The 56991-nt window shown below is 63.8% G+C and carries 53 protein-coding genes and 1 pseudogene; 28 read left to right on the forward strand and 26 right to left on the reverse strand.

The window, feature by feature from the left end; translation table 11 throughout:
- Positions 1-277: 277 nt before the first annotated feature.
- Positions 278-598 carry a hypothetical protein gene (locus ABIB06_RS28125; protein WP_354049540.1) on the forward strand — a complete coding sequence of 107 codons (321 nt, stop codon included), beginning with the start codon at positions 278-280 and terminating at the stop codon, positions 596-598.
- A 109-nt stretch (positions 599-707) separates the two neighbouring features.
- Here the strand turns inward: ABIB06_RS28125 and ABIB06_RS28130 are convergent, their stop codons facing one another.
- From ABIB06_RS28130 to gltX, 8 genes are all read right to left on the reverse strand, one after another.
- Entirely contained in the window at positions 708-1475 is a 768-nt protein-coding gene (locus ABIB06_RS28130; RefSeq protein WP_354049539.1) for an SDR family NAD(P)-dependent oxidoreductase, read from the reverse strand.
- A complete protein-coding gene (locus ABIB06_RS28135; RefSeq protein ID WP_354049538.1) occupies positions 1472-2581 on the reverse strand; it encodes an ABC transporter ATP-binding protein in 1110 nt (369 codons plus the stop codon). Before ABIB06_RS28135 ends, ABIB06_RS28130 begins: the two co-directional genes overlap by 4 nt.
- Before the next feature lie 10 nt (positions 2582-2591).
- A complete protein-coding gene (locus tag ABIB06_RS28140) occupies positions 2592-3449 on the reverse strand; it encodes a carbohydrate ABC transporter permease (RefSeq protein ID WP_354049660.1) in 858 nt (285 codons plus the stop codon).
- Positions 3442-4290 (reverse strand): carbohydrate ABC transporter permease, encoded by an 849-nt coding sequence (locus tag ABIB06_RS28145; RefSeq protein ID WP_456652016.1) that lies wholly within the window; start codon positions 4288-4290, stop codon positions 3442-3444. Before ABIB06_RS28145 ends, ABIB06_RS28140 begins: the two co-directional genes overlap by 8 nt.
- Positions 4291-4367: 77 nt before the next feature.
- Complete coding sequence (locus ABIB06_RS28150; RefSeq protein ID WP_354049537.1) at positions 4368-5654, reverse strand: ABC transporter substrate-binding protein; 1287 nt, start codon at positions 5652-5654, stop codon at positions 4368-4370.
- Positions 5655-5711: 57 nt separating this feature from the next.
- A complete protein-coding gene (locus ABIB06_RS28155) occupies positions 5712-6890 on the reverse strand; it encodes an ROK family transcriptional regulator (RefSeq protein WP_354049536.1) in 1179 nt (392 codons plus the stop codon).
- A 285-nt stretch (positions 6891-7175) separates the two neighbouring features.
- On the reverse strand, positions 7176-8480 hold the full coding sequence (gene gltA, locus ABIB06_RS28160; protein WP_354049535.1) for a citrate synthase: 1305 nt from the start codon (positions 8478-8480) through the stop codon (positions 7176-7178).
- 158 nt (positions 8481-8638) lie between these two features.
- Positions 8639-10066, reverse strand: a complete 1428-nt coding sequence (gltX, locus tag ABIB06_RS28165) for a glutamate--tRNA ligase (RefSeq protein WP_354049534.1) — start codon at positions 10064-10066, stop codon at positions 8639-8641.
- A 145-nt stretch (positions 10067-10211) separates the two neighbouring features.
- Between gltX and ABIB06_RS28170 the strand changes: the two genes are divergently transcribed.
- From ABIB06_RS28170 to ABIB06_RS28185, 4 genes are all read left to right on the forward strand, one after another.
- Positions 10212-11888, forward strand: a complete 1677-nt coding sequence (locus ABIB06_RS28170; RefSeq protein ID WP_354049533.1) for a glutamine--tRNA ligase/YqeY domain fusion protein — start codon at positions 10212-10214, stop codon at positions 11886-11888.
- A gap of 19 nt (positions 11889-11907) precedes the next feature.
- Positions 11908-12294: a nuclear transport factor 2 family protein gene (locus ABIB06_RS28175; RefSeq protein ID WP_247349232.1), complete on the forward strand. Its 387-nt coding sequence runs from the start codon at positions 11908-11910 to the stop codon at positions 12292-12294.
- 87 nt (positions 12295-12381) lie between these two features.
- Positions 12382-12615 (forward strand): DUF2171 domain-containing protein, encoded by a 234-nt coding sequence (locus ABIB06_RS28180; protein WP_148753702.1) that lies wholly within the window; start codon positions 12382-12384, stop codon positions 12613-12615.
- 95 nt (positions 12616-12710) lie between these two features.
- A complete protein-coding gene (locus ABIB06_RS28185) occupies positions 12711-14990 on the forward strand; it encodes a ComEC/Rec2 family competence protein (protein ID WP_354069517.1) in 2280 nt (759 codons plus the stop codon).
- Between the two features lie 138 nt (positions 14991-15128).
- On the opposite strand, the gene ABIB06_RS28190 is transcribed toward ABIB06_RS28185, so the two are convergent.
- The 6 genes from ABIB06_RS28190 to ABIB06_RS28215 all read right to left on the reverse strand — a co-directional run bounded on the left by ABIB06_RS28190 (position 15129) and on the right by ABIB06_RS28215 (position 20402).
- Entirely contained in the window at positions 15129-15563 is a 435-nt protein-coding gene (locus tag ABIB06_RS28190) for a hypothetical protein (protein ID WP_247349230.1), read from the reverse strand.
- A 389-nt stretch (positions 15564-15952) separates the two neighbouring features.
- Entirely contained in the window at positions 15953-16654 is a 702-nt protein-coding gene (gene lexA, locus ABIB06_RS28195; RefSeq protein WP_247349229.1) for a transcriptional repressor LexA, read from the reverse strand.
- A 176-nt stretch (positions 16655-16830) separates the two neighbouring features.
- Positions 16831-18042: a molybdopterin molybdotransferase MoeA gene (locus tag ABIB06_RS28200; protein ID WP_354069515.1), complete on the reverse strand. Its 1212-nt coding sequence runs from the start codon at positions 18040-18042 to the stop codon at positions 16831-16833.
- A gap of 226 nt (positions 18043-18268) precedes the next feature.
- On the reverse strand, positions 18269-18460 hold the full coding sequence (locus ABIB06_RS28205) for a hypothetical protein (protein ID WP_354048016.1): 192 nt from the start codon (positions 18458-18460) through the stop codon (positions 18269-18271).
- A gap of 168 nt (positions 18461-18628) precedes the next feature.
- Positions 18629-19255 carry an HAD family hydrolase gene (locus ABIB06_RS28210; RefSeq protein WP_354069513.1) on the reverse strand — a complete coding sequence of 209 codons (627 nt, stop codon included), beginning with the start codon at positions 19253-19255 and terminating at the stop codon, positions 18629-18631.
- Between the two features lie 13 nt (positions 19256-19268).
- The gene (locus ABIB06_RS28215; protein WP_354048012.1) at positions 19269-20402 is read right to left on the reverse strand and encodes an alpha-hydroxy acid oxidase; all 1134 of its coding nucleotides are present in this window, start codon (positions 20400-20402) and stop codon (positions 19269-19271) included.
- A 296-nt stretch (positions 20403-20698) separates the two neighbouring features.
- Between ABIB06_RS28215 and ABIB06_RS28220 the strand changes: the two genes are divergently transcribed.
- The gene (locus ABIB06_RS28220; protein ID WP_354048010.1) at positions 20699-22036 is read left to right on the forward strand and encodes a S41 family peptidase; all 1338 of its coding nucleotides are present in this window, start codon (positions 20699-20701) and stop codon (positions 22034-22036) included.
- 100 nt (positions 22037-22136) lie between these two features.
- Here the strand turns inward: ABIB06_RS28220 and ABIB06_RS28225 are convergent, their stop codons facing one another.
- The 5 genes from ABIB06_RS28225 to ABIB06_RS28245 form a co-directional block, all read right to left on the reverse strand.
- Positions 22137-22988 carry a DMT family transporter gene (locus ABIB06_RS28225; RefSeq protein ID WP_354048009.1) on the reverse strand — a complete coding sequence of 284 codons (852 nt, stop codon included), beginning with the start codon at positions 22986-22988 and terminating at the stop codon, positions 22137-22139.
- 70 nt (positions 22989-23058) lie between these two features.
- On the reverse strand, positions 23059-23595 hold the full coding sequence (locus ABIB06_RS28230) for a TetR/AcrR family transcriptional regulator (RefSeq protein ID WP_354048003.1): 537 nt from the start codon (positions 23593-23595) through the stop codon (positions 23059-23061).
- 150 nt (positions 23596-23745) lie between these two features.
- A complete protein-coding gene (locus ABIB06_RS28235) occupies positions 23746-26466 on the reverse strand; it encodes a bifunctional diguanylate cyclase/phosphodiesterase (RefSeq protein WP_354048001.1) in 2721 nt (906 codons plus the stop codon).
- Between the two features lie 179 nt (positions 26467-26645).
- Entirely contained in the window at positions 26646-27902 is a 1257-nt protein-coding gene (locus ABIB06_RS28240; protein ID WP_354047999.1) for an MFS transporter, read from the reverse strand.
- Complete coding sequence (locus tag ABIB06_RS28245; RefSeq protein WP_354125683.1) at positions 27899-29314, reverse strand: amidase; 1416 nt, start codon at positions 29312-29314, stop codon at positions 27899-27901. Before ABIB06_RS28245 ends, ABIB06_RS28240 begins: the two co-directional genes overlap by 4 nt.
- Positions 29315-29452: 138 nt before the next feature.
- Here ABIB06_RS28245 and ABIB06_RS28250 point away from each other — a divergent pair, with 138 nt between their 5' ends.
- Entirely contained in the window at positions 29453-30043 is a 591-nt protein-coding gene (locus ABIB06_RS28250) for a CGNR zinc finger domain-containing protein (protein WP_354047995.1), read from the forward strand.
- A gap of 11 nt (positions 30044-30054) precedes the next feature.
- Here the strand turns inward: ABIB06_RS28250 and moaC are convergent, their stop codons facing one another.
- From moaC to ABIB06_RS28270, 4 genes are read right to left on the reverse strand one after another with little or no spacing between them, the layout of a single operon-like run.
- Positions 30055-30561 (reverse strand): cyclic pyranopterin monophosphate synthase MoaC, encoded by a 507-nt coding sequence (gene moaC, locus ABIB06_RS28255; RefSeq protein ID WP_354047993.1) that lies wholly within the window; start codon positions 30559-30561, stop codon positions 30055-30057.
- A complete protein-coding gene (gene trpC, locus ABIB06_RS28260) occupies positions 30561-31379 on the reverse strand; it encodes an indole-3-glycerol phosphate synthase TrpC (RefSeq protein ID WP_354047991.1) in 819 nt (272 codons plus the stop codon). The genes moaC and trpC overlap by 1 nt, the downstream gene beginning before the upstream one ends.
- A 7-nt stretch (positions 31380-31386) precedes the next feature.
- Entirely contained in the window at positions 31387-32400 is a 1014-nt protein-coding gene (gene trpD / locus ABIB06_RS28265) for an anthranilate phosphoribosyltransferase (protein WP_354047989.1), read from the reverse strand.
- 18 nt (positions 32401-32418) lie between these two features.
- Complete coding sequence (locus ABIB06_RS28270; protein WP_354047987.1) at positions 32419-34317, reverse strand: peptidylprolyl isomerase; 1899 nt, start codon at positions 34315-34317, stop codon at positions 32419-32421.
- 223 nt (positions 34318-34540) lie between these two features.
- Between ABIB06_RS28270 and tpiA the strand changes: the two genes are divergently transcribed.
- The 3 genes from tpiA to pyrG all read left to right on the forward strand — a co-directional run bounded on the left by tpiA (position 34541) and on the right by pyrG (position 37669).
- The gene (gene tpiA, locus ABIB06_RS28275; protein WP_247349212.1) at positions 34541-35299 is read left to right on the forward strand and encodes a triose-phosphate isomerase; all 759 of its coding nucleotides are present in this window, start codon (positions 34541-34543) and stop codon (positions 35297-35299) included.
- Positions 35300-35483: 184 nt separating this feature from the next.
- Entirely contained in the window at positions 35484-35870 is a 387-nt protein-coding gene (gene secG, locus ABIB06_RS28280) for a preprotein translocase subunit SecG (RefSeq protein WP_247349211.1), read from the forward strand.
- A 167-nt stretch (positions 35871-36037) separates the two neighbouring features.
- On the forward strand, positions 36038-37669 hold the full coding sequence (gene pyrG / locus ABIB06_RS28285) for a CTP synthase (RefSeq protein WP_247349210.1): 1632 nt from the start codon (positions 36038-36040) through the stop codon (positions 37667-37669).
- A 77-nt stretch (positions 37670-37746) separates the two neighbouring features.
- Here pyrG and ABIB06_RS28290 read toward each other — a convergent pair whose 3' ends face one another.
- Entirely contained in the window at positions 37747-38580 is an 834-nt protein-coding gene (locus ABIB06_RS28290; RefSeq protein ID WP_354047984.1) for an ArsR/SmtB family transcription factor, read from the reverse strand.
- Between the two features lie 47 nt (positions 38581-38627).
- Between ABIB06_RS28290 and ABIB06_RS28295 the strand changes: the two are divergent.
- From ABIB06_RS28295 to ABIB06_RS28325, 7 genes and pseudogenes are all read left to right on the forward strand, one after another.
- A pseudogene (locus ABIB06_RS28295) lies at positions 38628-39020 on the forward strand (RidA family protein); the annotation flags it as partial.
- A 72-nt stretch (positions 39021-39092) separates the two neighbouring features.
- Entirely contained in the window at positions 39093-39404 is a 312-nt protein-coding gene (locus ABIB06_RS28300) for a nuclear transport factor 2 family protein (protein WP_354125684.1), read from the forward strand.
- A gap of 232 nt (positions 39405-39636) precedes the next feature.
- Positions 39637-39963, forward strand: coding sequence for an NIPSNAP family protein (locus ABIB06_RS28305; protein WP_247349208.1), 327 nt, complete (start codon positions 39637-39639; stop codon positions 39961-39963).
- 123 nt (positions 39964-40086) lie between these two features.
- Entirely contained in the window at positions 40087-40950 is an 864-nt protein-coding gene (gene kdsA / locus ABIB06_RS28310; RefSeq protein ID WP_354047982.1) for a 3-deoxy-8-phosphooctulonate synthase, read from the forward strand.
- The gene (locus tag ABIB06_RS28315) at positions 40950-42158 is read left to right on the forward strand and encodes an MFS transporter (protein ID WP_354047981.1); all 1209 of its coding nucleotides are present in this window, start codon (positions 40950-40952) and stop codon (positions 42156-42158) included. The genes kdsA and ABIB06_RS28315 overlap by 1 nt, the downstream gene beginning before the upstream one ends.
- A 218-nt stretch (positions 42159-42376) precedes the next feature.
- The gene (locus tag ABIB06_RS28320; RefSeq protein WP_354047980.1) at positions 42377-42832 is read left to right on the forward strand and encodes a hypothetical protein; all 456 of its coding nucleotides are present in this window, start codon (positions 42377-42379) and stop codon (positions 42830-42832) included.
- Positions 42825-44057: an HlyD family secretion protein gene (locus tag ABIB06_RS28325; RefSeq protein WP_247349204.1), complete on the forward strand. Its 1233-nt coding sequence runs from the start codon at positions 42825-42827 to the stop codon at positions 44055-44057. The genes ABIB06_RS28320 and ABIB06_RS28325 overlap by 8 nt, the downstream gene beginning before the upstream one ends.
- A gap of 21 nt (positions 44058-44078) precedes the next feature.
- On the opposite strand, the gene queF is transcribed toward ABIB06_RS28325, so the two are convergent.
- Both queF and ABIB06_RS28335 read right to left on the reverse strand, forming a co-directional pair.
- Entirely contained in the window at positions 44079-44531 is a 453-nt protein-coding gene (gene queF, locus ABIB06_RS28330) for a preQ(1) synthase (protein ID WP_247349203.1), read from the reverse strand.
- Positions 44532-44582: 51 nt separating this feature from the next.
- On the reverse strand, positions 44583-45560 hold the full coding sequence (locus tag ABIB06_RS28335; protein WP_354047978.1) for a Vgb family protein: 978 nt from the start codon (positions 45558-45560) through the stop codon (positions 44583-44585).
- A gap of 174 nt (positions 45561-45734) precedes the next feature.
- Here ABIB06_RS28335 and eno point away from each other — a divergent pair, with 174 nt between their 5' ends.
- The 11 genes from eno (at position 45735) to lpdA (ending at position 56947) form a co-directional block, all read left to right on the forward strand.
- Positions 45735-47018 (forward strand): phosphopyruvate hydratase, encoded by a 1284-nt coding sequence (gene eno / locus ABIB06_RS28340; RefSeq protein WP_007590612.1) that lies wholly within the window; start codon positions 45735-45737, stop codon positions 47016-47018.
- 33 nt (positions 47019-47051) lie between these two features.
- Positions 47052-48185, forward strand: coding sequence for a zinc-binding dehydrogenase (locus tag ABIB06_RS28345; protein ID WP_354047976.1), 1134 nt, complete (start codon positions 47052-47054; stop codon positions 48183-48185).
- A 120-nt stretch (positions 48186-48305) separates the two neighbouring features.
- Positions 48306-49304, forward strand: a complete 999-nt coding sequence (locus ABIB06_RS28350) for an MBL fold metallo-hydrolase (protein WP_354047974.1) — start codon at positions 48306-48308, stop codon at positions 49302-49304.
- Between the two features lie 176 nt (positions 49305-49480).
- Positions 49481-50032: an NADPH-dependent FMN reductase gene (locus ABIB06_RS28355; RefSeq protein ID WP_354047972.1), complete on the forward strand. Its 552-nt coding sequence runs from the start codon at positions 49481-49483 to the stop codon at positions 50030-50032.
- A gap of 105 nt (positions 50033-50137) precedes the next feature.
- Positions 50138-50455 (forward strand): FtsB family cell division protein, encoded by a 318-nt coding sequence (locus tag ABIB06_RS28360; RefSeq protein WP_247349469.1) that lies wholly within the window; start codon positions 50138-50140, stop codon positions 50453-50455.
- Between the two features lie 316 nt (positions 50456-50771).
- Positions 50772-51794, forward strand: coding sequence for a pyruvate dehydrogenase (acetyl-transferring) E1 component subunit alpha (gene pdhA, locus ABIB06_RS28365; RefSeq protein WP_247349192.1), 1023 nt, complete (start codon positions 50772-50774; stop codon positions 51792-51794).
- Positions 51795-51823: 29 nt separating this feature from the next.
- On the forward strand, positions 51824-53215 hold the full coding sequence (locus tag ABIB06_RS28370) for a pyruvate dehydrogenase complex E1 component subunit beta (protein ID WP_354047970.1): 1392 nt from the start codon (positions 51824-51826) through the stop codon (positions 53213-53215).
- Positions 53216-53218: 3 nt separating this feature from the next.
- A complete protein-coding gene (locus tag ABIB06_RS28375; protein ID WP_247349190.1) occupies positions 53219-53521 on the forward strand; it encodes a DUF5076 domain-containing protein in 303 nt (100 codons plus the stop codon).
- 2 nt (positions 53522-53523) lie between these two features.
- Positions 53524-53976 carry a nucleoside deaminase gene (locus tag ABIB06_RS28380; RefSeq protein ID WP_354047968.1) on the forward strand — a complete coding sequence of 151 codons (453 nt, stop codon included), beginning with the start codon at positions 53524-53526 and terminating at the stop codon, positions 53974-53976.
- A 62-nt stretch (positions 53977-54038) separates the two neighbouring features.
- Positions 54039-55385, forward strand: a complete 1347-nt coding sequence (locus tag ABIB06_RS28385) for a pyruvate dehydrogenase complex dihydrolipoamide acetyltransferase (RefSeq protein ID WP_354047966.1) — start codon at positions 54039-54041, stop codon at positions 55383-55385.
- A 140-nt stretch (positions 55386-55525) separates the two neighbouring features.
- Complete coding sequence (lpdA, locus tag ABIB06_RS28390) at positions 55526-56947, forward strand: dihydrolipoyl dehydrogenase (protein WP_354047964.1); 1422 nt, start codon at positions 55526-55528, stop codon at positions 56945-56947.
- The last annotated feature ends 44 nt before the right edge of the window (positions 56948-56991 follow it).

Here is a 56991-nt window from a genome sequence, read left to right on the forward strand (position 1 = left end):
CTGCCGCGCATGATCGTCTCCGCCGATTCGAGATGATAAAGTGAATCATCAAGTCCCCTCCCTGGCGAGGGGGTTTTTCAGCAGACTGCTAGAGCGCGATCGGCGGCTTGTGACTCATAGCTGACTTGAGAGCGCGCTCGCTTATTGCGACCGTTCCAAGGCCCGTTCACCAGTCTGAACCCGTCACAATACACGATATCAAAGGAAAACATTTACTTCGTGAGTACGATTGCGGTGCACTATTCCAAGTCAAAAAGCGCGGCCGAAAGAAGTGACGATGTGGTACATCATTTTATGCAACGCAATTGCATTTCCGGTTGCTGCTCTTGTATTTCCACTTCTGGCTCGTAATCATCCAGTCTTGGCGTGGGTTCTCGCGATTTGCACCAATATCCCAGCACTCTTCCTTCTCGCTGTTCTGGGTTCTTCGAACGCTGATTGGGCCCAAGCGCTTATTGTCACTCTTCTCGTATTTTTCGGCTTTGGTGGCCTTGGCACCGGGGCGTTCGTTGGGCTCGCCATCGCGAGCGTCTTCGGGGACAGCATCGCAGGGTGCTTTCGTTCGATCCTACAAAAGATCGAGAAGGCCCGCGGATAACGGGGCCACTTTTCCGCTTCTGGCCCAACTCGGACCCAAGGTGAGGTGCGCTCACGCGGCTGCTGTCGGAGACGGAGCGGACCTCTACGACAGCGGCTCGGTTCACGCTCTAGCCGAGCCCCGCATCGACCTGAAAACACTGGCGCGTGATGCGCTGGCTCTCGTCGGAGGCGAGGAATAGCGCCATATTGGCGATGTCGTCGGGCGTCACCGCATCGGGAATGGCCTGCCGCGTGCGCAGCTCGGCGATGGTCTGCTCGTCCGGATACCACAGCCGGCGCTGACGCTCCGTGATCACCATCCCCGGCGCTATCGCGTTGACGCGGATGCGGTCGGGACCGACCGACCGGGCTAGCGAATTGGTGAAGCCGACGATCGCGGCCTTTGCCGCAGCATAGACCGGCAGCGCCGGTGCGCCGCGCATCCAGGCAATCGACGACATGTTGATGATCGAGCCGCCGCCGCGCGCCTGCATCTGCGGCACCACCGCTTGAGCCGCAAAGAAGACGTGCTTGAGGTTGACGCCGATCGTCCAGTCGAATTCGGCGGGCGTCACCTCGGCCAGTACCTGGCGCTTATCATTGGCGGCGTTGTTGACGAGGACCGCGGCATCGCCGAGCGATCCGTGGACCTGCGCCATGGCGCCGCGCAGGGCATCAATGTCGAGGAGATCGCACGGCACGAACAATGGTGCGGTGCCGGACGCGGCCGCCACCTCCGCGACCAGTGCTTCGCCGGCGCTCGCATCGAGGTCGAAGAAGGCAACGCGTGCCTTCTGGGCTGCGAAGGCACGCACGAAGGCGGCACCGATGCCGCTGGCGCCACCGGTGATCAACACCACGCGGCCGGCAAGGCTGGAATAGGTGGTCCTGGTCATGCGATCAGCCGCTCCGTTTCGGGGTCGAACAGGCAAATGCGCCGCGTGTCGAGCGCGAAGGAGGCAGTCGCCCCGAGCGTGGGCCGGATATCCGGCGTGATGCGCGCCAGCGCAGGCTCGCCGCCAAGCCGCAGCAGCACGATCGTTTCGGCTCCGGTCGGTTCGACCATTTCCACCGGCGCGTCGACGACGACGGGCGCATCGCCGGAAAACACGCGATTGCCCTCGGCGATGCATTCCGGCCTGATTCCGACCACCACGTCACGGCCGACGAAGCGCGCCGCCGCGTCGTATTGGCCGAGGCGGAGGCGGACCTCGTCCGGCCTTCCTGCGCCGATCACGGCCACAGGCCCGCCGGCATCGGCCTCGAGCCGAGCCGGCATCGTGTTCATCGGCGGTGAGCCCATGAAACGGGCCACGAACAGATTAGCGGGATAGCGATACACGGTATCGGGATCGGCAAACTGCTGCACCACGCCCCGGTGCATCACGGCGATGCGCGTCGCCATCGTCATCGCCTCGATCTGGTCGTGGGTGACATAGATGATGGTGGCGCCGATGCGCTGATGCAGCCGCTTGATCTCCATCCGCATCTCGACGCGCAGCTTGGCGTCGAGATTGGAGAGCGGCTCGTCGAACAGGAAGAGCAGGGGATCGCGGACCAGAGCCCGACCCATCGCGACGCGCTGGCGTTGGCCGCCGGAGAGCTGCGACGGCTTGCGGCTGAGCAGCGGCTCGATCTGGAGCAGGCGGGCTACGTTCGCCAGTGCCTTCTCCTGTTCAGCCTTCGGTACGTGGCGGCATTCCATGCCGAAGGTGATGTTCTGGCGCACCGTCATCGATGGATAGAGCGCATAGGACTGGAACACCATGGCGATGTCGCGGTCTTTTGGCGGGATGTCGTTGACGACACGTCCGCCGATTTCCACGGTGCCTGCGCTCGGGCGGTCGAGCCCGGCGACGATGTTGAGCAGCGTGGACTTGCCGCAACCGGACGGGCCGACCAGCACGGTGAACTCGCCGCTCTCGATGTCGAGGTCAATCCCCTTCAGCACTTCCAGATTGGCGTAGCGCTTCGACAGGGAGCGAATGCTTAGTGCTGCCATGACAATCCCATCATTTCACGGCCCCGGCGGTCAGGCCGCGCACGAAGTACCGGCCGCCGAGGAGATAGATCAACAAAGTGGGCAGCGCCGCGATGATCACCGCCGCGCTCTGTACGCCATGCTGCGGGATGTCTGCGATCGCGGCAGATAGCGCAATGAGAGCGGCCGTGACCGGCTGTTGCTGGCCGGTCGTGAATGTCACGCCGTAGAGGAACTCGTTCCAGATGTGCGTGAACTGCCAGATCACGGTGACGATCAGAATCGGAGACGAGAGCGGCAGAATGATGCGCCAGAAAATGCGGAAGAACCCGGCGCCATCGATGCGCGCGGCGCTGATCAGTTCATGTGGGATGGCGACGTAGTAGTTCCGGCAGAACAGCGTGGTGAAGGAGAGCCCCTGGATCGTGTGAATCAGCACGAGACCCGTCAGCGTGTTGATGAGACCGATATCCCGCAAGACGATGGTCCAGGGAAGCAAGCGCATCTGCTGGGGAAGGAAGAGGCCAAGGGTCACGATGCCGTAGATCCAGCTATCGCCGCGAAATCGCCAGAGCGACACGGCGTAACCGGCTATAGCACCGAGCAGGGTAGAGAAAATCGTCGCGGGAATCGTGACGAGCGCGGAGTTCAACATGTACGGCCGGAGGCCGGCGCAGGTCTCGGCGACGCAGAAACCTCCCCAGGCAACGGCGTAGTTGCTCCAGGCCCAGTGTTTCGGCCAGCCGATCATCGAGGCCTGTGCGATCTCCTCGTTGCTACGGAGCGAATTCAGCACGACAACAGCCAATGGCGCGAGCCATGCTGCAGCGATCGCCAAAACGAGCAGATAGATCAACATTCGGCTTGGTGCGAAGGCTCGATCACGCATGGGTCGTCCGCCGTCGCTCAAAATAACGCCACGCTGCATACGGCAGCAGCACCGCGAGAAGAATAAGCAACATGAGCACCGCCGCCGCCGCACCCCGGCCGAGCTGGCCACGTTGGAACATCAGATCGTAGACGACGAGTGCCGGCAGCTGGGTCGCGATTCCGGGCCCGCCGTTGGTGAGAGCGCGGACGAGGTCAAAGGCCGAAATCGCGAACTGCAGCTGGATCACGGCGACGGTGATGGTTATCGGCCATAGGGTCGGCAAGATGACCCGCCGATAGATCCGGATAGGTCCGGCGCCATCGATCTGCGCGGCCTTGATGATGTCCGCGTCGACGGAGCGAAGGCCGGCAAGGAACAGTGCCATGGCGAAGCCCGAAGATTGCCAGATCGCAGCGATGACAATAGTCCAGATCGCCATGTCGCGGTCTAGCAGCCAGTCGAACCGGAACGAGGTCCAGCCGAGGTCGTGAGCGAGCTTCTGGATACCAAGGCCGGGATTGAGTAGCCAGCTCCAGACCGTGCCGGTGACGACGAACGACACCGCCAGGGGATACAGGAAGATGGATCGCAGCACGTTCTCGCCGCGAATGCGCTGATCGAGAAGGATCGCGAGCATGAGGCCGGTGATCAAGCTCAGCACCACGAAAGCGCAGCCAAACAACAGCAGGTTGTCGAACGCGATCTGCCAGTTCCGCGACGACAGGACCGCCGTGTAGTTGCGCAAACCCACCCAGCCCGAAACTGGGACAAGGGTGGAGGGAGTGAACGATACCCAGATCGTCCACAGCGAGAACGAGACGAGATGACCCGCTGCCAGCAGCAGCGGCACCCAGATCATCAGGTATTCGGGCAGCCGGCGCACCAGGTCAGAGGTCGCCGGCCGGCCCGGCCGCGTCGCTGGAGAGACGGTGTCTGTCAACGCGCGCCCTCGACGGCCTCTGCAAGGCGGGTGACCGCCTGCTCCGGTGTAACTGTCTTGTTCTTCACATACTCCGTGATCACGTCGATCATCGCTGCGGTCATGCCGTTTTCCTGCGCCATGTTGTGCGCGAGACTGAGGACCGCTTGATTGCTGGCGATAGCGTCTTTCAGGGCTGCTGCGGTCCGCCGTTGACCGTCCGACCAGCCTTCACCGGAAAGATCGACATCTGTGCGCACGGGTATCGATCCCGTGATCTGTGAATACATCGTCTGGATTGCTGGATCCATGACGAGTTGGGCCATCAGCGCCTGACCCGCCTGCAGATCTGGCTCCTTGCGCTGCCAGAATATGAAGGCATCGGCATTCAACAGGAAAACCGGCTTGGAATTGTCGCTCGGGCCCGGGGCGATGATGAAGTCGTCGAACTTGAAACCGGCATTGCGCAATACGCCCTGCGCCCAGCCGCCCATGATCATCATGCCCATGTCGCCGTCGATGAAGCGCTTCAGGTTGGTCGAAAAGTGCTGGGCGCCGACGTTCGGGTCCATCCAGTCGGCGATCTTGCGCACCTGTGCGAAGGCAGCCTTTATCTCGGGACCCTCCAAGGCCCTCTTGTCGAGATTCATGATGGCTGCGCGGTATGAGGTGGGACTGATGCCGGCCAGAGCGGCCTCGAATTTCTGTCCATCGTCCGGGCGCGTACCACCGTTGGCGATGGGATAGGCGACACCGCCCGCCTTCATCTTCTCGGCAAGGTCGTTGAAGTCAGCCCATGTGACGGGGATCTTGTCGGCCTTGGCTTTGTCCATCGCGCGCTTGGAGAGAAACAGCATGTTGGTGCTGTAGATCTGCAGCGGCAGTGCGATCCATTTGCCCCCCGGCTTATGCAATCGTGCAAGGTCTGGAGCGACGACCTTTTCGTAGCCGGCGGCGGCAACAAGGGCGTCGAGATTGACGGTTGGGGCAATCTTCGACCAGGCTGCAATCTCGGGACCTTTGAGCTGCGAACAGGCCGGTGGATCGCCGGCCATGATCTGAGCGCGCAGCTTGTTCATCATCTCGGTGGTGAATCCGGGGACTGGCGAGTGCTGCCAAATCCCGCCCTTCTCCTCGAATTTCTTGCCGAGCGCCGTGATGGCCGCCCCGTCGCTACCTGCGGACCATTGTGAGATCGCAGTCAGGCGCGGCTTGACCGCGCCTTGCGCGCGGGCAAATGCCGGCAGCGCAAGCGCGGCAGCAGATCCAGCGAGCAGACGGCGCCTTGTTGTTGTGATCGGCATGGCAAGTTCCTCCCGGTGTGAACTCTTTCGCGCGAGAGCCGCGCGGTATCAGGTATCTCAGGCGGCCTCGGTCGATGCGGCCGGCATGCCGCCGCGGCAAGCGAGGAAGAACGCCGCGAATGCCAGCGCCGCCCGCGGATCATTGCCATTCGACGGCGGCACGAAAGCAAGCGACACTTGCGCATGCTCGCGACCGCCCAACAGGCAGGCGTCGATCCCGTCGACGAGAGCGTTGCGATCGTCCTCGGCGAGAAGCGACGGCCAGCCGCTGATCGCGACGCCGTTGCATAGCTTCACGTTCAGCGTGTTGCCGATCGCGAGGCCAAGCCGGAACAGCCGCCGGCGCAACTCCTGCCGCACGCGCGACGAAAGCGGCATTGCGGTCACCCATTCGCTGCCGAGTTGAAGCAACTCGGCCTCCGCGACGCCAAGAAGCTCTGCCAAGGCTGGAAGCGACGTATAGGCCTCGACGCAGCCATGATGACCACAGCGGCAACGCGGTCCGTCGGGCTCGAACACCATGTGGCCGAGTTCGACCGGCTGGAGCGCATCGTCCTCGACCGGATCATCCATCCAGGTCCCCGCGACGCCCTGGCCGACGAAGACGAAGAGATGCGCGCCGCTGAATGGATAATTCTCCGTACGGCAACGGTGAAAAATGGCGTGCGCGACCACCGAATTGGTGAACTCGACCGGCACGCCGGCAAACGTCTCGCCGAGCATCTCGCTGATACGCCCGACGTCGCAGGGAATGATCGGATTGGTCGATGCGCCCAACCGGCCAAGGCCCGGAATGGAGACGCCGATCTGCGCGAGGGGGATGCGCCGGCGCCGCGTCCAGTCGCGCAGCAATGTCATCGCCTCGCCAAACGTCCGGCCGACGGTCGCGACTGTCGGCGTCTTCGGTAGCGGCACGTGTCCGGTGTAGTGCAGCTCACCCGACAGGCCCCCAACACCGACGCTGAGACGCTGGGTGCTCAGCTCGAAGGCCGCGAGCGCGACCGAGCCGTCGAGCGACACGAGGCCCGTCGGGCCGCCGACATAAGGGGCAGGGCGCCGCACCTCCTCGATCAGGCCTTCGGCCTTGAGATCAAACAGAATGCGCGACAGGCTCGCTTCCGACAGGCGTACGGCCCTGGCCAGCGGCGGGCGAAACGAGCCGCCCGACTGAAGCAAATGAGTCAAAATGGCAGCACGCGTCTGCCGCCGACTTCTCGGCTGCTCCGGCATTTCCATCCCTGTTGTTATTCTTACTTAGGGTAAGGATTTGCGCGCGGAGCGCTTCAACTGTCAAGGCACTTGCGGCACGATGCATGGACTTGTTGTTGTGCGCGGCAGCAAGATGGGGCAGCGGTCCAACCAGCTTCGTAGCGTGGGCAAGGCGAAGCGTGCCCACGCTGTCCATGCCGGTCGCGGAAAGACGGTGGGCACGCTCCGCTTTGCCCACCCCAAGGTGAGCGCCGAACAAAAACGGCGCCATCGCAGACGATGGCGCCGTTTCAAACGTCGTGAGGCTAAGACTTACTTCCGATCCTTGATCGCGACGTAGTCGCGCTTGGTGACGCCGGTGTAGAGCTGGCGCGGACGGCCGATCTTCTGCTGCGGATCCTCGATCATCTCGCTCCACTGGCTGATCCAGCCGACGGTGCGGGCGACCGCGAACAGCACGGTGAACATCGAGACCGGGAAGCCCATCGCCTTCAGTGTGATGCCCGAATAGAAATCGACGTTCGGGTAGAGCTTGCGGTCGATGAAGTACTGGTCGCTGAGCGCGATCCGCTCCAGTTCCAGCGCCACCTTGAGCATCGGATCGTCACCATGGCCCGTCTCCTTGAGCACGGCGTGACACATCTTCTGCATGATCTTGGCGCGCGGATCGTAGTTTTTGTAGACGCGGTGACCGAAGCCCATCAGGCGGACTTCAGAGTCCTTGTCCTTCACTTTGGCGATGAACTCGGGAATCTTGTCGACCGAGCCGATCTCGGCGAGCATCGCGAGCGCGGCTTCGTTGGCGCCTCCATGCGCCGGGCCCCACAGGCAGGCGATGCCGGCGGCGATGCACGCGAACGGGTTGGCGCCGGAGGAGCCGGCGATACGCACCGTCGAGGTCGAAGCGTTCTGCTCGTGATCGGCGTGCAGGATGAATATCTTGTCCAGCGCGTCAGCCAGCACCGGGTTGATCTTGTACTCCTCGCACGGCACCGCGAAGCACATGTGCAGGAAGTTCTCGGCGAACTTCAGCGAGTTCTTCGGGTACACGAAGGGTTGGCCGACCGTGTACTTGTAGGCCATCGCCGCCAGCGTCGGGATCTTCGCGATCATACGCATGGAAGCGATCATGCGCTGCTTCGGATCGTTGATGTCGGTTGAGTCGTGATAGAACGCGGCGAGCGCGCCGACCGCGGCCACCATGATCGCCATCGGATGGGCGTCGCGGCGGAAGCCCTGGAAGAAGCGGGCCATCTGCTCGTGGACCATCGTGTGATGGATCACGCGGTCGTCGAAATCTTTCTTCTGTGCGGCGGTCGGCAGCTCCCCGAAGAGCAAGAGGTAGCAGGTCTCGAGGAAGTCGCCGTTCTCGGCGAGCTGCTCGATCGGATAGCCGCGGTATTCCAGCACGCCCGCGTCACCGTCGATATAGGTGATTTTGGACTGGCAACTCGCGGTCGAGGTGAAGCCCGGATCGTAGGTGAACAGGCCGGACTGTGCGTAGAGCTTGCCTATATCGATGACATCAGGCCCGACGCTGCCGCTATGGATCGGAAGATCGAAATTCTTGTTTCCGACCGTCAGTGTGGCGGTCTTATTGCTTGGTTTTGCGTCCATCAGAGGTCCCCGATGTATGGTGAAACGGGCCGGACCCGGAAGGCCCCTAAGCAGATGTTGGGGCAGGCCGGATGTTCCAGAAGGTACGGGTGAGATGGGTATATTATTGCTGTGTGCGCTGCAAGATGGCGCCACGCATGGTCGACTTACGTCGTAGACTAGGCCTTGGCTTGGTCCTTGAGCCGGCCCAGGCTCTCCTGGCGTCCCAAGACGTCCAAAACCTCGAATATACCAGGCGACGTCGTTCGTCCGGTCAGCGCCGCCCGCAGCGGCTGGGCGACCGCGCCGAGCTTGAGACTATTTTCCTCGGCAAACGCACGCAGCGCGGCTTCCGTGGCGGCGCCGCTCCACGTCTCGACTTTCTCCAGCGCGGAATGAAGCTGGCCGATCAGCTTGCGGTTTTCCGGCGTCAGCAGCGCCGCCGCCTTCGGATCGAGCTCCAGCGGCCGGTCGGCGAAGATGAAATAGGAGCTGTCGATCAGCTCGATCAGCGTCTTGGCGCGCTCCTTCAGGGCCGGCATGGCCTTCAAGAGCTGCGCGCGCGTGGTGTCGTTTAACTTGGCCTTAAGCTCGTCGCGGCTGGGTACGACGTGGTCGAGCACGTCCTCGAACATCTTCACGAGTGATTGATCGTCGGCATTGCGGATGTAATGCCCGTTGAGGTTTTCGAGCTTGGCGAAATCGAAGCGCGCCGCGGCGCGGCCGACGCTGGCGAGGTCGAACGCGGCGACCATCTCCTCGGTCGAGAAAATCTCCTGGTCGCCATGGCCCCAGCCGAGCCGCACGAGGTAGTTGCGGAGTGCGGCCGGGAGATATCCCATGGCGCGGTAGGCATCGACGCCAAGCGCGCCATGGCGCTTCGACAGTTTTGAGCCGTCCGGGCCGTGGATCAGCGGGATGTGGGACATGCTCGGCAGCGTCCAGCCCATCGCATCGTAGATCTGTTTCTGGCGGGCCGCGTTGATCAGATGGTCGTCGCCGCGGATGACATGGGTGACGCCCATGTCGTGGTCGTCGACCACCACCGCGAGCATGTAGGTCGGATTGCCGTCGCCGCGCAAAAGCACGAGGTCGTCGAGGTTCTCGTTCTGCCAAACCACGCGGCCCTGGACCTGGTCCTCGATCACGGTCTCGCCGGTCTGCGGCGCGCGCAGCCGGATCGTCGGCTTTACGTTGCTTGGAGCCGTCGCCGGATCGCGGTCGCGCCACAGGCCGTCATAGAGGCGGGTGCGGCCTTCGGCGCGCGCCTTCTCGCGCATCGCGGTGAGCTCCTCGGCGGTGGCGTAGCAGCGATAGGCCTTGCCGCCGGCGAGCAGCTGCTCGGCCACCTCGCGGTGGCGGGCGGCGCGGCTGAACTGATAGATGACGTCGCCATCCCAGTCGAGCTCCAGCCATTTCAAGCCGTCGAGGATGGCGCCGATCGCGGCCTCCGTGGAGCGCTCCCGGTCGGTGTCCTCGATCCGGAGCAGCATCTTGCCGCCGTGCTTCTTCGCATAGAGCCAGTTGAACAGCGCCGTGCGGGCGCCCCCGATATGAAGGAAGCCGGTCGGCGAGGGAGCGAAGCGGGTGACGACGGAATCGGTCATTCTTGGCAGGGCCTATGCATTGGGAGGCGGTGGTATATAGCAGGACCGCTGCATAACTAAAGCCCGGCAGCGGACGGCTTAAGGCCTTGGCTCAGCGTCCCGAATTTGGCAGAAGGGCCGCTGATTTCCCTACAGGATTTTCGTAATGACAGAACCGGTGGCGACTGAGGTTGGGCGCGATTTCATTCGTGACATCATCCAGGCCGACCTCGATCAGGCCAAATACAAGGAGATTGTGACCCGGTTCCCGCCGGAGCCGAACGGTTATCTCCATATCGGCCACGCCAAGTCGATCGCGCTCAATTTCGGCATCGCCCAGGAGTTTCCGGGCCGCTGCCATCTGCGCTTCGACGACACCAATCCGGTCAAGGAAGAGCAGGAATACATCGATTCCATCCAGGCCGACGTGCGCTGGCTCGGCTTCGACTGGGGCAAGAACCTGTTCTTCGCCTCGGACTATTTCGACCGCCTCTATGAATGGGCGGAGCAACTGATCCGCGACGGGCTGGCCTATGTCGACGACCAGACCCAGGAGGAAATTCGCCGTGCGCGCGGCACGCTGACCGAGCCCGGCAAGAATTCGCCCTTCCGCGATCGCAGCGTGGATGAAAACCTCGACCTGCTCCGCCGCATGAAGGCGGGCGAATTCCCCAACGGCGCGCGCGTGCTGCGGGCCAAGATCGACATGGGTGCGGGCAACATCAACCTGCGCGATCCGGTGCTGTACCGCATTCTGCATGCGCATCATCCGCGCACCGGCACCAAGTGGAGCATCTATCCGAGCTACGACTACGCCCACGGTCAGTCGGACGCCATCGAAGGCATCACGCACTCGATCTGCACGCTGGAGTTCGAGGATCACAGGCCGCTCTACGACTGGTTCATCGAGAAGCTGCCGGTGCCGTCGAAGCCGCACCAGTACGAGTTCGCGCGGCTGAACCTGACCTACACGCTACTGTCCAAGCGCGTGCTGACCCAGCTCGTCCGCGAGGGGCATGTCGCGGGCTGGGACGATCCGCGCATGCCGACCGTGGCGGGGATGCGCCGCCGCGGCGTGCCCCCGGCGGCCCTTCGTGAATTCGTCAAGCGCATCGGCGTGGCCAAAGCCAACAGCGTCGTTGACGTCGGCATGCTCGAGTTTTGCATCCGCGAGGAGCTGAACCGCACGTCGCAGCGGCGTATGGGGGTGCTGCGGCCGCTCAAGGTCGTGATCGAGAATTATCCGGAGGGGCAGACCGAGGAGCTCGAGGCGATCAACCATCCCGATGATCCCAGCGCCGGCACGCGCAAGATCACGTTCGGCCGCGAGCTCTATATCGAGCAGGACGATTTCATGGAGAACCCGCCGAAAAAGTTCTTCCGCCTGTCGCCGGGCAACGAGGTGCGGCTGCGCTACGCCTATTTCGTCAAGTGCACCGGCGTGATCAAGAACGATAACGGCGAGGTGGTGGAGCTGCGCTGCACCTACGATCCCGCGACCAAGGGCGGCAACGCGCCCGACGGCCGCAAGGTCAAGGCCACCATGCACTGGCTGTCGGCGGCAGCGTCGAAGCCGGCCGAAATCCGCATCTACAACCAGCTCTTTGCGAACCCGAGCCCGGACGCCTCGAATTTTGCTACCGATCTCAATCCGCAGTCGCTGGAGATCCTCGCTGATGCGCGAGTCGAGGCATCGGTTGCCGAGAGCAATTCCACCGAGCCAATGCAGTTCGAGCGCCAGGGCTATTTCATCCGCGACAAGGACTCGACGCCCGGCAGGCCGGTATTTTCCAGGACCATCGGTTTGCGCGACACGTTCGCGAAGGAAGTCGCCAAGGGATGACGAGGGTTGAGGGACGACAATGAGCAACGAAGCCGACGCCATCGTGTCCGCCATCATCGCGAAATGGCGCGCCGGCTTCGCGACGCTCGATGCGGCCGCGCTGTCATCGCTTTATGCGAAGAACGCGTTCTTCTTCGGCTCCAACCCGAAGCTCTACCGGGGCAGGGGCGGCGTTGCCGATTATTTCAACGGTCTGCCGCGCTGGCGCAGGCCGAGCGCAGTGTTTTCCGAGGTGAAGTCGGTGCAGGCAGGTCCTGACCTGATCAATATGGCCGCAACCATCTCGTTCGACCTTGCCGGCGAACGTCCCGATTTCTCGGTCAAGATGAGCTGGGTCATCATTCGCGAGGACGGCGACTGGAAGATCGTCAATCACCACGCCTCCTCGCAGGCGCCGCTGATCTGACGAGCGGGGGGCACACGGCTTCGTCATTCTCGTGAGAGAACGAACATGCGCCCCGCGCGTTGGGGTGGGTCCAACAAGGAACCCACCATGCAGAACATCGCAGAGCATATGGAAGTCATCGGTGCCGACGGCGTCCACGTCGGCACCGTCGACAAGGTCGAAGGCAATCGCATCAAGCTGACCAAAAAGGACAGCGGCGAGGGCAGCCACAAGGGCCATCATCACTTTATCGACAAGGGCCTCGTCGCCGATGTCGAGGGCAACAAGGTCCGGCTGTCGGCCAAGGCGGATGTCGCCGTGACGATGGAAGAGGAAAAGTAGCGGCTCGGCCCTTTCGTTCCTGATCCGTACCGCTATCCGCCCGCCTGCACGTTCCGGTAGCTTCGGCCTTCGTTGCGTATCGTCAGGTGCAGGGAATGGCGGAGCCGGGCCGGCCGGTACGGTCGCAGGGGATCGCGGGGACTTGGCCCGCAGGCCGCGCTGCGTCCGCGGGCGGCCTTGCGCCTGCGGGTCTCGACCTCTGGACATCGCTGGTCGAGATCCTGCGCGCATGGGTACGCGGCGAGGCTGGCGCCGGGCGGCTGTTGCCGTGGGTGCCCGTGGCTTTCAGCTGCGGCATCGCGCTTTATTTCTCCGCCGATCATGAGCCGGTGCTGTGGGTCGTTGCCACGACCGCCGTCGCGCTCATGCTTGGCGCGGCTCTGTTGCGGCGGAGCCGGCTGTTCGCGCCGGCGATCATGATCGCGGCGGTCGCGGCCGGCTTTACCGTCGCGACCTGGAAGACGGCGCGCATCGCCCACCCGGTGCTGGCAAAGTCGCTCTACTGGGTGTCGTTGTCGGGCTTCGTCGAGGCTCGCGACATCCGCGAGCGCACCGACCGTTTCGTGCTGCGCGTTACCGCGATGGAGGCGCAGCGCAGCGACGTCAGGCTCGAGCGCGTTCGCCTGTCGGTCCGCAAGGGCACCGCGCCGGAGGTCGGCAGCTTCGTGCAGTTGAAGGCGCGGCTGATGCCGCCGCTCGCGCCGGTGCGGCCCGGCAGCTACGACTTTTCGCGTGACATGTTCTTCCAGGGCATCGGAGCCTCCGGTTTTGCAATGGGCGCAATCACGGTGGCGGCGCCGCCTGAGACTGGCGGCTTGCGGCTGCGTTACGCAGCCTTCATGCAAGGCCTGCGCGATGCGATCGACGCGCGCATCCGCGCCACGCTCGACGGCGACAACCGCGCGATCGCGACTGCGCTGCTCACCGGCCGGCGCGATGCGATCACCACGCCCGTCAACGACGCGATGTTCATCTCCGGCCTCGGTCACGTGCTCTCGATCTCCGGCTACCACATGGCAGTCGTTGCCGGTGTCGTGTTCTTTGCGGTGCGCGCGCTGCTGGCTCTGATCCCGGGACTGGCGGCCGGCTTCGCCATCAAGAAATGGTCGGCGGCCGCGGCACTGGTCGCTGCTGCGTTCTACCTGCTGCTGTCGGGCGCGGAGGTCGCAACGCAAAGATCGTTCTTCATGACTGCAGTGGTGCTGATCGCGGTGATGGTCGATCGCCGCGCCATCACCTTCCGCACGCTGGCGGTGGCCGCCCTGATCGTGCTGGCAGTCGCGCCGGAGGCGCTGGTGCATCCGAGTTTTCAGATGTCGTTCGCCGCGACGCTCGGGCTGGTGGCGCTGGTGCAGATCGGCATGCCGAACCTGTTCGCATCGCCCGATCATTCGGCGACCGCGCGCGTTGCGATGTGGGGCGGGCGCGAGATCGCGATGCTGTTCATGGCTTCGCTGATCGCGGGACTTGCGACCACGCCCTATGCCGCTTTCCACTTCCACCGCGTCACCCCGTTCGGCGTGCTCGCCAATCTCGGTGCGATGCCGGTGGTCTCGGCGCTGGTGATGCCGGCGGGGCTGCTCGGGCTGCTTGCGGCTCCCTTCGGGCTCGATAGCGTGTTCTGGTGGCTGATGGGGATCGGCATCGACTGGATGGTCGTGGTCTCGCGCTGGGTCGCGGCATTGCCGGGCGCGATCGGCCGCATCCCGGCTTTCGGCATCGCGCCGCTGATCGCGGCGAGCCTGGGGATCATCGTGCTGGGCCTGTTGCGCACGCCGCTGCGCTGGTCCGGCGCACTGGTGCTGCTGGTCGCGATCCTCTGGGGGCTGTCGGTGCGGCAGCCCGACATCCTGATTGCCGGGGATGGCCAGAGCGTCGCGGTGCGGGGCAAGGACGGACATCTTCACCTGATCAAGACGAGCAAGGATAGCTTTTTGCTCAAGGAGTGGTTGGCTGCCGACGCCGATCCGCGCGATGCCGCCAGCGCCTCGCTGGCCGCCGGCGTGTCTTGCGATGAATCCGGCTGCGTGACGCCGCTCGCCGATGGGCGGCTGGTCGCGCTGGCACTGCGCATCGACGCGCTGGCGGACGATTGCAACCGCGCCGCGCTGGTGGTGACGGCACGTCCCGCGCCGCCCGATTGCGCCGCGATGGTGGTCGATCGACGGCGGCTCGCGAGCCAGAGCGCGCTGGCGCTGACGCAGCGTGGTGACGGCTTTGCAGTTCAGGCGGTGAGGGAAAGAGGCACGAGCCGTCCCTGGTTGCCGGCCGGCTCAGGCGAAGGTGATTTCGACGGCAGTCTTGCGCCGAAAGCGATCCCGCCACGCAGCAAGGACGCAACGCCGGCGGAAATCGATTTGCAAGCCGACGATTAATCGGATCGTGCGGAGAGATGCAGTCGGCTGGTGCATCCGATCGGATTCGCTGGACGCAAACCACACCACCTCGCCGGCCACGGCCGGCGATTGCAAATCAATCCTGGCCTCCGATCCCGTGGCCGGAGGGCGACCGTGTCAGCCGATCGGCAGGCGCGTGATGGTTGGCTGCCTGTTGGCCATGATCTGCGGCTTGTGCTCGCGCTCGCCGGCCGGCAGCGTCACCGGCAGTTGCAGCACGGTCGCGCGCTGTCCTTCGACAAGCTGGGTCACCAGCACGTATTTGCCGTCGGGGAATTCGATCGCGTCATGATGGCGGTCGGGAATGTGCGGATCGATCTTGCCGAACTTGCCGACACGGGAATTGATCGTGCGTGTCCAGATCCAGCGATTGTCGTAGCGGATGTTGTCGGCGAAGGCGAGCTCCGTTCCCGGCAGCAGGCAGACGGCCACAGTCGGATCGGCTGCGGACGCAAAACCACGCGTCGAGGTGCCGCGGAAGGTTGTCGTGACGACCGTCTCGCCGACTTCGGCGGGGCGCGACGCGATGGCATGCAGGCTGTAGTCACACATCGGGTGCTCCTCATGCTGGGATAGCAACCGGCGTCTCTTATCGAGGCGCAGGCCCCTATCAGAGTGGAAACACACAAGCCTCTGCTTGGTTATGGGCAAATCTGCGGCTGGTTTCCGCACGCCGCGATCACATTATCTTTCCCGAATCGGCGAGGAACAAAGCCTGCTCCTGGGCATTTCGGTCGCGCACGTCAGCGGCCGGAGATGCCCTTGCGCATGACGTCTCCTCAAACCGGAACGCCGCGAAGCCTCTGGGATGCTCGGCGCGGCGTGTCGAGGATGGACCGCCGGAGATGCGGCCGGATAATCTGTGCAGAACCAGGATGACTATCCAGCCGGAGCGGGCAATCCGTCCACTCCAATTGGAATTGCGTGACTGCCGTACAGGCTCAGTACTTTCGGTACAGCCCGATCAGCTTGCCCTGAATTTTCACCCGGTTCGGCGGCAGGATGCGCACCTCATAGGCGCCGTTGGCGGGCTCGAGCGCGATCGATGCGCCGCGGCGGCGGAAGCGCTTGAGGGTTGCTTCCTCGTCGTCGATCAGCGCCACCACGATGTCGCCGGTATCGGCGCTCTCGTTGCGCTGGATCAGCGCCATGTCGCCGTCGAGGATGCCGGCCTCGACCATAGAATCGCCGCGCACTTCGAGCGCGTAGTGCTCGCCCGAGCCAAGCATGTCAGGCGGTACGCTGATAGTGTGGCTGCGGGTCTGCAACGCCTCGATCGGTGTGCCGGCCGCGATCCGGCCCATCACCGGCACCGCGACCGGACGTTCACCATCGTCCGCGGGCAGGCTGGAGCTCGCACGCACCTTGCCGAGATTGCCCTCAATGACGCTCGGCGTGAAGCCGCGGCGGCTGCCGGCGGCGGCCTGGAGCTCGGGCAATTTGATGACCTCGATCGCACGGGCGCGATTGGGCAGGCGTCGGATGAAGCCGCGCTCCTCGAGCGCCGTGATCAGGCGATGGATGCCCGACTTCGAGCGCAGGTCGAGCGCATCCTTCATCTCGTCGAAGGAGGGCGGCACGCCGCTTTCCTTCAGACGTTCATTGATGAACCGCAGAAGCTCGTATTGTTTGCGCGTTAACATCTCGACCAAAGTCTCCAGGTTGATGTCGTTCGATTCCGAGACGCTGAATTCAGCAATAAGCCGCTACACGCTCGAAACAAATCATGAACGGACACTATATGTTCGATATGTGTTCCGCAACTGCTTAATTTACCGTGAACAGAGCGAAGTTCGCGGAACATGCGTTGTCGGGGCGCTCACACGGGGAGCCGCAACACCTCGCAAGGTGTGCCTGCTTCGGCTTTCGGCGCGAACGGTGCGCGCACGAGAAGTACCTGTGCCGCAGCGAGATTCGCAAGCAGCGAAGAGTCCTGATGGTTGACGGGAAGGGCAACGCGCGTGCCGTCGTCGCGCTCCTCCAGATGCGCGCGCAGATAGTCCTCCCGCTGGTCGTTGGCGCCGACGTCGCGGCCGAGCACGGCGCGCTCGCGGCGATGGTGAATCACTGAACGGCCCGAGAGAGCGCGAATCAGCGGCACCAAGAACAGGAAAGCGCAGACGTAGGACGACACGGGATTGCCCGGCAGGCCGATCACCTCCATCGCGCCGAGCCGCCCGTGCATCATCGGCTTGCCCGGCCGCATCGCGATCTTCCAGAACGCCATCGTTATGCCTTCGTCCCTCAGCGCCTGCTGGACCAGATCGTGGTCGCCGACCGATGCGCCGCCGGTCGTGATCAGGATGTCGGCTCCGCTCTCGCGGGCGCGTCGAATGCCGACGGTGGTGGCCTCCAGCGTGTCGGCGGCAATACCGAGGTCGATGGTCTCGGCGCCCTCGCTGCGAGCGAGCGCGTGCAGGGCGTAGCCGTTGGAATAGACGATCTGGCCGTGACCGGGCGTGGTGCCCGGCATCACCAGCTCGTCGCCGGTGGCGAGGATCGCGACCTTCGGACGTCGGCAAACGGCGAGGTGCGGGTGATTCATCCCGGCCGCAAGCGCGAGGTCGCGCTCGGTGAGACGGCTTCCCTTGCGCAGGAGCACGTCGCCCTCGCGGAAATCGACACCGGCGGGCCGGATGTGCCGTCCGGCGATCGCGGCTTCCTTGATCGTGATGCGCTTGCCGTCGGCGACCGTGTCCTCCTGGATCACGACGGCGTCGGCGCCGTCGGGAACGACGCCGCCGGTGAAGATCCGCACGGCCTCGCCGGCGCCGACCGTTCCCGCGAACGGCCGACCCGCCGCGACCTCGCCGATGACGGTGAGCTTCGAATCGATCGTCGCGGCATCGGCCGCGCGCACAGCGTAGCCATCCATCGCCGACATCGCTCGCGGCGGCTGCGTACGCCGGGCCGCGACGTCGCGCGCGAGCACGCGATGGTAGGCTTCGTCGAGGGCAACCATCTCTTCGGGCAGCGGCTCTGCACCCGCCAGCACAGCGGCAAGCGCACCAGAAACCGGCATCAAGGCCACGGCGAAAACTCCTGCTCGGCACGTTCGGGCGAATGTTCCGCAAGTCTTCTAGCCGAGCGCGGGCGCAGAGGCAAAAACAGCTGAGCGGGGACAGTCATCCCGCTGCTTCACATTGTTCTGGAAGGCAAGATCAAGCCCGTCGCGGCATGATCCGGAGAACGAGACAGATCGGCAGGAGAGTGACCATGGCAGGGACGAGAATGACGAGCGCCCCGGCCAGCGCCGATCAGGTCCCTGTCTGCTCGGGACTTACGTCGGGCGCCTTCGACCCCTGATCCTTGTCGGGAAGCGGATCGGCCTGGGATTTCAGGTCGGCGGCCTTGCTCACGAGCTTGGCGGAAAGGTCCGAGTCTGAAGTTGTCCTGGCGAATTCAAGAAGAAGAGAGGCCTGCTTGGTGAGGTAGGTCTTGCCCAACACGATGATGCATCCGTCCGTAGAAGTCCCAACGGACTCAAGAGTCCGGAGGGTGGCATTCCGTTCCCGGAACTCTGTCTAAAAATGCACAAAGTGTTTGGTTTTTCGTCCCCGGGTGAAATTGTTCCGGATCGGCAGGTCGGCTTGCCTGGCAATGCGCCAGGCCGGCGGTCAGATCCCCAGCGCCTTGAGGGCGATCCCGACGTCACGCGGCGAGGTCACATGCACCGCCGTCAAGCCGCGCGCCCGCGCGCCTTCAATGTTCTCGGCAAGATCGTCGAAGAACACGATACGCCCGGCGGGCACGCCGATCGCAGCAACGACGTGGTCGAAGGCCTCCGCATTCGGTTTGCGCAGGCCGATGCTGGACGACAAATACAGCTCGCGGAAATGGCGGAGGACGTCGGCATATTCCTTCGAGAAATAGTCCACGTGCGGCCGGTTGGTATTGGAGAAGACGTAGAGCGGCATCTGCTTCGCTGCCCGCGGCAACAGCTCGGCGATGTCAGGCATTTCGCCGGTGAAGATCGCGTTCCAGCCTTCCAGGAACTGCGCGTCCGAAATGCCGATTCCGAGCGAATCTCGCAACGAGGAGAAATAGTCCTCGTCACTGAGCTTGCCCACCTCGTGCAGCCGATAGGCTTCGCTGTCCCGCACGTAGCGCGCGACGATGGCATCGGGCTCGCAGCCGGCATGTCCCGCCCAGCAGGCGATCGCCTTGGAGAAATCGATATCGAGCACCACGCGGCCGAGATCGAACAGAAGCGCATCCGCGCTGCCGGGAGAGAGCGGTGTCATTGCGTCCTTTCACTCAGTATCGATATGGCTCGTGGTCGAACAGCGGAAACGCGCTGAACACGCTCGGCGCGTTGGTTGCGGTCGCTGCATGGAGGCAGGATTTGTCGACCTCGGTGAACGAAGTCGCACCCAGCAAGCCGAGGCAACGCAGCACTTCGTCCTCGAGCAGCTCCAGCATGCGCGCCACGCCGGCTTCGCCGGCCGCCGCCAGTGCCCAGCATTGCAGCCGGCCGATGCCGACGAGGTCGGCGCCCGCCGCTATTGCCTTGACGATGTCGGTGCCGCGACAGACACCGCCATCGACCATGATTTTCGCGCGGCCCTTCACGGCATCGACGATCTCGGGCAGCACGTGCATGGCGCCGCGACCGTGATCGAGCTGACGGCCGCCATGGTTGGAGACGTAGATCCACTCGACGCCATGATCAATCGCGATCAGCGCGTCCTCTGGCGTCGCGATGCCCTTGAGGATCAGCGGGATCTTGAACTTGTCCTTGATCATCTTCACCGTCCGCCACTCCAGGCCCTTCTGGAAATCGCCGCCGGTGGCGCGCAGGCGGCTCTCGCGAACGTACCGCTTGGCGATGTCACGCTCGCGACGGCTGTAATGGGCGGTATCGACGGTCAGGCAGAAGGCGGCATAGGCGTTCTTCTCGGCCCGGCTGACAACGTCGGCGACGAAGGCATCGTCGCCGCGCACATAGAGCTGGTAGAGGCGCAGCGCGCCAGGTGCCGCCTCGGCGGTCTTCTCGAGGCCGGGCTCGGACACCGAACTCAGCATGTGCGCCGCACCGAAAGTGCCGCAGGCGCGTGCCACGCTCGCCGCGCCATCCGGATCGAAGATTTCGAGCGCGCCGACGGGGGCGAGCACCACCGGCAGGCGCATCGTGCGGCCGAATTGCTCGACCGAGCCGACGACCTTGCTGACATCGCGCAGCACGCGCGGGCGGAAGGCGATTTCGTCCAGCGCCATGCGGTTGCGACGCATCGTGGTCTCGGTCTCGGCGGCGCCGACGATGTAGTCCCAGGCGTTCTGGTTCAGATTGGCGCGCGCCTTGCGAATGAATTCGTGCAGGTTCTGGAACGGCTCGGCGCTGGCGCCGAGTTCGACGTTCCTCTCCGGCCGGGTGCGGGGCGCGTCATTCATTGTTGTCCTCCCGAGAATTTGAACTCTTATTGTCATCGCCTATCGTGTCCGGCCCTCCAAAACCATCCTAAAATCGCATAGCTGCGAGGCGTGGGCCGGCGGACCGATTCCCGTCTTGCGCGAAACGGTTTCGGAACGTTGCCAAAAGTTTAGGCCCGGGCGAAGGGATTTTTTACGGTCTAGCCGCCGGCGTGGTATCTCGGCCTTGAAGAAACCAGAATGGTATTGTGAACAGCGGGCTGGATCGCCATTTGCATGGCGCAGCCGAAGCCCAAAGCAAAAAGGCCTGTCTATCCATGCGGAAAACCCTGCTGTTCCCCTTGGGCGCGCTCACCGGCGCGTGTCTGACCCTTTTGGTAGCCAGTCCGCACGGCGGCGTATGGGCAGCACGGGCGGCAGCGAGCGCGGATGACGCCTATTCCCAGCTCAATTTGTTCGGCGAAGTATTCGAGCGGGTGAAGGCGAGCTATGTCGAGAAACCCGACAATGCCAAGCTCATCGAAGGTGCGATCACCGGCATGGTGACCGCGCTCGATCCGCACTCGCGCTACATGAACGACAAGGCCTGGACCGAGATGCAGGAGACCACCTCCGGCGAGTTCGGCGGGCTCGGCATCGAGGTCACGATGGAGGAGGGCCTCGTCAAGGTCGTCTCGCCGATCGACGACACGCCGGCGTCCAAGGCCGGCATCATGTCGGGCGACCTCATCAGCAAGATCGACGGCGATGCCGTGCAGGGCATGACACTCGAGCAGGCCGTCAACAAGATGAAGGGCCCGGTCGACACCCAGACCAAGCTCACGATCGTGCGCAAGGGGGCCGACGCCCCGCTCGACGTCGCGATCAAGCGCGAGATCATCCATGTGCGCCCCGTCCGCTTCCACGTCGAGAATGGCGATATCGGCTATATCCGCGTCTCCTCGTTCAACGAGCAGACCACCGACGGCCTGAAGAAGGCAATCGCGTCGATCTCCAAGGACATCCCGCAGGAGAAGCTCGTGGGCTACGTGATGGACCTGCGCAACAATCCGGGCGGATTGCTCGACCAGGCCGTGTCGGTGTCGAGCGCGTTTCTGCAGCGCGGCGAGGTCGTCTCGACCCGCGGCCGCAATGCGGAAGAGACCCAGCGCTTTACCGCGCACGGCGGTGACCTCACCAAGGGCAAGCCGCTCGTGGTTCTGGTCAACGGCGGCTCGGCTTCGGCCTCCGAGATCGTGGCCGGCGCGCTGCATGACCACAAGCGCGCGACCATCATCGGCACGCGCTCGTTCGGCAAAGGCTCGGTGCAGACCATCATTCCGCTCGGTGCCCGCAACGGTGCGCTGGCGCTGACCACGGCGCGCTACTACACGCCGTCGGGCCGCTCGATCCAGGCCCAGGGCATCGCGCCCGACATCGAGATCCTCCAGGACGTGCCGCCTGAGCTGAAGGGCCGGATGGACACCATGGCGGAGTCCCAGATGCGCGGCCATCTTCAGGCGGCCGATGGCACGGAGCAGACCGGATCACAGTCCTATGTTCCGCCGGAAGAGAAGGACGACAAGGCGCTACATACGGCCTATGACTTCCTGCACGGCCAAACCGCGAATGCTGTCGCGGCCAAGCCTGCGCCGAAGGCTGCGGTGCCGAACTAAGTCTCGCGATTCCAGACATCGATCGCCCGGGAGTGGATGACCGCTCCTGGGCGAATTCGTTTGGGACGCTGCAACGACGCGACTTCCAGGTTCACATCGGTCAAGCGCTCGGTCTCAACTGCGTCATGGCAACGCCGGACATCGCGAGCAGCCCGCCGATGATCAACTTTGAGGTCATGTGTTCGCCAAGAAACAACACGCTCGACATCAGGGCGAACACCGGAAGCAGCAGACCGAAGGGGGCGACGCGACCCATCGAGCAACGCCCGATCAGCCAGAACCAGAGTCCAAACCCGACAATTCCTCCGATGAAAATCGTGTAGGCGAGTGCCAGCCAACCACGTCCATCCGCGGTGACAAGGCTCGCGAGTTGTCCGTGTTCAAGGAGCAACGACATCAACATGACCTGCGGCACCGTGAGCAGCGAGGACCACCCCATCAACATCAGGGGATCAAAAGGGCCGTAGCGCTTCGTCAAGACGTTGGACACGGCGAATGCGAAGGCTGCCCCGACCACGAGCAGCAGGGGAAGCGCGTTTGCCGACAGGCCGGGCTCCGCCGCCAATACGACCACGCCGACAAATGCAAGCACCACTCCGGCGGACGTGGTGAGAGACGGCCTCTCGGCGAGCAGCGGCCACGCCAACAGGACGGTGAAGGGCGGCGCGAGTTGATATGCGACGGCCGACATGCTTCCCGAGCCGAGCCGAAGGCCAACATAGAAGAGCCCGAAGTTCAGCCCACCGAGGAAAATCGAAATAGCTACGATGGGGCCGAACTGTGCACGCGTGGGCCGTTTGACGAACGGAACGAGCAGCAGCGCGATGGCCAGGAAGCGCAGTGCGAGGAAGAAGAGGGGCGGAAACTCCGTAACGCCTACCTTGATGGCCACGAACTGATAACCCCAGAGCAAGGGGACGGCCACCGCACAGACGATCTGGATGGCAGACATGGCATTCTTCCTTTCAAGACCGATCAGTCTAGATATCGACGCGCCAATAGCGGAGGCGTCCATGGGTTGTTTACCTAATGAAGCGGTCGAGAAGAGCGTCAACGGCGGCTTGCGACGTGATCCGTGTCGGTGCCGTTTTCGCGACCACTCGTAGCCCCCAAAGGAAACAGACGAGAATTCGGGCGGCACTGGAAGGCTCGACGCCATCGGCCAATTTGCCCGCCGCCTTCGCACGGGACAGGGCATCAGCCAGCTTGGCCTCCATGGCCTTGAAAAAGCTCCCGATGCGGCGATCAACTTCAGCGTCACGGCCGGCCAGTTCCATGGCCGTGGCCACCAGCAGGCATCCGCGCCGACCATTGGCACCGCTCGTTCGCTCCACGTAGCCGGCAAGGTAGGCCCGCAGGCCGTCGACCGGCTCTCTGCGGGGGTCGAGTTCGACGTCCATCCGCGTCACGGCATCGGCGACGTAGCGATCAAGTGAACGCAAGAACAGCGAGTGCTTGTCCCCGAACGCGGCGTAGAGGCTGCCACGCGATAGCTTCGTCGCTCGAAGCAGGTCCGGCAGCGCCGTGGCGTGATAGCCGCGCGACCAGAACACGCCCATCGCCTGTTCGACAGCGGCTTCCGTGTCGAAACTTCGGGGACGGCCACGGGGCAACTGCACTGGGCTTTGGCGGCGCATCTCCGATATATAGACCAAATGGTCTTCAATTCCGAGCGGTCGCTCGCGCCGTTTGGCTGTCCGTCGATGTTTCTAGCCCGCTTCGCGACGTCGGCTCTCGTTGCCGCCGCGCTGGGCGAGCCGGCTGCGATGGAGCGCGAACAGCTCCAGCACCTTGTCGGCAGGCTTCGCGGCGCTGAACAGATAGCCTTGCATCTCGGAGCAGCCGAGCGCGCGGAGCAGCCGCTGCTGCTCCTCGGTCTCGACGCCCTCGGCAGTGGTGGTCATGCGGCGGGCGGCCGCGAGATTGACGACGGCCTGCACGATGCTGGCGGAGCCGTCGGGGCCGGCGATGTCGTTGACGAAGCAGCGGTCGATCTTGATCTTGTCGAACGGGAAGCGGTGCAGATAGCTCAGGGAGGAGTAGCCGGTGCCGAAATCGTCGAGCGCGATGCGCACGCCGATGGCGCGGAGTTGATGCAGGATCGCGAGCGCGGTGTCGTCGTCGCGGATCAGCACCGCCTCGGTGATCTCGAGCTCGAGCCGGCTCGCCGGCAAATTGGAGGCAGCGAGCGCCGCCATGATCTTCAGCGCCAGCGTGCCGCTCTTGAACTGCACCGGTGAGACGTTGACGGCGAGGCGGATGTCGTCGGGCCAGTTGGCGGCGTCCCGGCAGGCGGTCGCCAGCACCCATTCCCCGATCTCGTTGATCAGGCCGGTGTCCTCGGCGATCGGGATGAACTCGGCCGGCGAGACCATGCCGCGCTCGGGATGACGCCAGCGCACCAGCGCCTCGCAGCCAGTGATGCGGTCGTCCTTCAGGCTGAGGCAGGGCTGGTAATAGACATCGAGGCCGCCATGGGCGATGGCGTGGCGCAGATCGATCTCGAGCTGCCGCCGCTCGTGGACCTTGGCGTCCATCTCCGGCTCGAAAAAGCGATAGGTGCGGCGTCCGGCGGCTTTGGCGGCGTACATCGCCATGTCCGCGTTCTTCAGGATCTGGTCGAGCGCCGTTCCGTGGTCGGGTGCCAGTGCGATGCCGATGCTGGCGTCGGTGGCAAGATGATGGCCCATGCAGTCAAACGGCGCGCGGATGGCCTCGAACAGCCGCGCGACGAGCTCGTTGACCTGATCCAGCGACGTCACCGCGCTCTGTACGATGGCGAATTCGTCGCCGCCAAGCCGCGCCACGAAGTCCGCCGGGCCTGCGCACCGGCGGAGGCTCTGCGCGACCGACTTCAGGAGTTCGTCGCCGACGAGATGCCCGAGCGCGTCGTTGACGCCCTTGAACTCGTCGATGTCGATATAGTGCACCGCGAGTTGTTCGCCCGCGGCGACGAGAGCCAGTTCCTCGCGCAGATGCTCGTGGAACAGGGTGCGGTTGGGCAGGTCGGTCAGCGCGTCGTAATGAGCGAGATGGGTGATGCGCTCCTCGATGCGCCGGCGCTCCGTGATGTCCTCGTGTGTCGCCACCCAGCCGCCGTCCGTGAGCGGTTCGTTGACGATCTGGATCGAGCGACCGTCGGAGGTGTCGACCACCATCGAATTGCGCATATGGATGTCGCGCAGGACCCGTGCGATATACGGGTCCACATCGCCGGTGAAAGAGCCGGTGGCGCTGCGGTGCGCAATGATGTCGTGGAAGCTACAGCCGGGTCTCACGATTTCGGCAGACAGCCCGTACATCTCTATGTAGCGCTGATTGCAGATCACGAGCTGCTGCGAGGCGTCGAACAGCAGCAGGCCCTGGGTCATGTTGTTGACGGCGCGGTCAAGACGCTGCTTTTCCAGCGTCAGCCGTTCCCGCGAAAGGCGGTGCTGCTCAAGGAGCTTGCGCACGATCGCGATCAGGACGCCCGCGATGGCGAGCGCGGAAGAGGCGGCGACCGAGATCAGGATGCCGATCTGCTCGCGCCAGTCCATCAGTGCCGCCGCGCGCGTCGTGGTAGCCATCATCAGGATCGGGAAGTGGGGCAGGGCACGCGAGGAGATCAGCCGGTCCTCGCCGTCGACGGGACTCATGAAGCGGCCGGCGAAGTGATCGAGCCCGAAGACCCTCTGGTGCTCGAACGGACCGTTCTTGAAATTTCGTCCCATCAATTCGCCGGAATGGGGATATCGGGCCAGCAGCGTGCCGTCCCGATGCAGCATCGAGATCCTCGCGCCTTCGCCGAGCACGACGGTCTCGAAGAATTTTTCGAAGCCTGCCGGCTCGATGCCGCGTCCGACCACACCCATGAATTCGCCGTTCGGTCCGACGATCTTGCGCACGATGAGGATGGTCCAGGCTCCGGAGATGCGACTGTGCAGTGGCTCGATCAGGACGTCGGGAGCATTGGGATCATATCGAAAGGTCCGGAAATAGGCGCGATCGGCGACGTTCAATTTCGGGACTGGCCATGCCGTCGACGAATTGATCAAATTGCCTTCGGCATCGATGATGTTGACGCCGCCCATGTAGGGCAGTGCCTCGATCTTCGAGCGCAGCATCCGGTGGATGTCCTGGCCGGAGAGGCGTTTGCGATAGTCCGCTGCACTGGTGATGCCGGTGGCGCGAACGTGGTCGACGAAATCCTGCTGGATGACGGCGAAATCCTGCAATTGCTGGTCGAAATGATGGGCCAGCATCAGCACGGTGTTTTCCAGCTCGCGGCCGGAATTGCGAAGCGCACGTTCGCGGAAATTCTGCGCCATCAGCGTCGCGCCGACAGCGATCGCCGCGATCAGCAACATGCCGCCCACCACCAGCCAGCGGATCGGTCCGCTGCGGACGAAGGCATGGTCAAAAAGGCGGCTGCCGAATCTCGTCATCATGATCGATCGTTGTCATGCACACGCCAGGGTCAATTCGCGGCCCCGGAAACATCCGTTGGTTTACGGGAACGGGGTGGAGGCGAAGTTAGGAAGGTGGGTTAATGCGCCGTGAATGGACACGCACAAATACGATCGATGCGCGAAGCCGGGAGGCGTGCAGAACATCAAGTTCGGATCGATCAGCTCTTCATTGCGTTGATCGTCCGCGTGCTGCGGCGCCCCAGGATCGCCACAACGATCAGCGCCGCGACGATGTTCGCGGCGGCGCTGATCAGGATCGGCAGCGCGTAGCTGTGGCTCGCATCATAGGCGAAGCCGGCAGCGCTCGGGCCGACCAGCGTCCCGAAGGCAACGCTGGTGTAGAGAACGCCGATGATGCCGCTGACGTTGAGTCCGCCGAAATAGTCCATCACGACCGCTGGTAGCACCGCGACCCAGCCGCCGTAGAACACGCCGTAGATGAAGGCGAAGGCGGCGAGGGCCCAGACATCAGCGGCAATGGCCCAGATCGCCATCGCGAACGCCATTCCGATCAGGACCATGATCAGAGAGCGGTCGCGGCCCATCCGGTCGGCGACCGCGCCGAGGAAGAAGCGGCCCGCGGTGCTGCCGGCCCCGATCACGCCGAGCAGCAGCACGGCAGAGGACGCCGCGACCCCGTGGTCGCGCGCGTAAGGCACGAGATGAACGAATGGAACGAAGGCGCCGAACGAGCAGACCAGACACGATACATAAAGGGCGATAAACCGCGTCGTCCGGACGGCCTCGCGCACCGAGGCGCCGCCGGCGTTGTTTGCGTCCGCCGAATCGCAAGGCGGATCGCCGTCGGGTCGGAGGCCGCGGTTCTTCGGATCGTTCTCGATGAGCAGCGACATCCCGCCGCCTAGCACCAGCGCGATCGCGCCCAGCACCAGATAAGCGCCGCGCCAGCCCGTCGATGAGATCAGCAATGAGGCGAGCGGCGGCATTGCCAGCGTACCGAGCCCGATGCCGCTCACCGCGAGCCCAGAGGCAAAGCCGCGGCGCTTCACGAACCAGCGTTGGACCGCGCCGATTGCTGGAACATAGGCGCAGCCGACGCCGAGGCCAACGCCGAGCCCGTAGGCGAGATAGACCTCCACGAGGGAACGTGCAGCGCTCGCGGCCGCTAGTCCAACCGCCATCAGGATCATGCCCGCGACGGCCAGTGGACGCGAACCGAGCCGGTCGGCGAGAGGGCCGCTGACGAGTCCGAGGGCGAAGTACAGAAAGCCCGCAATCGAGAACACCAGCGAGATTGAACCGCGGGAGGCGCCGAAATCGCGCTGGAGCGGCTCCAGAAATGCGCTGAATGTGTAGACAGAACCAAAGCCGACGAACATGACGGCAAATGCCCCCGCGACGACGAACCAGCCGTGGAAGATGCTTCGCCCAGCGGGCTTGAATGGAATGGTCAATGCTGCCTCCGCGAGGTGGGGGAAGGATGGCGACGATGCCAGGACGTGACACGCTGGAACGTTGGGCCAGCGCGAACCAGCGTGGCCTCGTCGAGATGGGCGGCGACTAGCTGGAACGCGATCGGCAGTCCGTCCGCCGATGCACCACCTGGTAGCGTGATCGTGGGATGACCGGTCATGTCGAACGCGCAGGTGTAGCGCTGCAGCTTCGCAATCAGATCCGGCTGCTCGCCGAGCGTCCGGATCATGGTCAGCGTCAACGGCGCGAAAGGGTGTACCGGGATCAGCAGCAGGTCGATGGTCTCGAACAGCGCAGTCACCTGGCCGCGCAGTGCCAGCCGCCGCAGCAGGATCTTCTGATAATCGAGACCGGAGAGCGCGCGACCAGCCTCGAGCAGCGAGGCGAGGATCGGACCATACTCGTTCTTGCGGGCGGGATAGGTCGCCTCGTGCGCGACCGCTGCTTCCACCGCGCAATTAGGGGTCCAGTCGGTGATCGCCTGTCTTACGTCGGGAAATCTGACGTTGACGGTGTAGGCGCCAAGCGCGCGGAAAGCATCAATGGCATCCGCCAACACGTGTTGTGTCGCAACGTCCACGTCCTCGCTGTTCCAGGCAGCGTCGACGCCGATCCGCAAGCCCCGCATGTCCTGTGCGGCCGCGGCAAGATAGTCCGGCACCGGATTGAGCAGCGACGTCGGGTCGTTCGGGTCGTGTCCGGCGATGACCCCAAGCAGCACGCCGGCATCGACAGCGCTGCGGCCGATTGGTCCGATATGGTCGAGCGTCGCGGCCAGCTCGAACGTGCCGTGGCGGCTGACGCGGCCCCAGCTCGGTTTCAGCCCGGTCAGGCCGTTGGCGGCGGAGGGCCAGCGGATCGAGCCGCCGGTGTCGGAGCCGAGCGAGCCGAAGCAAAGTCCGGCGGCCGTCGCAACCGCCGAGCCGCTGGATGAAATACCCGGCCAGTAATCCGGATTCCATGGATTTCGCGGTGGCGTCGCCAACGGATGGTGATCGGAATAGGCGCCCTCGGTGAGCTGCAACTTGCCGAGCACCACGGCGCCTGCATCCCTGAGCCTGCGCGCGACGGTCGCATCTTCACCGGGACGAAAATCGCGATGAAGCGTAGTGCCGGTCGCCGTCGGAATGCCCTTGGTCCAAAACAGATCCTTCAGCGCAATCGGTACGCCATGCAGCGGGCCCCGGTACTGGCCATTTGCGATTTCGGCATCCGCGGCTTTCGCCTCGTCGATAGCCGTTTCCGCCATCACGTGAACGTAGCTGCCGAGTTCACGGTCCAGGGCGTCGATACGGTCGAGTTGCGCGCGCGTCACATCCAGCGCGGAGATTTCGCGCGCCTTGAGGCGTGCAGCAAGCTCGGTGAGTTCGAGATAGTGCAGGGCTTCGGCCACGGCGTTCTCCATTTTTTGTCATCGCAATGACGCTCGGTCTCAACGAGTAATCGACACCAGTATAAATAGAATACAGGTGCCTATTGCTGTCAACCGGTAAACATGTTTTACTGGTGTTCCATTTCCTCCGGTATTCCGATGTCGAAAGAGTCACGCAAGTTCCAGGTTCCTGACGCGTTGGCGAACGTCTACGATTTCGCCAACACGCTCGATGTTCGCCACTTCACGCATTTCGGTGTGGAGCACCCGCAGAGCGACGAAATTGCCGGGATGAAGCAGATCGCGGACTGGATGCAGGAGCGCGGCCTCGGCGGCGGCGGACGCATCACGCCCGCGATGTTCGCTACCGCGCTGCGGCTGCGCGAAGCGCTACGCGCCTATCTGCAATGCGACCCAGCCGAGCGGCGCCGGAACAAGGAGGTTCTCGGCGCGCTCGGTGACGCGCTCGCGGCGTTTCCGTTGCGGGTGGAGGCGCGGGTTGGCTGCGGCGCAGTATTATCGGCGATGCGCGCGGATGCGCTCGCCGGCCTGTCGACTATCGCGATCGAGCTGCACAACGCAACGCTTGTGGGAACGCTGGACCGGCTGAAGATGTGCGCATCGGAGGAATGTCGCCGGGTGTTCTTCGACCGGTCGAAACCATCGACGCGGCGGTGGTGTATGTCGACGCTGTGCGGCAATCGGATGAAGACGCGCGCCTATCGCGAGCGGCAGCGCGAGGCGAAATAGATCAGCGGCAATCAGGCGCGGTAATGGCCGGACTTGCCGCCGAGCTTCTCGACAAGGTGGATGCCCTCGATGCGCACGCCGCGCTCGACCGCCTTGATCATGTCGTAGATGGTGAGGCAGGCGACCGACACGGCGGTGAGCGCCTCCATCTCGACGCCGGTCGGGCCCGTGACCTTCACGCTGGCGCGGACGAGGCAACCCGGCAGCCTTGCGTCGGGCTCGATGTCGACCGTCACCTTTGACAGCGCGAGCGGATGGCAGAGCGGGATCAGCTCCGAAGTGCGCTTGGCGGCCATGATGCCGGCGATGCGGGCGGTGCCGAGCACGTCGCCCTTTTTGGCGTTGCCGGAGACGATCAGGTCGAACGTCGCCTTGGTCATGACGACGCGTCCTTCCGCGACCGCGAGCCGCTCGCTCGCGGGCTTGTCGGATACGTCAACCATCCGCGCCTCGCCGGAGGCGCCGATATGAGTGAGGGCGGGGCCGGTCTTCGTCGGATTGGCGGGCTTACGCGCCATCAGCGCGTGCCTGTGGCGCGCGCGGTCTCGCGTGCGAGCAGCGTGCGCGTCGCAGCGGTGACGTCGGCTTGCCGCATCAGGCTCTCGCCGACCAGGAAGGTCGAGATGCCGACGCGCTCGAGCCGGGTGAGATCGGCGGGCGTGAAGATGCCGCTCTCGCCGACCATCAGCCGGTCGCCGGGGATCAGCGGCGCCAGGGTCTCGCTGGTCGCTAACGTGGTCTCGAAGGTACGCAGATTGCGGTTGTTGACGCCGATCATCGGCGAACGCAGTTTTAGCGCGCGGTCCAACTCGGCGCGGTCGTGAATCTCGATCAGCACGTCCATGCCGTAGGCGAGGGTGGCGTCCTCGAGGTCCTTTGCCGCTGCATCGTCGAGTGCCGCCATGATGATCAGAATACAGTCGGCACCGTGCGCGCGGGCCTCCGCCACCTGATAGGTGTCGAACATGAAATCCTTGCGCAGCACCGGCAGTGAAGTTGCCGCGCGCGCGGCCACCATGAAGTCGAGATGGCCCTGGAACGAAGGCGTGTCCGTCAGCACCGACAGGCAGGCGGCGCCGCCGGCCTCATAGGCGCTGGCGAGCAGCGGCGGATCGAAATCGGCGCGGATCATGCCCTTTGACGGCGAGGCCTTCTTGACCTCCGCGATCAGGGCGTAGTCGCCGCTGGCGTGCTTGGCCTTGATTGCGCGCACGAAGCCGCGCGGTGCTGCTTGCGCCTTGGCTTGCGCCTCCATGGCCGACAACGGCTGCGCGCGCTTGGCGGCCGCGATTTCCTCGCGCTTGTAGGCTTCGATCTTGGTCAGGATGTCCGACATGTCAGGCTCAGCCGTTCGAGACCGCGATCAAATGTTTCAGCCGCGCGCTCGCCGCGCCGCTGTCGAGCGATTTTGCGCCGATCGCGACGCCTTCCTTGAGGTCCCTGGCACGCCCGGCCACGACCAATGCGGCAGCGGCGTTGATCAGCGCGACGTCACGGTAGGGGCTCGGCTTGCCGTCGAGCACGCTTTGGAGCGCGATCGCATTGGCGTCGGCGTCGCCGCCTTTGAGTGCGCCGGCCTCGCAGCGCGGCAGGCCGGCGTCCTCCGGCGTCACCTCGAAATTCCGGATCTCGCCATTGTGGAGCGCGGAGACGAAGGTCGGGCCGGTGAGGGTGATTTCGTCGAGGCCATCGGAGCCGTGCACGACCCAGGCGGATTCGGAGCCGAGGTTCTTGAGCACTTGCGCCAGCGGCTGCACCCATTGCCTGGAGAACACGCCGACCATCTGCCGCTTCACGCCGGCCGGATTGGACAGGGGGCCGAGCAGATTGAAGATCGTGCGTGTCGCAAGCTCCACCCGGGTCGGGCCGACGTTCTTCATGGCAGGATGATGGGCGGGGGCGAACATGAAGCCGATGCCGCATTCGCGCACGCAGCGGCTGACCTGATCCGGCCTCAGATCGATCTTCACCCCGAGCGATGCCAGCACGTCGGCGGCGCCCGAGCGCGACGACAGCGCGCGGTTGCCGTGCTTGGCCACCGGCAGACCTGTGCCCGAAACGACGAAGGAGGCGCAGGTCGAGACATTGACCGAGCCTGAGCCGTCGCCGCCGGTGCCGACGATGTCGACGGCGTCCGCGGGCGCGTCGACCGCGAGCATCTTGGAACGCATCGCCGAGACCGCGCCGGTGATCTCGTCCACGGTCTCGCCGCGTACCCGCAGCGCCATCAGGAGGCCGCCCATTTGCGAGGGCGTAGCCTCGCCGGACATCATGGCGTCGAAGGCGGAAGCCGCTTCATCACGCGACAGGCTGGCGCCGGTCGCCACTTTTCCAATGATCGATTTCAGGTCGTCCATCGCGTGCTTTCAATTGCTCTATTGGTTCGCGCCCGTCACCTGCGCGAAGGCGGCCTGATTAATGGTGGTGCCGATGTCGGTTTCGAGCCTGTTGACGTAGGAAGCGATCTGCTCCTCGGTCTGCGCGCGGTCGAGGCTGTCCTTCAGCTTCTTGACCGCGTCGGAGGCGGCGTCGACCGTGGGATCGATGATGTCGGTGACGCGGAACACGATCACTTCGGTGCCGCCGGTCACCGGCGTCTGCCCGACGCCGTCCTTGGCGGCGCGGAAGGCGGCCGCCACGACGGCTGCGGGCACGCTGGCGGGCGAGTCATCGCGCTTGAAGCCGGTGGCGGTCTCGACCTTGGCGCCGATCGCGGCTGCTTCGTCGGCGAGCTTGCCGCCGGATTCGAGCTTCTGCACCATCTCGGTCGCCTTGGCCTTCAGCTTGGTCGCGATCTGGTCCTGCCGCCAGCGCGCCTCGACCTGGTCGCGAACCTCGTCGAGATTGCGGTCGCGCGAGGGCGTGATGGCAACCACGTCGTACCAGACATAGCCGCCCTTGAACGAGATCGAGTCATTGTCGACACCGACATCGGTGTTGAAGGCCTGCGACACCACGTCGAGGCCCTGCGGGATGTTGGAGACCGGCTGGCCGTTCGGGGTGCGGCCGGAACGGTCGACGGCGTCGATGGTCACGGCGGTGAGGCCGAGCTTCTGCGCCGCGTCGATCACGCTGGCACCTCCGCCGCGCTCGTCTTCCATCTTGTCGCGGAGATCGGCGACCTTGACGCGCGCACGTTCGGTGGCGATCTCGCGCTTGATGTCGGCGGCGACGCTCGCATAGTTCGCCTCATTGCCCGGCTCGATCTTGTCGACCTTGACGATCGACGTGCCGAGACGGCCCTGGATCGGCTGGCTGATTTCACCGGCGGGAAGCGCGAAGACGGCGTCTCCAACCGCGGGATCGAGCGAGGATTTGGTCACGAGCCCGAGATTGACATCGGACGCGCTCAGTCCGCGCTCCTTGCCGAGGTCCTCGAACGACGTCCCGCTGGTGAGCCGCTCGCGTGCGGCCTGCGCCTCGGCGGCATTGGCGAATACGATCTGTTGGATCTGGCGCTTCTCAGGCGTGCCGAGCCGATCCTTGCGCTGGTCGAACACTTTCTTGGCGTCGTCGTCCGACACCTCGCTCCACTTGCCGATCTCCTCCGGCGAGACCACGACGAACGCGATCTTGCGATATTCGGGCGCGCGGAACTGGACCTTGTGATCCTCGAAATAGGCGGCGAGCGCCTCGGGCGAGGGCGCGTCGATAGTGCCTGCCTGGGCTGCGTCGAGCCTGACGAATTCAATGGCGCGCTGCTCGTTCTGGAAGCGCGTCAGCACGTCGAGCATCGTCTTTGGCGGCTCGAGGCCGGCACCGATCGTACCGGTGATCTGCCGGCGCAGCGAGACCTTGCGCTGCTCGGAGACGTAGCGCTGCTCGGTATAGCCGACATTGCGGATCACGGCCTGGAAGCGGTTCGGATCGAAGCTGCCGCCGACGCCCTTGAAGTTCGGGTCGTTCATGATGACCTGGCGGATCTGGTCGTCGGACTGGCCGAGCCCGAGCCGACGCGCCTCTTCGTCGAGGGCGGCTTCCGCGATCGTCTGCTGGAGCACCTGACGGTCGAGGCCGAAGGCGCGCGCCTGCTCAGGCGACAGCGGACGGCCGAACTGGCGGCTGATCTGTTGCAGGCGGTCGGTATAGGTCTGGCGGAACTCGTTCAGCGAAATCTCGGTGCCGCCGACCTTGGCCACCGTGGATTGGCCGAAGCCCTTGAAGATGTCGGCGATGCCCCAAACGCCGAAACTGATGATCAACACGCCCATCACGATGGCCATAATGGTCTTGCCGAGCCAGTTTGATGAGGCCTTGCGCATTCCTCGAAGCATTTGGTCCAACTTGTTTGGCAGGAGGGGAACGGGAGCGCGTCTTAATGCAGATTCCGCAAAAGCGCGTCACCAAATTGATAGATCATCATAAAGTGGCGGCTTTCCCCCCGCAACCTCAGGTCCAGCATGCTTTCGATCCCTGCGGTTAAAAGCCCCTGGTCTCTGGAACTGCCACGGGACCTCTGCTAGCGCATGCGCAAACCTCATTTTGCTGGAAATTGACATGACCGACGCCATTCGACCGCTGATCGCCGGCAACTGGAAAATGAACGGGCTGAAGGGGTCGACTGCCGAATTCGACGCCATGCTTAATGGTGCGGCAGAGGTGGCCGGCAAGGCTGATCTGCTGGTTTGCCCGCCGGCGACCCTGATCGCAGCCTTTGCCGAGAAGGCGCGCGGCAAGAAGGTCGCAGTCGGGGCCCAGGATTGCCATCCCAAGGCGTCCGGCGCCCATACCGGCGACATCGCCGCCGAAATGCTGGTGGATGCGGGCGCGACCGCCATCATTGTCGGCCATTCCGAGCGCCGCGCCGACCACGGTGAGGGCGATGCCCTGATCCGGCAGAAGGCCGAGGCTGCCTGGCGCGCGGGGGTGACGGCGATCGTCTGCATCGGCGAGACGCAGGGCCAGCGCGATGCCGGCCAGACCCTGGACATCCTGCGCGGCCAGCTCAACGGCTCGCTGCCCGACGGCTCCACCGCCGCCAATCTGGTCGTGGCCTATGAGCCGGTCTGGGCGATCGGCACCGGCCTGACCCCAACGGCCCAGGATGTCGAGCAGATTCATGGCTTTATTCGGGAATTCCTGACCTCCAGGTTCAGAGCCGACGGCGCTAAAATGCGCATCCTCTATGGCGGCTCGGTCAAGCCCTCGAATGCGGCCGAGCTGATGGCGGTGAAGAACGTCAATGGCGCGCTGGTCGGCGGGGCCAGCCTGAAGGCGGCCGATTTCCTTGCGATCGCCCAAGGCTGTCCCAATTAAAGGCTGTCCCAATTAAAGGCTGTTCCAACTAAGGGCTGCCCCTGGCTAATTCCAAACCTTAGGACCCGGCCGATCGGGGGTGGCAATGCCCCTTCCGATCGTGTAACACCGCGCAACTTCAGGAAAACCCGCGAAGCACGATCGGCCGCCTCTCGGCGCTGTCGGCTTGTGACGGAAGGACACTATGCAGACCGTTGTCATCGTCATTCACCTCATGATCGTCAGCGTCATGATCGGCGCCGTGCTGCTCCAGAAGTCGGAAGGCGGCGGCCTCGGCATGGGAGGTGGCGCAGGCTTCATGTCGAGCCGCGGCACCGCGAACCTCCTGTCGCGGACCACCGCGATCTTGGCCGCAGGCTTCTTCCTGACCAGCCTGTTCCTGTCCTGGCACGCGGGCTACGACCGTGCGCCTTCGTCGATCATCGGTACACCGGCGTCGCAGAGCCAGCCGGCCGGCGGCGGGCCGATCGCGCCGCCGACCTCGGGCGGTATCCTGGATTCGCTGAAGAAGGCGGATGAGCAGCAGCAGGCTCCGGCACCGAGCGGCCCGCAGGTACCGCGTTCGCAATAAAGCAGGGGGGCCATGCAGGGGGGCTTCTACCGTCCTGCATCAACAATCCCCATCAAGGCTCTGTCACCACTCTTAGTTTTTGGCTCACCCACAGGCCCGCAGAATCTTTGGGGCGGAATACGAATCGCTTTGGCGAATCGAATTCGAGGGATTAGAGGTTAAGCCCCATGGCGCGGTACATATTCATCACCGGCGGCGTGGTTTCTTCGCTCGGCAAAGGTCTGGCTTCAGCGGCACTCGGTGCCCTGTTGCAAGCCCGAGGCTACAAGGTCCGCCTCCGCAAGCTCGACCCCTATCTCAATCTCGATCCCGGAACGATGTCGCCGTATCAGCACGGCGAAGTGTTCGTGACCGATGACGGCGCGGAAACCGATCTCGATCTCGGTCACTATGAGCGCTTCACCGGACGGCCTGCGACCAAGGCCGACAACATCACGACCGGGCGCATCTACCAGGACATCATCACCAAGGAGCGCCGCGGCGATTATCTCGGCGCGACCATCCAGGTGGTTCCGCATGTCACCAACGCCATCAAGGACTTCGTCCTCCACGGCAACGACGATTACGACTTTGTGCTGGTCGAGATCGGCGGCACCGTCGGCGACATCGAGGGCCTGCCGTTCTTCGAGGCGATCCGCCAGCTCAAGAACGAACTGCCGCGCGATCACGCCATCTACATTCATCTGACGCTGCTGCCTTACATTCCGAGCGCCGGTGAGTTGAAGACGAAGCCGACGCAGCACTCAGTCAAGGAGTTGCGCTCGATCGGCATCCAGCCGGACATCCTGCTCTGCCGTACCGATCGCGAGATCCCGAAGGAGGAGCGGCGCAAGCTCGGGCTGTTCTGTAACGTGCGCGAGAGCGCCGTCATCGAGGCGCGCGACGCCGACAGCATCTACGCCGTCCCTCAGGCCTATCATGCCGCAGGCCTCGACGACGAAGTGCTCGCCGCCTTCGGCATCGGCTCGCGGATTCCGCCGGAGCTGCGGAGCTGGCAGCAGATCAACGAGCGCATCCGCAATCCCGAAGGCGACGTCACCATCGCCATCGTCGGCAAATATACCGGCATGAAAGATGCCTATAAGTCGCTGATCGAGGCGCTCTCGCATGGCGGCATCGCCAACAAGGTGAAGGTCAATCTCGACTGGATCGAGAGCGAGATATTCGAGAAGGAAGATCCCGCGCCGTTCCTCGAACACGTCAACGGCATTCTGGTGCCCGGCGGCTTCGGCCAGCGCGGCGCCGAAGGCAAGATCCGCGCGGCGCAGTTCGCGCGCGAGCGCCGCGTGCCCTATTTCGGCATCTGCTTCGGCATGCAGATGGCGGTGATCGAGGCCGCACGAAACCTCGTCGGCATCGAGGACGCCAACTCCACCGAGTTCGGCCCGACCAAGGAGCCGCTCGTCGGCCTGATGACGGAATGGCTGCGCGGCAACGAGCTCGAGAAGCGCTCCAACGCCGGCGATCTCGGCGGCACGATGCGGCTCGGGGCCTATCCGGCCGCGCTCAACCGCGGCAGCCGGGTCTCGCAGGTCTATGACGGCGCGACCGAGATTTCCGAGCGCCACCGCCACCGCTACGAGGTCAACACCGCCTACAAGGACCGCCTCGAGCAGCACGGGCTGAAATTCTCCGGCCTGTCGCCCGATGGCATCTTGCCGGAGATTGTCGAATACGAGGATCACCCCTGGTTCATCGGCGTCCAGTTCCACCCCGAGCTGAAGTCGCGGCCGTTCGAGCCGCATCCTCTCTTCGCCTCCTTCATTCAGGCGGCGATGGTGCAGTCGCGTCTCGTCTAGCAACTGTCACGCGGAACGATTGACCCGTTCTCGCCCGGAATGCCAACGGCTAGCCTGGGTCCAGCGGAGCAGGGTGCTCACACTCCAACCCTGACGTTCGGCGGGTCGATCTGAAGATCCAACTTGTCCAAGCCAAAGGTGTCGCGAAGCCCGGTCTGGCCAGCAGTTGTCAATTGCACAGCCCGTGTATCATTCACTCGAATCAGCCAATTCAGCTCCATGCAGCATCGTTGGATCTCGGCTCCGACATGGCCGGCGATGTGATATCGGCGCTCGCTCCAGTCGAGGCACGGCTTGCAAAAGATGCGCTTGTTTTGGCGCTTTCGACTCAGGTCGACGCCAAATTCTGTCAGTATCTTTGCGCCGGCATCGGTGACATCTCCACCATCTTCACCCAGAACGATGCAGCCGCTGGCGACCAAAGAGTCCGCAATCGCAACGCCCAATCGACCCGCCAAATGATCGTAGCAGGTCCGACCGAACCGCAGCCCAGAGTCACGCGCGGATCGAGGTTGATATCGCTGAGGAACCTCGAGAGCAGCCACCAACTTGATGCTCTCAAGCATGCTGGCGACCAGTGGTGAGGAAATACGGTAGTACCGGTAGCTGCGCTTCCTGGTTACCGAGATAAGCCGGGCGTCGACCATCTTGGACAAGTGCTCGCTGGCCGTCGGTCGCGAAATTCGCGCGAGAAACGCCAGCTCACTTCCGGTCAAGGATTGTCCACCCATGAGGGCTGACAACATGGTCGCGCGCGCCGTATCGCCAACGAGCGCTGCAACCTCGACCATATTCGCCGCTGCAACCATAGCCTCCTCTACCATCGTCCGCATCGGATCAACAAGCGACGTGAGTTCGGCATGCACCAAACTCACGACCGGAGACAATGAGCGCGTCGGATGCGACAGCATGCGAAGTGTTGAGTCCACTTGATCGATATGTCTTGCAGGAGGCGGCCGTGAAACGCGAATCCATCAGAGTTGAACCCATTTCCACGTATTTGGAGCGACGGCGGAAGGGACCGATCTGTCCCGTCATTGTCGCCTGTGAGACGGTTTATGTCTCAGGCCTCCCGCCATTTGATCCGGTCACCGGTGAGGTCAAGCGATTGCCGTTCGTGCGGCAAACCGAGATCGTGCTCGACCAAATGAAACTTTGCCTGGAGGTTGCCGGCTCGTCGTTGCGGGAGGTCGTGAAATGCAATGTCTACTGCACGCCTGATAGCTCAAATTTCGATGCGTTCAATGACGTCTACCAACGCTATTTCCCCGTTTCGCCACCTGCGCGCATCTTTCTAACGGTGCCTTCCTGGCCGGGTGAATTTGATGTGGAGGTCGATTGTGTTGCGATTAAATCCGACCTGGAAGATCGGTCGGCGTCCGCAAGGGACATGAACGAACTAGGGCATCTCAATGCGGGCTATATGCGCTCGGTTGCCTTGAAGGATGTCGATTGGTTTCGCGAACATCTGAGCGATGACTTCCTCAACAGCAACCCCGACGGATCAGTGGTTGATCGTGCCGGGTTCATTGAACAAATCGCGAAGCCGGCAACCATATCGAATTTGGGATACGAGGACGAGCGGATCCGGATCATGGGTGATATGGCGATTATCCATGCACGGACGACCTATACCAGAGCCGATGGGTCGGCCAGCCTCGGACGATATACCGACAGTTGGGCACGTCGCGGGGGCGTCTGGGTTTGTGTTGCCGCTCACGTCACCCGGGGATGAGCATAGGCCCGGATTTGGCGGCAACCCGAGTTCGTGGTTGCTGCCGAAGATCGCCGAATACGAGGATCACCCAGGTTCATCGGCGTGCATTTGCGCAACGCGGCGTCGACCTTCGACTGCCAAAGTCCGACCTTGCAGTCAATCGCTCGCAGGGGAGGCATGTGTGCCCAGCTACAAGACAGTCTCAGACGCAGCCGCTATAGATCACGGGAAATGTCAGGGAGGATAACAAATGATCTACGAAATGCGCATCTATCGCTGCGTGCCCGGCCGCCTGCCGGCACTGCTCAAGCGGTTCGAGACCGTCACGCTGAAGCTGTGGGAAAAGCACGGCATCAAGCAGGCCGGGTTCTTCACGACGCTGATCGGTGAATCCAACCAGGAGCTGACCTATTTTCTGGCCTGGGACTCGCTTGCCGAGCGCGAGAAGAAGTGGGCCGGCTTCATGACCGATCCGGACTGGATGAAAGCGCGCGCCGAGAGCGAGGCGGACGGCCAGATCGTCGGCAACATCATCAGCCAGATCATGGCGCCGACCGCCTTCTCGGCGGTGAAGTAGCGGCCGCCCGCGAGGGCATCGTGGGGAGCCCGGGCGCAACCCTGATATTCTGGGAGCCCGGGCCGAATGGGGTTGATCCGCCCTTCATCGCGGCTATGGTCGCGCCGAAACGAGGGATTTGCCTTGAGCTCTTCGACGTCAGCGGCGCCGGTCGTCACCATTGGCACGGTCCAATTCGGCAATGATCTGCCGATCTCGATCATTGCCGGGCCGTGCCAGCTCGAAAGCCGCCAGCATGCGCTGGAGGTGGCCTCCGCGCTAAAGGAGATCGCCGCGCGGCTGAAGATCGGCCTCGTCTACAAGACCTCGTTCGACAAGGCCAATCGCACCAGCGCGTCGGCTGCGCGGGGTCTTGGGCTGACGCAGTCGCTGCCGATCTTTGCCGAAATCCGATCGTCGCTCGGCCTGCCGGTCCTGACCGACGTGCATGACGCGGCGCAGTGCGCCGAAGTGGCGCAGGCGGTGGACGTGTTGCAGATTCCCGCCTTCCTGTGCCGGCAGACCGATCTGCTGCTGGCGGCCGCCGCGACCGGCAAGGTCATCAACGTCAAGAAGGGCCAGTTCCTCGCGCCTTGGGACATGGCCAATGTCGTGTCCAAGATCACGAGCGCGAACAATCCGAACGTGCTCGTCACCGAACGCGGTGCGTCCTTTGGCTACAACACGCTGGTCTCCGACATGCGCGCGTTGCCGATTCTTGCGCGTACCACCGGCGCGCCCGTGATCTTCGATGCCACTCATTCGGTGCAGCAGCCGGGCGGGAAGGGGACGTCCTCCGGAGGCGAGCGCGAATTCGTGCCGGTGCTCGCACGCGCGGCTGTCGCTGTCGGTGTGGCCGGCGTCTTCATCGAGACCCATCCCGACCCTGATAGCGCGCCGTCCGACGGACCTAACATGGTGCCGCTGCGCGAGTTCGAAGAGTTGATCCGCAAGCTGATGGCGTTCGACGCGCTCGCCAAGGAATCTGTCAGAACCGGCCCGCACTGATGCAGCAAGGCGAGGCGCGGCCGCACGATCACGGCCTGCCGGCCGCGCTCTACGTCATCTCCGGTGCAAGCTTCGCCGCAGCGCTCTCCGCGCGTGCGCTCGACCCGGTGCTGCCGCACGTCGCCGAGGATTTTGGCGTCAGCATCGCGACCGCAGCCGGATTTGCCGCGGTGTTCGCCTTCACTTTCTCGATCATCCAGCCGATCGTCGGCGCCGCCGCCGATCTGTTCGGCAAGACGCGGCTGATGATCGGCTGCCTCGCGCTGCTCGGCCTTGCCAACATCCTGGGCGCGCTCTCGAGCTCGTTCCCGGTTCTTTTCGCGACCCGTATCCTCGCCGGCATCGGCTCCGGCGGCGTGTTTCCGGTGGCGCTCAGCCTGACCAGCGATCTCGTCGGTCCGGAGAAACGCCAGGTCGCGATCAGCCGCACGCTCGCCGGCGCGATGACCGGCAATCTCCTCGGCGCCTCGGCCTCCGGCCTGATCGGCGATTTCCTCGGCTGGCGCGGCGTGCTGGCGGTGCTCGGCGTGCTCGTGATCGTTGCATCGATCGCGGTCGCCGCCGGTTTTCGCGGCGCCAAGGTCAAGCATCCGCCGAAGACCAGCCTGTCGGCGCTGAAGGCCGGCTATCGCACCATCTTCACCAATCCGAACGCCTATGTCTGCTATTCGGCGGTGTTCATCGAAGGCTGCTGCGTGCTCGGCCTGTTTCCCTACCTCGCTTCGTTCCTGTTCGAACTCGGCCAGACCTCGCTCTCGATCGCGGGCATTGTCATCGCGGGCTTTGCGGTCGGCGGCTTGTTCTACACACTGACGGTGTCGCGTCTGCTGCCATGGCTGGGCATGAAGGGAATGATGATCGCGGGCATGACGTTGGTGGCCTCGCAGCTCGTTGTCCTTGCCTTCGGCCCACGCTGGGAAGTGCAGGCGTTCAATCTCATCGTCATGGGCTGGGGCTTCTACATCGCCCATGGTTGCCTCCAGATGTTCGCCAGCGAGCTCTCGGTCGAGGCACGTGCCACCGCGCTGTCGCTGCATTCGTTCTTCTTCTTCATGGGCCAGACGGTCGGGCCGCTCGCCTATGGCCTTGGCCTCCAGCATGGCGGCAAGATGCCGACCCTGTTCGCGAGCGCCGTGATCATGGTGGTGCTGGGCTTCGTCTGCGCCCGACTGCTCAAGCAGCGCGCGCCATCCGACGCGCCGACCTGACGGAAGTATCGGATGTCCGACTTTCGTAGTTCCGCCACATCAAGCTCCAGCTCGAGCATGCGAGCCGTTCACCAAGCAGGCGGCCGCGAGGTCAAGGATTCCGACACCACCGTGCGCGCCTCGACGCACAATGCCGGCTTTGCGCTTGCCAAGTTCCCGCAATGTGAAAGAATGAAGTTGGGACGACCAGCGCCCAATGCAATTTCAGGGAGAGGCGCGTGAGTGAATTGCTACATCCCGCGGCCCCCCATAACCTGCCTTCCTTCATCACCGCGCCTGGAGAAACCGACGTCCTGATGGTCGTCGTCGGCATTGTCCTGATCGGCGCCGTTCTCGCGGTCGGGAATCTCTATTTGCACCTGCATACGATGCCGGAGCGGATGGCTCACAAGTCGCAGAAATTCCAGTTTGAAATCGTGGCCGTGCTGGGGCTGCTGGCGTTGTTCACGCATAACCACCTGTTCTGGGTGATCGGCCTGTTCCTCGCCATGATCGATCTGCCGGACTTCAGCACGCCGCTACGCAAGATTGCCGGGTCGGTCGAGAAGATGGCCGGCGTCGCGCCCGGGCAGGATCCGACCGAGCCGCCAGGTGAAACCGTTGCCGCGCAGCCTTCCGCAGGAAGCAATGCCAAGGCCGAGAGCGCCAAGAGCGAAGTGGCCAGCCATGCTTGAGCTGCTTCTCTGTTCCCTCCTGACGATATTTCCGGACTATCTCTATCGCCGTTATCGGCAGGGAAAGCGCATCGGGCACGAAATCACGCTCTATTCGGTCTGGTTCGAGCTGCGATTTGGCATCATCGCCTGCCTGATGCTTACGGTCTCGCTCATCACGATGATCTTCTATTTTCATCCATCGACCTCGTCGGCGACGTTGTTCTATCGGACTGTCCCGATCATGACCGAAGTCAACGGCCGGGTTGCCGAGGTTCATGTCGACGTCAGTGCGGACGTCAAGCAAGGCGAGGTGATTTTCAGGCTGGACAGCGCCAAGCAGGAAGCGTCGCTCCTGACGGCCAAGCGCAAGATCGCCGAAATCGACGCCGCCATGCTGGCCGCGCAGGCCGATGTCATGAAGGCGGAAGGCCAGCTTCAGGAGGCAAAGGGTTCGCTGCAGCAGGCTCAGGACGAACTCGATACCAAGACTGAATTGCAGAAGCGCAACCCCGGAATCGTTCCGCAGCGCGACATCGAAAAGCTCGGTGTGGCCGTTGCGGGTCGCCAGGGCACTCTAGACGCGGCGACCGCTTCCAAGCAATCCGCGACGACGCGGCTGAGCGCTCTGCTACCGGCGGAGAAGGCAAGCGCCGAGGCCGCATTGGCCGAGGCGCAGGTCGATCTGGACAAAACCTTCATTCGGGCCGGCGTCGACGGGCGGGTAGAGCAATTTGGACTGAGGCCAGGTGACATCGTTACGCCAAATATGCGCACGGCCGGCGTCCTGATCCCGCAGGGTGCAGGACGGCGTGCTCTCATGGCAGGGTTTGGGCAGATCGAGGCCCAGGTCTTGAAGATCGGAATGGTGGCCGAGGCCACCTGCATTTCCAAGCCGTGGACGATCATCCCGATGGTGATTACCGGTGTGCAGGACTACATCGCGGCCGGCCAGTTCAGGGGCGGTGAACAATTGGTCGAGGCGCAGCAGGTCGTGCGGCCCGGCACCATTCTCGTTTTCATGGAGCCGATCTACAAGGGCGGGCTGGAGGGCGTGACGCCCGGCAGCAGTTGTGTCGCCAACGCCTACACCAGCAATCACGAACTGATCTCGTCAGGGAAGCTCGGTTCGTTCAAGAGCTTCGGATTGCATGTCGTCGATGCGACCGGGCTTGTGCACGCCATGCTGTTGCGGATTCAGGCCCTGCTGTTGCCGATCCAGACGCTGGTGCTGAGCGGGCATTGACCCGCCCGCAGCGGCCAAAGATTAGCCCCGCCCGCGATAAGGCGCGACGCCCTGCTCGGGCAGCCACAGGCCCTTCGGCGCGCGGCCGGTCTGCCAGAACACGTCGATCGGGATGCCGCCGCGCGGATACCAGTAGCCGCCGATGCGCAAGAACTTCGGCTTGATCTCACTCGCGATGCGCTTGCCGATCATCACGGTGCAGTCCTCGTGGAAGGCGCCGTGATTGCGGAAGCTCGCGATGTAGAGCTTCAGCGACTTCGACTCCAGCAGCCATTGGCCGGGGGCGTAGTCGATCATCAGATGTGCGAAATCCGGTTGTCCCGTGACCGGGCAGAGCGAGGTGAATTCCGGCACGGTGAAGCGCACCAGATAGTCCGTGCCCGCCTGCGGATTCGGCACACGGTCGAGCTGAGCTTCTTCCGGCGTGTGCGGCCATTCGACCGCACGGCCGAGCTGAAGAGATTTCTTCGCCATCGTCGTCACATCCTGTTTCGGATGCCGGGATGGACGCAAACGCCGCGGCCGTCAACCGGCGGCGATCGTCTGGATCATGATGATCCGGTCGTTGCCGGACTCGCAGCCCCAGAGCTCGCCCGGCCTGCCGTCGAGCTGGCGCACATTGGCATTGGCCTTGTCGCTGGCGAACACGTTGAACTTTTCGGTGGCGGGATCGAAGCGGACGATGGCGTTGGCGGAGAAATCGGTCAGCCAGACCTTGTCCCTGTCGTCGACATAGACCGCGTAGGTGCGGGGACGTTCGCCCGGCAGCTTCCAGGTCTTCCAGGAGGCTCCCGCGGGATCGTGCACGGAGACGTGGCCGCTGTTCCACTCGCTGACCCAGATCCGGCTGTTCGAGTCGGACCAGACGCGCCGCGAGCCCTGGCCCGGCGTCGGCAGCTCGACTACAGCGGCATTGCCGGTCGCCAGATCGATCTTGGCGATATAGCTGCCGGCGAGCGAGGCGTACCAGACGTCGCCCTTGGGCGTGACGGTGATGCCGTAAGGGCCGACGCCCTTGGGCGCCCTGAACACGTCCATGCCGCCCGAGTTCGGCGCGAGCCGGCCGTAATAGCCGGACTGTCCGGTGAACCAATAGATGCCGGCCTTGTCGAACACGCCGGTGTTGAGGTTGGCGTAGGCGAACTTTTCGGGCAGGCGGAACAGCGTGACCTTGAGGTCGGAAGGGTCGACGCGGGCGATCGCATTCTGGCCGCCTTCGGTGATCCAGGGCGCGCCGTCGGGGCCGATGGTCACGCCGTGCGGAGCGGCGCCCTCGCCGAGGCTGACCGTCTTATAGCTGCCATCGTTCGGATCGAGCCTGCCGAGCAGGCCCTTGCCCTGGGCCGTAAACCAGACCGTGCCATCAGGGGCGGGAGCGAGGTCGTGCAGACCGATGCCGGGGCTGATGGGGTAGTATTTTGTCCGGAACGGGCCTTCCTGCGCAAAACTTGGGCGGGCCGCGAATAGGGCGGCGCTCGAGGCAAGAAACTGGCGGCGATTCATGGCGTTACCCCGACTGTTTCAGATTGAGGGTTTGCGCGCGGACCAGGTGCCGTCAAGCATAGTCCCGGACGCCCCACACGCCAGTCGAAGCCGGCCCTCCAAGCGTTCACATTTGCTTGCGCTCCGTGTAAGACCCGCGGCACCGATCAGCCCCAACGAACGGAAGTGCACATCATGACCGCCATCATCGACATCATCGGCCGCGAAATTCTCGATAGCCGGGGCAATCCCACGGTCGAGGTCGACGTCGTGCTGGAAGATGGCGCGCTTGGCCGTGCTGCCGTGCCGTCCGGCGCCTCCACCGGCGCCCATGAGGCGGTGGAACTGCGCGACGGCGACAAGGCCCGCTATCTCGGCAAGGGCGTCACCAAGGCGGTCGGCGCCGTCAACGGCGAGATCTTCGAGGCCCTGAGCGGTCTCGATGTCGAGCAGCAGGCCCAGCTCGACCAGATCATGATCGACCTCGATGGCACGCCGAACAAGAGCCGGCTGGGCGCCAACGCCATCCTCGGCGTCTCGCTCGCCTGCGCCAAGGCGGCCGCGAACTCGCTCGACATGCCGCTCTACCGTTACGTCGGCGGCACCTCGGCGCGCCTCTTGCCGGTGCCGATGATGAACATCATCAATGGCGGCATGCACGCCGACAACCCGATCGACTTCCAGGAGTTCATGATCCTCCCCGTGGGCGCGTCGTCGTTCGCCGAAGGCCTGCGCTACGGCGCCGAGGTCTTCCATACGCTGAAGTCGGAGCTCAAGAAGGCCGGCCACAACACCAATGTCGGCGACGAGGGCGGCTTTGCCCCGAACCTGCCGTCGGCGGACGCCGCGCTCGAGTTTGTCATGAACGCGATCGGCAAGGCCGGCTACAAGGCAGGCTCCGACATCGTCATCGGCCTCGACTGCGCCTCGACCGAGTTCTTCAAGGACGGCAAGTACGTCTATGAAGGCGAGGGCAAGACCCGTTCGATCTCCGAACAGGCCAAGTACCTTGCCGACCTCGTCTCGCGCTATCCGATCGTGACCATCGAGGACGGCATGTCGGAAGATGACATGGACGGCTGGAAGGAGCTCACCGACCTCGTCGGCAAGAAGTGCCAGCTCGTCGGCGACGATCTCTTCGTCACCAACGTCAAGCGCCTCGCCGAAGGCATCAAGGCGGGACGGGCCAACTCTATCCTGATCAAGGTCAACCAGATCGGCACGCTGACCGAGACGCTCGCCGCCGTCGAGATGGCACACAAGGCCGGCTACACCTCGGTGATGTCGCACCGTTCCGGCGAGACCGAGGATTCCACCATCGCCGACCTCGCGGTCGCCACCAATTGCGGTCAGATCAAGACCGGCTCCCTTGCGCGTTCAGATCGCACCGCCAAATACAACCAGCTCCTGCGCATCGAGCAGCAGCTCGGCAAGCAGGCGCTCTATGGCGGCAAGGCGGCATTGAAGGCACTGGCATAAGCCAGCGTCTCGACAAAACAGGGGAGGATCGACATGAGCGACGGCAACACCGGCCTGCAACTGCGTTCGCTGATCAAGAAGAGCGGTGAACTCGAGATCTCGCTTCTGGACGTGCCGACCCCCGAACCCGGCCCGGACGAAGTCGTCGTCCGCGTCGAGGCGGCGCCGATCAATCCGTCCGACCTCGGGCTCCTGATCGGGGCAGCCGATATGAGCACGGCGAAGGCTTCTGGCGGCAAGGATGCCCCCGTCATCACCGCGAAGGTGCCGGAAGGCGCGATGCGGGCGATGGCAGGCCGGCTCGACGAGTCCATGCCGGTTGGTAACGAAGGCGCGGGCGTCGTGATCAGGACCGGCTCATCGGAGGCCGCGAAGGCGCTGATGGGCAAGACCGTCGCCATGATCGGCGGCGCGATGTATGCGCAGTATCGTACGTTGAAAGTGCGCGAGTGCCTGCCGCTGCCCGAAGGCACCACGCCGGCCGAAGGTGCCTCCTGCTTTGTCAATCCGCTCACCGCGCTCGGCATGACCGAGACCATGCGTCGCGAAGGTCACAAGGCGCTAGTGCACACCGCGGCCGCCTCCAATCTCGGCCAGATGCTCAACAAGATCTGCATCAAGGACGGCATCCCGCTGGTCAACATCGTTCGCAGCAAGGAGCAGGCCGACATTCTGCACAAGATCGGCGCCAAATATGTCGTCGATTCCTCCGCGCCGAGCTTCCTCGGCGATCTCACCAATGCGCTGGTCGAGACCGGCGCCACCATTGCCTTCGACGCCATCGGCGGCGGCAAGCTCGCCGGCGACATCCTCAACTGCATGGAAGTCGCAATCAACAAGAGCGCGAAGGAATACAGCCGTTACGGCTCCAACGTGCACAAGCAGGTCTATGTCTACGGCGCGCTCGATATCCGCCCGATCGAACTGCCGCGCGGCTTCGGCATGGCCTGGGGCGTCGGCGGCTGGCTGCTGTTTCCGTTCCTGATGAAGATCGGGCAGGCGGACGGGGCCAAGCTGCGCCAGCGCGTCGTCGACGAACTGAAGACCACGTTTGCCAGCCACTACACCAAGGTGGTGTCGCTTTCCGAGGCGCTCGATCCGGCCAACATTGCGGTGTACGCCAAACGCGCGACCGGCGAAAAATTCCTCATCAACCCAAATAAATAATCGTGACGTGCGACGGCACGTCACCGAAAGAAGGTCTTGCCTTCTGAGCGAAGCGGGAGATTATTCCGCCGCCATTGAAAGCGGAAAAACCGCAAGGCGCGCTCAGAAGGGGACCTCTCCATGACCGATCTCAATCGCCGCCATCTGCTCGCAGGCGCCGCCGCCGTCGGTGCGGCTGCCGTAACCGGCCTCCGGCCGACCATTGCCAATGCCGCAGTGCCGCAAGCCGGGACGCAGGCGCCGGGCTTCTATCGCTACAAGGTCGGCAGCTACGAGTGCACCTCGATCAATGACGGCGCGCGCACGTTCCCGATGCCGGACAAGTTCGTCGTCAACGCGCCGAAGGAGGAAGCGCTGGCCGCAGGCGAGGCTGCCTACATGCCGAAGGGCATGGTCACGGTGCCGTTCAATCCGCAGCTCATCAACACCGGCTCCAAGCTCGTGCTGATCGATGCCGGCAACGGCGTTGCCAATCTCGAGCCGAGCAAGGGCGCGGTCGGTCGCACGCTGCAGAACCTCCAGGCCGCCGGCGTCGACCCCAAGAGCATCGACGTCGTGCTGCTCTCGCATCTGCATCCTGATCATACCAACGGCATTCGTCTCGCCGACGGCGCGCTCGCTTTCCCGAATGCGGAGATCATGGTGCCGGGCAAGGATTGGGAGTTCTGGACCAGCGAGGACAACGCCGCCAAGGCCGAGTCCAATCCGATGATGAAGAACTACTTCGCCAACGTGAAGAAGACGTTTGCCGGCCTCGAATCCAAGGTGACGAAGTACGATTGGGGCAAGGAGGTCGCGCCCGGCATCACCTCGATCGCGACGCCCGGCCACACGCCGGGTCACACCTCGTTCGCGGTGGCGTCCGGCGATGCCAAGGTGCTGATCCAGTCGGATGTCACCAACATTCCGGAATTCTTCGTTCGCAATCCGGACTGGCATGTCGCGTTCGACACGGATGGCCCGCTGGCACAAGCAACCCGCCACAAATTCTACGACATGGCGGCGGCCGAGAAGGCGACCGTGATCGGCTTCCACTTCACCTTCCCCTCGGTAGGTCATGTCGAGAAGGATGGCGCCAAATATCGCCTGATCCCGTCGGCGTGGAACCCGACGATCTGAGCCGGGTTGCAGATTTGTACGAAAGATCAGGCCGCCACTTGGCGGCCTGATTGTTTTGGGCGGCTGTTTCAGAAACTCAGCGTTTCCAAATCGATCTGGTCCATGCACTTGCATCCATCGCTCGAGATGGCTTAAGTGCCGCCCCGGCACTCCCGCTCAAGCTCTGAGGACATTCCATGGCCTACAATATCGTCACGATCGCCGGCAGCCTGCGCAAGGACAGCTTTTCGCTGAAGATCGCCAATGCGCTTGCCAAGCTGGCGCCGGCCTCCCTCAAGCTCGAGGTCATCACACCGGCTGGCGTCTCGTTCTTCAACCAGGACCTCGAGGGCGCGCCGCCGGCCGACTGGTTGTCTTTGCGCGAAAAGATCCAGAAGTCGGACGGCGTTATCTTCGTCACGCCGGAATACAATCGCGCGATCCCGGGCGTGCTGAAGAACGCGATCGACGTCGCCTCGCGGCCCTATGGCAAGAGCTCGTTCAACGGCAAACCGGTCGGCATCATCTCGAATTCGCCAGGCCCGCTCGGCGGCGTCAGCGCCGCCAAGACGCTCCAGAACATCCTGCCGGGTATTTCCGGCCCGATCATGCAGCAGCCGGAAGCCTATTTGAACGCGGTCGGCGACGCCTTCGATGCCGACGGCAATTTGACCAAGGACTCCCTGAAGCCCGTGCTCCAGGCCTATATCGACGCGTTTGCGATGCACGTGGCGAAGCATCACGGCTGAGGCCGCTCGATCCTTGGCATGCCCGGACAGGCCCGGGCATGCCAATTGCCGGTAGGAGTGGCGGCAATTAGCACGCCCTTAACCAACCTGTCCCATCTTCCCAGGATGGTCTCCCGCGCGCGCCTGAAATCGATCCTGACCGGTCTCGCCCTCTATGCGATGGCGGCCGCCATCGTCGGCTATTTCGGCGTCAACGCCTATACCGGCAAATACGGCCTCAACGCCCGCCAGGAGCTCGACCAGGAGATCGTCGCGCTGACCAGCGAGCTGGCGCAGCTCAAGCGCGAGCGTGCCAGGAGCGAGCAGCGCGTTTCGCTGCTGCGCTCTGCGAAGATCGATCCCGACATGCTCGACGAGCGGGCGCGCTTCCAGCTCGACTACGTCAATCCGCGCGATCTCGTCCGGATGATCCCGGCGAACTAACGCACGTCGGCGCTGGCGACGCGCCTTCGCGAGCACGCAGCCAGTCACTGATTCCATCGATCCGGCGCGATCGGGACAAGCGCGAAGCGCGTTGCCGTCGTGCGGATGACGTCAGCATGTCTGCTATCTGGTACTCCACACACCGTAGCGTGAGTGATCGGAGCTAATGTTGCCCGATCAGCGCCAAACATTGTGCAATATTTCGACCACGTTGCGGTGCGGCATAACGAAACTTGCGCCGCATCGCCGCGGTGCTTTCCAAGGGCGTTTGAGTTGGGTTAGAGAGGGCTGAAGTTTTCTCTGACCCGGAATTCCCATGGCCGCACCCAAGAAAGCCGCCGCAAGCACTGCACAGGACAAGACCGACGGCGGTTCGCCTCCGGAATTCAGCAGGGAGCAGGAGCTCAAGGCGCTCCGCGACATGCTCCTGATCCGGCGGTTCGAGGAAAAGGCCGGCCAGCTCTACGGCATGGGCGCGATCGGCGGCTTCTGCCATCTCTATATCGGCCAGGAGGCTGTGGTGGTCGGAATGCAGATGGCCCTGAAGCAGGGCGATCAGGTCATCACCGGCTATCGCGATCACGGCCACATGCTCGCCACCGGCATGGAGGCCAACGGCGTCATGGCCGAACTCACGGGCCGCCGCGGCGGCTATTCCAAGGGCAAGGGCGGCTCCATGCACATGTTCAGCAAGGAGAAGCACTTTTACGGCGGTCACGGCATCGTCGGCGCCCAGGTCTCGCTCGGCACCGGGCTTGCTTTCGCCAACAGCTATCGCAGCAACGGCAATGTCAGCGTCGCCTATTTCGGCGATGGCGCGGCCAATCAGGGCCAGGTCTATGAGAGCTTCAACATGGCGGAGCTGTGGAAGCTGCCGGTGATCTATGTCATCGAGAACAACCGCTACGCCATGGGCACTTCGGTCTCGCGCGCCTCGGCGCAGCAGGATTTCTCCAAGCGCGGCGCTTCCTTCAACATTCCCGGCCAGCAGGTCGACGGCATGGACGTCCGTGCCGTCAAGGCCGCCGGCGACGAGGCGGCGGCATGGTGCCGCGCCGGCAAGGGCCCCTTCATCCTGGAGATGCAGACCTACCGCTATCGCGGCCACTCGATGTCCGATCCCGCAAAGTACAGAACGCGCGAGGAGGTCGAGAAAGTCCGCCACGACCAGGATCCGATCGAGCAGGTGCGCAACCGCCTGTTGGCCGCCAAGGTCAGCGAGCAGGATCTGAAGGCGATCGACGCCGAGGTGCGCGACATCGTCAACGCGTCCGCCGATTTCGCCCAGCATGATCCCGAGCCGGATGCCGCCGAGCTCTGGACCGACATTTACCGCTGAACGCGCGCAAGCTTTCTTTTGGAGCCGATATGCCAATTCAAGTGCTGATGCCCGCGTTGTCGCCCACGATGGAAAAGGGCAACCTTTCCAAATGGCTGAAAAAAGAGGGTGAGACGATCAAGTCCGGCGATGTCATCGCCGAGATCGAGACCGACAAAGCGACCATGGAGGTCGAGGCGACCGACGAGGGTACGCTTGGCAAGATCCTGATACCCGAGGGAACCGCCGACGTTGCCGTGAACACGCCGATCGCGATGATTCTGGCCGATGGCGAGAGTGCCGCCGATCTCGCCAAGGCGCCCGCGCCGACCCAGCAGCAGAAGGCCGCTGAATCTGCGCCGCCTGCCGGCGCAAAGGCCGAGGCACCCGCGCCCAAGGCTGCGCCGTCCGCGCCGCAGGCCGTCGCCGAGCCAGATCCCGAAGTGCCCGCCGGTACCGAGATGGTGACGCAGACCATCCGCGAAGCGTTGCGCGACGCCATGGCCGAAGAGATGCGCCGCGACCCCGACGTTTTCGTGATGGGCGAAGAGGTCGCCGAATATCAGGGCGCCTACAAGGTCACCCAGGGCCTGTTGCAGGAATTCGGCGCCAAGCGCGTCATCGACACGCCGATCACCGAGCACGGTTTTGCAGGCGTTGGTGTCGGTGCCGCGATGACCGGCCTGAGGCCGATCGTCGAGTTCATGACCTTCAACTTCGCCATGCAGGCGATGGACCAGATCATCAACTCCGCGGCCAAGACGCTCTACATGTCCGGCGGCCAGATGGGCTGCTCGATCGTGTTCCGCGGGCCCAACGGCGCGGCCGCGCGCGTCGCCGCCCAGCACAGCCAGGATTATGCGTCCTGGTATTCCAATGTCCCGGGCCTCAAGGTCGTCGCGCCGTTCTCGGCCGCTGATTACAAGGGCCTGCTCAAGGCTGCGATCCGCGATCCCAACCCGGTAATCTTTCTCGAGAACGAGATGCTCTACGGGCACACTGGCGAAGTGCCGAAGCTCGACGACTTCGTGATCCCGATCGGCAAGGCGCGCATCGTGCGCTCGGGCAGCCACGTCACGATCATCTCGTGGTCGAACGGCATGAGCTACGCGCTGAAGGCCGCCGACGAACTCGCCAAGGACGGCATCGAGGCCGAGGTGATCGACCTGCGCACGCTGCGTCCGATGGACACCGAGACCATCATCAATTCCGTCAAGAAGACCGGCCGCGCCGTCACAGTGGAAGAGGGCTGGGCCCAGAGCGGCGTCGGCGCCGAAATCGCCGCGCGCATCATGGAGAACGCCTTCGACTATCTGGATGCGCCGGTTGCCCGCGTCACCGGCAAGGACGTGCCGATGCCCTATGCCGCGAACCTGGAGAAGCTCGCGCTGCCCTCGGCAGCCGAAGTGGTCGAGGCCGCCAAAGCCGTCTGCTACAGGTAGGCCATGGCGGGTCCGAAGGAGCAGCCATTGCCACCCGACGTCCTCGACCGCGACGACGCGGTCGAGATTCTGCGCGTGTTCGTGCTGGACGGCGGGTTGTCGATGGCGTTCCAGCGGGCCTTCGACGAGCCCGACATGTGGGGCCTGCTGCTCGTCGATCTCGCCCGTCACGCCGCGCGCGCCTATGCGCGCGAGAGCGAATACACCGAGGAGGATGCGCTGACCCGGATCATCGAGATGTTCCAGGCCGAGATCGAGCGTCCCACCGACACCGGCACCACGACGCCGCGCGGGAAGGGACACTGACCGTGGCGATCGAATCCTATCATTTCGATCTCATGCTGGAGGCGATCCGCGAGGCGGAAGCCTCGATCGCGCAAGGCGGCCTGCCGATCGGCGCCGTGCTGACCCGCGACAACAAGGTCATCGCCCGCGGCCACAACAACCGCGTGCAGGAAAAGAACGTCATCCTGCACGGCGAGATGAGCTGCCTGCGCCAAGCCGGCGTGATCTCGTTCCACGACACCGTCATGTACACCACGCTGTCGCCGTGCTCGATGTGCGCCGGCGCGCTCGCTCTGTTCAAGGTCCAACTGGTGGTGATCGGGGAATCCGTCACCTTCCCGGGCTCCAAGGACATCCTCGACAAGTTCGGCATCCCCTGGATTGATCTTGCGGACGACCGCTCCATCACCATGATGAAGAATTGGCGTTCCAATCCTGCCAATGAGCGCCTGTGGCAGGGCGACATCGGCAACTAAACCTGGTCTGTTCGTCCTCGCTTCCGGGGACGGCATTTTGAGAAGTTCTTCGTGAGGTCAGCATGCCCATCAACATCCTGATGCCCGCTCTTTCGCCAACGATGGAGAAGGGCAACCTCGCCAAATGGCTGAAGAAGGAAGGCGACAAGGTCAAATCCGGCGACGTCATTGCCGAGATCGAGACCGACAAGGCGACCATGGAGGTCGAGGCCATCGACGAGGGCACGATCGCCAAGATCCTGGTGCCCGAGGGCACGCAGGATGTCCCCGTCAATGACGTGATCGCGGTGCTGGCCGGCGAGGGCGAGGACGTGAAAGCGGCAGGTGCCGCCAAGCCCGGCGCGTCGGCCGCAGCTGCCGAAGCACCGGCGCCAACGCCTGCCGCGCCCAAGTCTGCGCCGCCCAAGGCTGCGCCGCCGCCCGCCGCTACTCCCGCGGCGAAAGCTGCCGCCGCACCGGCTGCGCAGGGCAACGGCCATGGCGGCCGCGTGTTCTCCTCGCCGCTGGCGCGTCGACTCGCCAAGGACGCCGGCGTCGATGTTGCGATGGTGACCGGCACCGGCCCGCACGGTCGCGTTGTCGCGCGCGACGTCGAGCTGGCCAAGTCCGGCAAGGGCCTCAAGGCACAAGCGGCGGCGTCGTCAGGTGCGCCCTCGATCGCGCCGACCATGTCGGACAAGCAGATCCTGTCGCTGTTCGAGCCGGGCTCCTACGAGGTCGTCCCGCATGACGGCATGCGCCGCACGATCGCCCAGCGCCTGACCGCGTCGATCCAGAACGTCCCGCACTTCTACCTCACCATCGATTGCGACATCGGCAAGCTGCTCGCCGCACGCGAGCAGATCAACGCCGCCGCGCCGAAGGACAAGGAGAAGAAGCCGCTCTACAAGATCTCGGTCAACGACTTCGTCATCAAGGCGATGGCGGTCGCGCTTCAGAAAATCCCGAACTGCAATGTGAGCTGGACCGAATCCGGCATGGTCAAGCACCACCATTCCGACGTCGGCGTTGCGGTGGCGATGCCCGGCGGCCTGATCACGCCGATCATCCGCAAGGCCGAGACCAAGACGCTCTCGACCATCTCCAACGAGATGAAGGATTTTGCGACACGCGCCCGCTCGCGCAAGCTGAAGCCCGAGGAGTATCAGGGCGGCACCACGGCCGTTTCCAACCTCGGCATGTTCGGCATCAGCCACTTCACCGCCGTGATCAATCCGCCGCATGCGACCATCCTCGCGGTCGGCACCAGCGAGGAGCGGCCTGTGGTGCGCGGCGGCAAGATCGAGATCGCGAACATGATGAGCGTGACCTTGTCCTGCGATCACCGCGCCATCGACGGGGCTCTCGGCGCCGAGCTGATCGGTGCCTTCAAACAACTGATCGAAAATCCCGTCATGATGATGGTGTGACGAGAAAATTCGCGTCGTCATTGCGAGCGAAGCGAAGCAATCCAGGACGTGACCGGCAGACTGGATTGCTTCGTCGCAAGAGCTCCTCGCAATGACGGTCTCGAACATTGAGACCGGTTGAACGGGAACGAACGCAAAGCATGGCCGATACATCCTTCGACATCATCATCATCGGCTCCGGTCCCGGCGGCTATGTCACCGCGATCCGCGCCGCCCAGCTCGGCTTCAAGGTCGCGATCGTCGAAAAATCCTATCTCGGCGGCATCTGCCTGAACTGGGGCTGCATCCCGACCAAGGCGCTGCTGCGCTCGGCCGAGATTTATCACTACATGCAGCACGCCGGGGATTACGGCCTGTCGGCGGAGAAGGTCTCGTTCGACCCGAAGGCGGTGGTGCAGCGCTCGCGCGGCGTCTCGAAGCGGCTCAACGACGGCGTCGGCTTCCTGATGAAGAAGAACAAGGTGAGCGTGATCTGGGGCGCGGCTTCGATCGACGCGCCCGGGAAGGTCACCGTGAAGAAGTCCGACGTCGAGGGCCCGAAGGGTACGCTGGGCGAGGGGACGTATCAGGCCAAGCACATCATCGTCGCGACCGGCGCGCGGCCGCGCGTGCTGCCGGGGCTCGAGCCCGACAAGAAGCTGATCTGGACCTATTTCGAGGCGATGGTGCCCGAGCGGATGCCGAAATCGCTGCTGGTGGTCGGCTCCGGCGCGATCGGAATCGAATTCGCCTCGTTCTTCCACACCATGGGCTCCGAGGTCACCGTGGTCGAGGTGCTGCCGCAGATCCTGCCGGTCGAGGACGCCGAGATTGCCGGCGTTGCCCGCAAGCGTTTCGAGAAGCAGGGCATCAAAATCATGTCCTCGACCAAGGTCACGAAGCTGGAGAAGAAGGCCGACAGCGTCGTCGCCACCATCGACGACGGCAACGGCAAGCCTGTCACGACCGAGTTCGAGCGGGTGATCTCGGCCGTCGGCGTCGTCGGCAATATCGAGAATCTCGGCCTCGAAAAGCTCGGCGTGAAAACCGATCGCGGCGTCATCGTGATCGACGGTTACGGCAATACCAACGTCCCCGGCATCTATGCCATCGGCGACGTCGCGGGTCCCCCAATGCTCGCGCACAAGGCCGAGCATGAAGGTGTGATCTGCGTCGAGGCGATCAAGGGCCTGCACCCGCATGCCATGGACAAGAACCTGATCCCGGGCTGCACCTATTGCCAGCCGCAAGTGGCCTCCGTCGGTCTCACCGAAGCCAAGGCCAAGGAGAACGGCCGCGAGATCCGCGTCGGCCGCTTCCCCTTCGTCGGCAACGGCAAGGCGATCGCGCTCGGCGAGGACCAGGGCCTGGTCAAGGTGATCTTCGACAAGAAGACGGGCCAACTGCTGGGCGCCCACATGGTCGGTGCCGAGGTCACCGAGCTGATCCAGGGCTACGTCGTCGCCATGAATCTGGAGACCACGGAAGAAGAGCTGATGCACACGGTATTCCCGCATCCGACGCTATCGGAGATGATGAAGGAAGCCGTGCTGGATGCCTATGGCAGGGTGTTGAATATCTGACTGCCGCCAAAGAGACCGGTCGCAAAATAAGAAGGAAACCAGCC

The organism is Bradyrhizobium sp. LB8.2 (assembly GCF_040548035.1).
In the GTDB taxonomy this organism is placed as follows: domain Bacteria; phylum Pseudomonadota; class Alphaproteobacteria; order Rhizobiales; family Xanthobacteraceae; genus Bradyrhizobium.

Bases quoted from the DNA above. Each gene is read 5' to 3' on its own strand.
- ABIB06_RS28125 (WP_354049540.1), top strand. From the start codon at position 278: ATGTGGTACATCATTTTATGCAACGCAATTGCATTTCCGGTTGCTGCT.
- ABIB06_RS28130 (WP_354049539.1), bottom strand. From the start codon at position 1,475: ATGACCAGGACCACCTATTCCAGCCTTGCCGGCCGCGTGGTGTTGATC.
- ABIB06_RS28135 (WP_354049538.1), bottom strand. From the start codon at position 2,581: ATGGCAGCACTAAGCATTCGCTCCCTGTCGAAGCGCTACGCCAATCTG.
- ABIB06_RS28140 (WP_354049660.1), bottom strand. From the start codon at position 3,449: ATGCGTGATCGAGCCTTCGCACCAAGCCGAATGTTGATCTATCTGCTC.
- ABIB06_RS28145 (WP_456652016.1), bottom strand. From the start codon at position 4,290: ATGATCTGGGTGCCGCTGCTGCTGGCAGCGGGTCATCTCGTCTCGTTC.
- ABIB06_RS28150 (WP_354049537.1), bottom strand. From the start codon at position 5,654: ATGCCGATCACAACAACAAGGCGCCGTCTGCTCGCTGGATCTGCTGCC.
- ABIB06_RS28155 (WP_354049536.1), bottom strand. From the start codon at position 6,890: ATGGAAATGCCGGAGCAGCCGAGAAGTCGGCGGCAGACGCGTGCTGCC.
- gltA (WP_354049535.1), bottom strand. From the start codon at position 8,480: ATGGACGCAAAACCAAGCAATAAGACCGCCACACTGACGGTCGGAAAC.
- gltX (WP_354049534.1), bottom strand. From the start codon at position 10,066: ATGACCGATTCCGTCGTCACCCGCTTCGCTCCCTCGCCGACCGGCTTC.
- ABIB06_RS28170 (WP_354049533.1), top strand. From the start codon at position 10,212: ATGACAGAACCGGTGGCGACTGAGGTTGGGCGCGATTTCATTCGTGAC.
- ABIB06_RS28175 (WP_247349232.1), top strand. From the start codon at position 11,908: ATGAGCAACGAAGCCGACGCCATCGTGTCCGCCATCATCGCGAAATGG.
- ABIB06_RS28180 (WP_148753702.1), top strand. From the start codon at position 12,382: ATGCAGAACATCGCAGAGCATATGGAAGTCATCGGTGCCGACGGCGTC.
- ABIB06_RS28185 (WP_354069517.1), top strand. From the start codon at position 12,711: ATGGCGGAGCCGGGCCGGCCGGTACGGTCGCAGGGGATCGCGGGGACT.
- ABIB06_RS28190 (WP_247349230.1), bottom strand. From the start codon at position 15,563: ATGTGTGACTACAGCCTGCATGCCATCGCGTCGCGCCCCGCCGAAGTC.
- lexA (WP_247349229.1), bottom strand. From the start codon at position 16,654: ATGTTAACGCGCAAACAATACGAGCTTCTGCGGTTCATCAATGAACGT.
- ABIB06_RS28210 (WP_354069513.1), bottom strand. From the start codon at position 19,255: ATGACACCGCTCTCTCCCGGCAGCGCGGATGCGCTTCTGTTCGATCTC.
- ABIB06_RS28215 (WP_354048012.1), bottom strand. From the start codon at position 20,402: ATGAATGACGCGCCCCGCACCCGGCCGGAGAGGAACGTCGAACTCGGC.
- ABIB06_RS28220 (WP_354048010.1), top strand. From the start codon at position 20,699: ATGCGGAAAACCCTGCTGTTCCCCTTGGGCGCGCTCACCGGCGCGTGT.
- ABIB06_RS28225 (WP_354048009.1), bottom strand. From the start codon at position 22,988: ATGTCTGCCATCCAGATCGTCTGTGCGGTGGCCGTCCCCTTGCTCTGG.
- ABIB06_RS28230 (WP_354048003.1), bottom strand. From the start codon at position 23,595: ATGGGCGTGTTCTGGTCGCGCGGCTATCACGCCACGGCGCTGCCGGAC.
- ABIB06_RS28235 (WP_354048001.1), bottom strand. From the start codon at position 26,466: ATGATGACGAGATTCGGCAGCCGCCTTTTTGACCATGCCTTCGTCCGC.
- ABIB06_RS28250 (WP_354047995.1), top strand. From the start codon at position 29,453: ATGTCGAAAGAGTCACGCAAGTTCCAGGTTCCTGACGCGTTGGCGAAC.
- moaC (WP_354047993.1), bottom strand. From the start codon at position 30,561: ATGGCGCGTAAGCCCGCCAATCCGACGAAGACCGGCCCCGCCCTCACT.
- trpC (WP_354047991.1), bottom strand. From the start codon at position 31,379: ATGTCGGACATCCTGACCAAGATCGAAGCCTACAAGCGCGAGGAAATC.
- trpD (WP_354047989.1), bottom strand. From the start codon at position 32,400: ATGGACGACCTGAAATCGATCATTGGAAAAGTGGCGACCGGCGCCAGC.
- ABIB06_RS28270 (WP_354047987.1), bottom strand. From the start codon at position 34,317: ATGCTTCGAGGAATGCGCAAGGCCTCATCAAACTGGCTCGGCAAGACC.
- tpiA (WP_247349212.1), top strand. From the start codon at position 34,541: ATGACCGACGCCATTCGACCGCTGATCGCCGGCAACTGGAAAATGAAC.
- secG (WP_247349211.1), top strand. From the start codon at position 35,484: ATGCAGACCGTTGTCATCGTCATTCACCTCATGATCGTCAGCGTCATG.
- pyrG (WP_247349210.1), top strand. From the start codon at position 36,038: ATGGCGCGGTACATATTCATCACCGGCGGCGTGGTTTCTTCGCTCGGC.
- ABIB06_RS28290 (WP_354047984.1), bottom strand. From the start codon at position 38,580: ATGCTGTCGCATCCGACGCGCTCATTGTCTCCGGTCGTGAGTTTGGTG.
- ABIB06_RS28300 (WP_354125684.1), top strand. From the start codon at position 39,093: ATGCGCTCGGTTGCCTTGAAGGATGTCGATTGGTTTCGCGAACATCTG.
- ABIB06_RS28305 (WP_247349208.1), top strand. From the start codon at position 39,637: ATGATCTACGAAATGCGCATCTATCGCTGCGTGCCCGGCCGCCTGCCG.
- ABIB06_RS28315 (WP_354047981.1), top strand. From the start codon at position 40,950: ATGCAGCAAGGCGAGGCGCGGCCGCACGATCACGGCCTGCCGGCCGCG.
- ABIB06_RS28325 (WP_247349204.1), top strand. From the start codon at position 42,825: ATGCTTGAGCTGCTTCTCTGTTCCCTCCTGACGATATTTCCGGACTAT.
- queF (WP_247349203.1), bottom strand. From the start codon at position 44,531: ATGGCGAAGAAATCTCTTCAGCTCGGCCGTGCGGTCGAATGGCCGCAC.
- ABIB06_RS28335 (WP_354047978.1), bottom strand. From the start codon at position 45,560: ATGAATCGCCGCCAGTTTCTTGCCTCGAGCGCCGCCCTATTCGCGGCC.
- eno (WP_007590612.1), top strand. From the start codon at position 45,735: ATGACCGCCATCATCGACATCATCGGCCGCGAAATTCTCGATAGCCGG.
- ABIB06_RS28345 (WP_354047976.1), top strand. From the start codon at position 47,052: ATGAGCGACGGCAACACCGGCCTGCAACTGCGTTCGCTGATCAAGAAG.
- ABIB06_RS28350 (WP_354047974.1), top strand. From the start codon at position 48,306: ATGACCGATCTCAATCGCCGCCATCTGCTCGCAGGCGCCGCCGCCGTC.
- ABIB06_RS28355 (WP_354047972.1), top strand. From the start codon at position 49,481: ATGGCCTACAATATCGTCACGATCGCCGGCAGCCTGCGCAAGGACAGC.
- ABIB06_RS28360 (WP_247349469.1), top strand. From the start codon at position 50,138: ATGGTCTCCCGCGCGCGCCTGAAATCGATCCTGACCGGTCTCGCCCTC.
- pdhA (WP_247349192.1), top strand. From the start codon at position 50,772: ATGGCCGCACCCAAGAAAGCCGCCGCAAGCACTGCACAGGACAAGACC.
- ABIB06_RS28370 (WP_354047970.1), top strand. From the start codon at position 51,824: ATGCCAATTCAAGTGCTGATGCCCGCGTTGTCGCCCACGATGGAAAAG.
- ABIB06_RS28375 (WP_247349190.1), top strand. From the start codon at position 53,219: ATGGCGGGTCCGAAGGAGCAGCCATTGCCACCCGACGTCCTCGACCGC.
- ABIB06_RS28385 (WP_354047966.1), top strand. From the start codon at position 54,039: ATGCCCATCAACATCCTGATGCCCGCTCTTTCGCCAACGATGGAGAAG.
- lpdA (WP_354047964.1), top strand. From the start codon at position 55,526: ATGGCCGATACATCCTTCGACATCATCATCATCGGCTCCGGTCCCGGC.